Genomic DNA, 50,934 nt, shown 5'->3' with positions numbered 1-50,934 from the left:
GTAATTTGTTTTACGCAATTCCGGACGCAGCGCACTTTTCCTGGAATTGCTCCAGCGCGAGACGATGCGATCCTGCTGCCGAGCCCCCTCAGGCCGAAGCTCTGAATTCATAGCCGGAAAATCACCGGCGCGGCTATGGTTTTTGGATGCGGAACTTTTGCCTTGCCCTAGCTTGGGCAAGAGCGCTCGATGACCATAGGAGCATGCGATGAAAAGTGGGGACCTTGCCGACCGCTACAAAGGCTACATCGCCTGCCTCAACGAACAGGACTGGGACAATCTCGGCCGGTTCGTCGGCGAAGAGGTGCAATATAACGGCGAGACGGTCGGGCTTTCGGGCTATCGCCGCATGCTGGAAGGCGATTTCCAGGCCATTCCCGACCTGCGTTTCAACATCGAGCTTCTGGTTTCAGAGCCGCCGCGGGTGGCGGCCCGTCTGCATTTCGACTGCAGGCCCAAGGGCGTGCTGTTCGGCCTGCCGGTGAATGGCAAGCGCGTCTCCTTCGCCGAGAACGTCTTTTATGAATTCCAGGACGGGCGGATTCGCGAGGTCTGGTCGGTCATCGACAAGGCCGCTATCCAGGCTCAACTTTAGCCGCTCTCAGGCGCCTTCCTGCGTCAGCGCGCGAAAGCGCAGCAGCCCGTGATAGACCACCAGGTCCTCGTCGTAGCGCGCCTCGGCGAATTCCAGCGACAGACGCGTCTGGCCACGCGGGCCGATGGCGAGGGCCGCGCCGTCGAGGCGCGCCCTGATGCTGTCCATGATGAGCCGCGTCTCGGCCTCGCCTTGGGCTTTCGACCAGACATGCAGCGTGATGAGTTGGTCGTCGTCGTTGTCGGCGCCGGTGTCCAGATCGAAGGCGCTGGTGCGGCCGTAGGTGACGTTCGGAAAGGCCGCCTTGTCGTTCGGCTGTTCGAGCAGCCCGGCGCCGCCCAGCAGCGCCGACAGCGACGTATCGGTCTTCAGCCGAAGGAACAAGGCCTGCATCAAATCGCCAGGCGCCGTCATCTATCTCTCCCTTCGCCTGACACGCCTTGAACACCATTCACGCCGGCAGTTTCGCGCGCACCGTAACCGCGTTGCGCTCACTTCGCCAGATCAACGGGCGTGGTCCGGGATCCGCATTCGGCAAGCCTGCGCGGCTCGCCGCCGATCAACGCCGCACGGTCCCCGACCACGGCGATCACGAAGCGGATCACGGCGCGCACGGGCGCCTCATCACCGATCTCGCGGCGATAGACAAGCGAAACCGGGTGGCTGCCGAGAATATCGGGCGTGAGTCGTACCATACGCGGTTCCGGCTCGGCCAGCATGCAGGGCATCACGGCCAGCCCGGCGCCGCCTAGTGCCGCCGCCAGCATCTCGGTCATCTCGGCGACGCGAAGGACAATCGTCGCGCCCTTGCCATAGGCTTCGATCCAGCGGGCGCCGGGCACGCCCGCAAGGCTGTCATGGAAGCCGATGATCTCGTGCCCGGACAGTTGATGTGGATCGATCGGCATTGGATGCCGATCGAGATAGGCCCGGGATGCGTAGAGCGACCAGCCTGAGACGCAAAGCCTGCGCGCGACCAGCGTTTCATCGGCCACGGTCCCGATCCTGACCGCCAGGTCGGCCTCGCCATGCCGCAGATCGACGCGGCGGCTGCCGCTGGTCAACTCGAGGCTGATGTCGGGACAGGTCTTGCGGAAAGCCGCCATGCGCTCGGCAAAGAAGGGGCTGAACCCGGTCGGCAGCGCCAGCCTGACCCGGCGCGTACCCGATCGGGCCAAGGCCGTCATCGCCTCAATGGCGCGTTCCAGGTCCTCGCCGAGCGGCAGCAATCTCCGGCCAAGCGGCGTCACCTCGACGCCTTGCGGGTGGCGCACCACCAGCGAGACCCCGAGCGCGGCCTCGAGGGCCGCCAGGCGCCGGCCGATCGTGGTGTGCCGCACGCCCAGCGCACGCGCGGCGCCCGACGGCGTCCGGCCCGCGCGGCGGCGAGAAAGAAGCGCAGATCGTTCCAGTCCGGTTCGCGGGTTGTCGTCACTGGCTTATTCTAGACCAACTCGGCGCCGGATGCTTGTGCGGTTTTGCACAGGCTTGCACGAAAATCGCCAATGGCCGGACCCGGACGCCCGCGCGAGGATCGGCCGATCCGTATCGAGGAGCAAAGCCATGGACGTCGAAAGCCTGCGAAGGGTGGTGGCGCGGCACGCGGCATCGGTAAACGTGCTCGCGGCGCTCGGCCTCGCGCTGGATTCACGGCTCGGCAGCCTCGGCGTGTCGGACATGGTTGCCGACGCCGGCGCCGCCGAGCTTTTGCCGGTGCTGGCGAGCATCAAGGTCGATCTGCTGTCGGGCAGCAAGGTGCTGTCGGCGCCTTCCGCCGAGCCCATGGCGGCCATCCTGCGGCAGGCCTTGGGCGACGTTTCCGCTGGCTTCCCGGCGCTGCTCAAGCGCTCGATCGCGCCGCAGCTTGCCGGCCTGCCGGAGAGGCTCGAGGCGCCGGGCGCCGCCTTCCTCGACATCGGGGTCGGCGTCTGCGCGCTGTCGGTGTCGATGCTGCGGGAATGGCCGGAACTGCGGGCGGTCGGCATCGACCCTTCGGCTGACGCGATCGCCCAGGCCCACTCCAACGTGAGGGCGGCCGGGCTCGCGCACCGCATCGCCCTGTACACAGGGCTCGGCCAGGAGGTCGCCATCGAAGAGACGTTCGACCTTGCCTTCGTGCCCAGCGCCTTCATTCCGGAGGCGCATGTCAGGGCGATCGTCCCGCGCTGCCGGGAGGCGCTGAAGGCGGACGGCTGGTTGTTGCTGGCAATGGTCAATCCGGGGCCGGACGCGCTGGGAGAGGCGCTGGCCGGCTTCCGCACCACAATGTGGGGCGGCACGGTTTTCGAGAAAGGCGCGGCACAGGCGCTCGTCGAGGAATGCGGCTATGTCGACACAAGGCTGCTGCCAGGCCCGGCCGGAGCGCCGGTCGCTTTCCTCGCCGGACGCAGGCCGGGCTGACGACAACCGGGAGGCTGACGATGAGAGTGTTGATCTTTGGGGCCTCCGGCGCGACGGGCCGCGCCCTCGTCTCGGCGGCGCTGGCGGAAGGCCATACGGTGACAGCCTTCGTCCGCACGCCTGGCAAACTCGCCATCAGCCACGAGCGTCTGAGCGTGATCATCGGAGACGTCGCCGACCGCCAGGCGGTGGAGGGCGCGATTGCCGGTCACGACGCGGTGTTGAGCTGCCTCGGTGTCGGCGTGCCTTTGAGGCACGATGCGGCGGTGATTGCGGGCATCGGCTTCATCGTCGAAGCGATGCAGCTGACCGGTCCGGCCCGCCTCATCTATCAATCCTTCCTCGGCGTTCGCGACAGCCGCCGGCAATTGGGGCCGCTGCTCGGCGGCATCGTCGTGCCGCTCGTGCTGCGCCATGAAGTGGCGGATCACGAAGCGAAGGAAAGGCTCATCGCGCAGTCCAGCCTCGACTGGACCATCGTGCGGCCGCCAAAGCTCGGCAACGGTCCCGCAACCGGCAGGTTCCGCCACGGCAACGGCATTCAGGCCAGATCGCTGCTGCCGACCCTCGCGCGCGCCGACGTGGCGGCCTTCATGCTCGGTCAGGTCAGCGACACGACCTATTCGCGCAAAGCGGTTGCCCTACTGCCTTGATGCTCACGACGCCGCCCTCTGCCGCGCGCCTCACACCGTCGACATGTCGGTAGCGTGGCGGCATCGAACGGCGCCACGATCCCAATCAGCCGAAATCGGCGGCGGTCAGCACATATATGCTCTTGCGGGTGCGGGCGTAGGCCTTGCTGGCGACATCATGGATGGTACCGGAAGCCGTGTCGAAGGCTGCCAGATAGGCGGCTTCGGCGGTCGCCGTTCCTGGCGGTGCGCTGGAAATGGCATCCGCGGCGACAGAGAAGGAAATCTGGAACATGCCATCATAGCCGACAAAGCGTATTCGCCTGCCAGCCTCGTCATAGCTGCGGCTTTGGTTGGGAAATGTAAGGCTCATGACTTTACCTCCGTTGAGGCGGCCTTCACCGTCCGCGGTACCCGCTTCTTTTTCGGTGCAGGGTTCAAGGCTTCTGCAACACGGTCGGCCTCTTCCTTGGCCAGCCGCAACTCCCTCAGCCTTGCCGTCTTGATGGTCCTGGCCTTGGCCTCAGACAGGTACTCAGCCGTCGCCTTGTTTTGCTCCGCTGTTTTCTTCTGCTTTTCCAGGAAGCGGGCTTCGGCTTTTTCCATGATGCTTTGGTTGGCTCCGGCCATCGTTCAAATCTCCCTTTGCGGCTAGCGCTGCGAAAATGAATTCACTTGTTAAGATAGTTATCCACAACGGAAATTTCAATTTCATAAATATTTGGACCTGTTCGAGCTTTTGGAAACCGATCTGCAAAATAATACTTTTCAATATTTTCCAATGGCCCAGGATCACATCCGCCGCCTTGCCGCGGACAAGCACCGGAAAGCCGATGCCGGCGCCATATCCCAGGACCCGCAAAAGGCCGGCGATAAGCGCCCCATGTGACGGGCGCTTATCCCGGTCACGAGACCGGAGCCGCGCCCCCCTCTTCGGTGCGGCGCGCGATGAATTCGTCGAGCACACCGGCGGTGGCGGCGGCGGATTGCGGCGGCTGGAAATCGGAAAGGATCCGCTTCCAGATGCCGGTGGCGCGCTCGGTGGCGGTCCTGGCGCCGGCTGCGGTCCAGTTGCCGAAATTCGACCAGTCGGCGACGAGCGGCTCGTAGAAGGCGGTGCGGTAGCGCGCCATGGTGTGGGCCGCCGAGAAGAAATGGCCGCCGGGCTGCACTTCGGCGATGGCCTCGAAGCCGATGGCGTCCGCGTCGCCCGGTGTCGTGACGCAAAGCTCGGCGACCGTCTGCAGGGCCTCGATATCGGTGATCAGCTTCTCGAAGGAGACGCTCAAGCCCCCTTCCAGCCAGCCGGCGGCATGGATGCAGACCGTGGCGCCGGCCAGCACCGAGCCCCACAGCGCGAACTGCGTCTCGTGCGCGGCTTGCGCGTCGGAAATATTGGCGGCGCTGCCGCCGCCGGAGCGCCAGGGCAGGCCGGTGAAGCGCGCCAGCTGGCCGGCGCCAAGTGTGGCCTTGATGTGCTCCGGCGTGCCGAAGGCCGGCGCGCCGGACTTCATGTCGACATTGGAGGAGAAAGAGCCGTAGACCACCGGCGCGCCCGGGCGCACGAGCTGGGCGAGCGTCAGGCCGGCCAGCGCCTCGGCATGCTGCAGCGTCAGCGCGCCGGCGACCGTGATCGGCGCCATGGCCCCCGCCAGGCAGAAGGGCGTGATGATCGAGACCTGGCCGGCGCGTGCAAAGTCGATGATGCCCTGCGCCATCGGGATGTCGAGCTGACGCGGCGAATTGGTGTTGATGACGGTGTAGCAGTAAGCGCCACCGCGGAACTCATCCTCCGAGAGGCCGCGCGCCAGCCGAACCATCTCGAAGCTGTCGTCGATCTGCGGCGTGCCGCGCGCGAAGACGAAGGGGAGCTTGTCGGACAAAGTGAGCTGCGCCCGACCGGTGGCATAGTGGCGAAAGCGGGTGTCGACGTCCTGCGGCTCGATGCAGGGGCCAAGCATATGCAGCACGTCGAAATGCTGCAGCAGCTTCATGAATTCCTCGAAGGCGGCAAGCGTGCCCGGCCGCCGGCCGCGTTCGAGATCGGTGACGTTCGGCGCGCCGGAGCCGGCGAGAAACGTCATCGTGCCGAGCTCGAGCATCAGGTCGCGGGATCGGTCGCCGCCATAGGCCGGGATCGAACGGGGCGCCAAGGCAAGTGCGGCCTCGACCATGTCGCGGCCGATCCTCACCATCTGGCTGTCCTCGTCGACGAGGGCGCCGGCATTGGCAAGAATGGTGCGCGCCTCCGGCAGCAGCACCTTGATGCCGAATTCTTCCAGCACGCGCAGTGCCGTGCCGTGGATCGCGGCCACCTGGTCGCCGGAGAAGACCGGTTGCGGCAGGAACGGGTTCTTCAGGGAACGGTAGTTCGGACGACGGCTCGACTCGCTGCCAGCCTCGCCCGTGCGTCCGCGGCGGCGTTCGCGCCTCAGGTCGCGTGCGGCCTCGTCAATCATGCCCAATCCTCCCTATTGCCGCATCGCGTTGCCGTCAGGGTCATATGGCGAGGCCGCGATGACACGCGCCGGCCGTTCGACGCCGACAATGTGTACGGAAAGCTCCGTCCCCTCCCCGGCGAAATCGTCATCCAGCAACGCCAGGGCGACGCTCTTGCCGACGGTGTAGCCATAGCCGCCCGAGGTGACGAAGCCGACGCGCCGGCCCTTATGCCAGACCGGCTCGAAGCCGCTGGCATCGGCGTCGACCGCCTCGACTTCCAGCGTCACGATCCGCCGCGAGACACCCGCCTTGCGTTCCTTGAGCGCCGCTTCGCGGCCGATGAAATCGCCCTTGTCGAAGGCGATGAAGCGGTCGAGCCCTGTTTGTCCAGGCGTGTAGCCTTGCGTGAACTCGCGTGACCAGATGCCGAAGCTCTTTTCCAGCCGAAGCGAATTGAGCGCGTAATAGCCGATCTCGGCGAGGCCGAGATCCTCGCCGGCGGCAAGCAACGTTTCGCGCAGGGTCGAATGCAGGGTTGCCGGGCAGTTGATCTCGAAGCCGAGCTCGCCGGCGATGGAGAGGCGGGCGACGCGGGCGCGCACCATGCCGATATCGAACGCACCGCAGGCCATGAACGGCAGGGCTTCGGCGGAGATGTCCCGATGGGTCGTGCGTTCGACGATCTTGCGTGCGTTGGGTCCGGTGACAAGGAAGCCGGACACCGTGTCCGAGATGTCGGCGACGGAGACGCCGTCCGTCCTATGCGCTTCGAACCAGCGCATGTGGAACTCGCGCAAATAGTAGGAGCCCATGATCCAATAGTCGCCGCCCCAGTTGAGCACGGTGAGGTCGCCCTTCAGGCGCCCGTCATGGCCAAGCATCGGGGCCAGCTTCGCGCGGCCCGGCTTCGGCCGCCCGCATGCGAGCAGCCTGTCGAGCCAAGCCTCGGCGCCCGGGCCTGACACCGCGTAGCGCGAAAAAGCCGTCGTATCGACAAGGCCGGCGGCGCGACGGACCCGCAGGGCCTCGTCGCCGACGATATCGAAGGCGTTGGAGCGCTTCAGGGTCGTCTCCTCGCGAAAACCCATCGGCGCGAAATAGGCCGGAATCTCCAGGCCCCAGGATGCCGTCCACTCGGCGCCGGCGGCGCTCATGCCGTCATAGGCGCCTGGACGCTTCAGCGGCCGGCCCGCCGGCAGGCGTTCGTTGGGGAAGGTCATGACGAAGCGGCGGGCATAGAACTGGCCCGTCGTCTGCCGCAGATACTCACGGTTGGCGGCGAAGGCGCCATAGCGGGCGATGTCCATGCCGAAGATGTCGGCCTGCGGCTCGCCATAGATCATCCATTCGGCCAGCGACTTGCCGACGCCGCCGCCCTGGCTGAAGCCGGCCATGACGCCGCAGGCGACCCAGTAGTTGCTGAGGCCCCTGACGGGACCGACCAGCGGATTGCCGTCCGGCGTGAAGGTGAAGGCGCCGTTCACCCATTTGCGGATGCCGGCCTTCGCCAGGCACGGGAAGCGTTGATAAGCCTTTGACAGCTCCGGGCTGATGCGGTCGATGTCCTCCGGGATCAGCTCGATGCCGTAGTCCCAGGGCGCGCCGTCCATGTTCCAGTGTTTCGGGTTCTGCTCGTAGACACCGAGCAGCACGCCTTTGCGCTCCTGCCGCAGATAGGAGAAGCCGTCGAGGTCAACCGCTAGGCCGAGCTCCTTGTCGAGGGCGGCGACTTCGGGAATGTCCTCTGTGACGAAGTAATGATGCTCCATCGGCGTCACCGGCAGGTCGACGCCGGCCATGAGGCCTACCTGCTTGGCCCAGAGGCCGCCCGCGTTGACGACATGCTCGGCGATGATCGTGCCCTTCTCGGTGATGACGTCCCAACCGCCGTCGGCACGCGGCTTCAGCTCGACGACGCGGTTGCGCAGGATCACATCGGCGCCGCGCTTCTTCGCCGCGCCCGCGTAGGCGTGCGTCGTGCCGTAGGGGTCGAGATGGCCCTCGTTGGAATCGTAGAGGCCGCCCAGCACGTCGCTGACATCGACGATCGGGCAGATCTCCTTGATGTCCTCAGGCGTCACCAGGCGGGCCGTCTCGATGCCGACCGACTGGAACACCGCCCAGGCCGATTTCAGCCATTCCCAGCGCTGCGGATCGCTTGCCATGTTGACGCCGCCGGTCATGTGCAGCCCGGCATTCTGGCCGGATTCGGCCTCGATCTCGCGATAGAGTTTTATCGTGTAGTCCTGCAGCGCCGCGACATTGGGATCGGCGTTGAGCGCATGGAAGCCGGCAGCCGCGTGCCAGGTCGAGCCGGCCGTCAGCTCGGCGCGCTCGATGAGCGCCACGTCGCTCCAGCCGAAGCGCGTGAGATGGTAGAGCGCCGAGGCGCCGACCACGCCTCCCCCGATGACGACTGCCCGGTAATGCGACTTCACGAGCCTCTCCCTCTCGTTGGAGGCCCTTACGATACACAGTCTGTACATGAGTGTCTAGACACAAGTGTACAGGTCGCTTGCGCGCCACTTCGCGCCATGCCTATTGTGCGGCCATGATCATGACCGCTCCCCAGGCCGAACCGGTTCCCGGCAACATCAAGGTCACGCGCTCGGACTGGATCAAACTGGCGCTTGAGACGCTGATTTCGGACGGTATCGAGAGCGTGCGCGTGCTCACGCTCGGGCAGAAGCTCGGTGTGTCGCGCTCAAGCTTCTATTGGTATTTCGAAAGCCGGCAGGACTTGCTCGACCAGTTGCTCAAGCATTGGCACGACACCAACACCACCGCGATCGTCGAGCGCGCCCGGCGCCCGTCCGATACCATCATCATGGGTGTGATGAACGTGTTCGAATGCTGGGCCGACGAGCGCCTGTTCGACCCGAGGCTCGATTTCGCCGTGCGCGAATGGGCCAGGCGCTCGCCTGACGTGCGGCGGATGATCGACCAGGCCGACGACGAGCGTCTCACCGCCATCCGCGACATGTATCGCCGGCACGGCTATGACGACGAGGACGCCTTCATTCGCGCCCGCGTCCTCTACTACATGCAGATCGGTTACTACGTGCTCGACCTCAAGGAACCGGTCGAGGCCCGGGTCAGCCATCTCGCCGCCTATCTGCGCTCCTTCACCGGCCAGGAGCCGACCGAAGCGGATGTGGCGCATTTCATGCGCTTCATCGCGGCGCGGTGATATCACAAAGCATGTCTCCCAAAAGTGGGAACCGGTCTCGGGACAAAGACATGCGTAAGATCAAAGACCTAAAGCGCAGGAGCGAATCTGGAAGATCGCAACGCGCTTTCAGGCCGTTCACCGCCGATGCGCTTCCATTCAACAAAGCTTGCGCTGTGGCTTCGCTGCCCTTGTGAGCGGTGATAAAATGGTCGAATAGTTTGACAGGGTGCCACCCTGAAACTGCCCGCATGCTGTTTTCGGGCGAAAGCGCGCTGGGGCGGAAGTCTGGAATGGCAGGTCCTTCAAAACCACGCAAGAGAAGAGGCCGGATCGCCTCTGTGGCTCTTGCCGTCGACGCGTTGTTCGATTCCTCGCTTTATGAGATCAGCTTCAAGGCGCGCGAATTCTGGGAAGCGGCAACCATCTTTTGCCGTCGTTTTCGCCTGCATGGCTGGCGGCGCGCCATCATCGAGGTGTTGAGCGAGTGCTTCACCATGGGCGCCGGCGGCTTCGTGGTGCTGTTGGCGCTGGCCATGCCGGCCTTCGAGATCACCGGCGGCGACTGGCGCAACCAGGGCGACTTCGCCGTCACCTTCCTCGACCGCTACGGCAACGAGATCGGCCAACGCGGCATCATCCAGCGCGATTCCGTGCCGGTCGACGAGATGCCGGACATCGTCATCAAGGCGGTGCTGGCGACCGAGGACCGGCGTTTCTTCGACCATTACGGCATCGACGTGCTCGGCCTGTCGCGCGCGATCTTCGAGAATGTGCGGGCCAATTCGGTGGTCCAGGGTGGCTCCAGCATCACCCAGCAGCTCGCCAAGAACCTGTTCCTGTCCAACGAGCGCACCTTGGAGCGCAAGATCAAGGAAGCTTTTCTCTCGCTATGGCTGGAGGCCAACCTCTCCAAGAAGGAGATCCTGCAGCTCTATCTCGACCGCGCCTATATGGGCGGCGGCACGTTCGGCATCGAGGCGGCGGCGGATTTCTATTTCGGCAAGAGCGTCAAGGACCTGAACCTTGCCGAAGCGGCAATGCTTGCCGGCCTGTTCAAGGCGCCGACCAAATACGCCCCGCACATCAACCTGCCGGCGGCGCGCGCGCGCGCCAATGTGGTGCTCTCCAACCTCGTCGATTCCGGCTTCATGACCGAGGGCCAGGTGCTGCAGGCGCGGCTGCACCCGGCCAACGTCGTCGACCGCGGCGAGCAGAAGAGCCCCGACTATTTCCTCGACTGGGCCTTCGACGAGGTCAAGAAGATCGCCAAGCCAGGCCAGCACTCGCTGGTTGCCCACACCACCTTCGACGCCAACATCCAGAAGGCGGCGGAGGAGTCGGTCGAGTTCCACCTTCGCCAGTTCGGCAAGGAATACAACGTCACCGAGGGTGCGGTGGTGGTGATCGAGACCAACGGCGCGGTGCGCGCCATCGTCGGCGGCCGCGACTATGGTACCAGTCAGTTCAACCGCGCCACCAAGGCGCTGCGCCAGACCGGGTCGTCGTTCAAGCCCTATGTCTACGCCACTGCGATGGAGCACGGCTTCACGCCAGATTCGGTGGTTTCCGGCGGCGCGATCAGCTGGGGCAGTTGGTCACCGCACAACTACAGCGGCGGATCGGCCGGCAATGTCACGCTGCTCACGGCGATCGCCAAGTCGATCAACACCGTGCCGGTGCGGCTCGCCAAGGACCATCTCGGCATCGGCCCGATCAAGGCGATGGCCGAATCGATGGGCGTGGAATCGCCGCTGGAATCGCACAAGACTATGGTGCTCGGCACATCGGGCATGACGGTGATGGATCAGGCGACGGGCTACAGCGTCTTTGCGCAGAACGGTTTCGTCGGCTCCAGGCACGGCATCACCCAGCTCGTCACCCGCACCGGCGATGTGGTCTATGACTGGACCAAGGACGCGCCGCCGCCGCATCGCGTGCTGTCGGAACAGGCGCTGAAATACATGAACACCATGCTGGCGGCTGTGCCGGTGATCGGCACGGCACGGCGCGCCCAGCTTCCCAACATCGTCGTCGCCGGCAAGACCGGCACCACCCAATCCTACCGCGACGCCTGGTTCGTCGGCTTCACCGGCAATTACACGGCCGCCGTGTGGCTGGGCAATGACGACTTCACGCCGACCAACAAAATGACCGGCGGCTCGCTGCCGGCGATGGTGTGGCAGCGCCTGATGGTCTATGCGCACCAGAACATCGACTTGAAGCCGATCCCTGGTCTCGATCATCCATGGGTCGATCCGGTGGTCGCGGCCAAGGCCGAGGAGGCCGCGAAGAAGGAGGCCGCAGATGCGGCCGCGCAGGCGGAGGCCGAGCGCCCGCCGGTGCTCTCCGGCCGCACCACCCAGACGCTGAGGGACATGACCAAGGTGTTCCAGTCAGCACCCGTGCTCGACGCACCCACCCTGCCAGAGACCCTGTCTGCGCTTTAGATTTGATCCTCAGCATGTCTTTGTCCCGAAACCGGTTCCCACTTTCGGGAGACACGCTTTTCCAAGCCGGCTTGCCACGCCACCCCGCGCCGCGATATCCCGAACAACCTCCTCAGTTCCGGCCCTTCATGCTCAAGACCGCCTTCCTCACGCTGCTTTCGCTTGCCATGGCCATCAGCCTTGGCGGCGGCAGCGTCTGGTACGCGCTCAACGCGCAGGATGGCGTCGGCGCGATCCGCATCGGCCAATGGACCGCCTTTCCCGAAATCGGCACCCAGGACGCCGACCCCTATTCCAAGGCCCGCGTGGCGCGCGAGGGCGTGCTGGCGCTCGGCCGGGCGGAGGGGCTGTCCTTCATCGCCGAGCGCGACGAATCCGGCGCGCCGCTCAAGCGAGAATGCGCCTACACGATCGAGGGCGGCTATCCGACGGCCCGGTTCTGGACGCTTTATGCCGCCGACAAGTCGCTCGGCGTCATCGACACCGGCAAGGCGAGACAGGCGGCGCTGCAATCCTACGACGTGCTGCGCCGGCCCGACAATTCGGTCGTCATCACCGTCGGCGACCGCCCCGCGCCCGGCAACTGGCTGCTCACCGGCGGCTTCGGCAAGATGTATTTCGTGCTGACCTTCTACGACACGCCGATCGCGAGCAGCACCGGGCTTTCCGACGTGACGCTGCCGCGTATCCTGAAGGCCGGCTGCCATGCGTAGCCTGCTGCATGCCCTCATCCTCGGCCTGCTCGGCGCCGGCATCGTGCATATCGCGGTGCTGTTCCTGGTGCCGGAATTTTCCGAGCGCGATGCCTGGTCGCGGCTGGCGATGGCCTCCGACCTCTACAAGATGAAGCGGTTGGACGCCGAGGCCGGCGGCGCGCCGGTGGTGAAGTCGGTCGACCCCATGTTCTACGCGGCCGCCTGCCGCTTCGATCTCGCCGACGGACTGGTGCGGATCCGGGCGCCGGGCGACGTGCCGTTCTGGTCGGCTTCCGTCTACGACCGCAGCGGCCACAACATCTATTCCTTCAACGACCACAACGCGAACAGCGAGAAGCTCGATGCGGTGGTGCTGACGCCAGCGCAGATGATCGACGTGCGGCGCGATCTTCCGGAGGAGCTCCAGGGCGCGATCTTCGTCGAGGCGCCCATCGAGGAAGGCATCGTCGTCGTCCGCGCCTTCGTGCCGGACGACAGCTGGAAGCCGATCGTGTCGCGCTTTCTCGAACAGAGCGCCTGCGAGCTGCAGGACTACTGAGGAGCAAGGTCAGTGATGCGGCACTGGCGGCTGCGGCGACCCCGGCTTGTCCGGGGCGTCCTGGCGCCCCGCGCCGGCCTTCGGCCGCTGCTCGTAGCGGATGCCGGGGAAGATGATGACCGCCGCCGCCGTGTCGGTGTCGTGGGTTACTCGATTGACCGGTGCCGTTCTCGGCACAAAAGACAGGACCATGCCCATGGTTCGCGCATTCCTCTCGGTTTTCCCGGAGCACAACGCAACGCCTCCAAAATTGATTAAGGAGCGTAGAGGGTTAACGGAGCGCTAACGGATCGCGGCTAATTTGATCTTTGTTCCCTGGAGACGCGAAACCGGCCCGGCCGGATTGCGCGGGCCCAGGGTCTGTATCGAGTATCGGGCGTATCCTCCGTGTCTTCTTCGGATTTCAGGCACATCGCTAGCCGCACCGAAGCGGGAAAAGCCGAAAGGCTGTTCCGCGCCGCCGTGTCGGCGTTCTGCTCGCTGACGCGCCCGTCGCGCCGCGAGATCGCCCAGCTCGAGGATCTGACGCTGCCGCTGTTCGACGAGGTGTCGGTCGAATCCCGCCGCTACGTCGCCGCCGCCCTTTCCGAATGCGAATACGCGCCGGCCGCGCTGGTGCGGCGGCTGGCCGAGGAACCGGTCGAGACCGCGGCGCCGCTGCTCACTCGCTCGAAGGCGCTGAGCGACATCGACCTCATCGCGCTGATCGGTCGCCATGGCCTGCCGCACGCGCGCGCGATCGCGCGCCGCAAGGAACTCAATGCGACCATCGCCCACCTGATCCGCGCGCTGGAGAAGCCGACGTTGGTCAAGACGCGGCCACCGGAGACGGTAACAAAGCTCGCGCCGGCAAAACCGGAACCCGCTCCCACGACGCAAGACAGCCGCCCGGACCCCGGCGTGGCCGAGGAAAACGCGCGGCGCCGCCTGCGCTCGATAATGCGCCCCGCCGGTCAAGGTGCCGCCGTCAACCTGTTCCTCGGCCAGCCGACCTATGTGAAGCTGCGCGAGACGGCGCTGACCGGCAACGCCGCCTTCTTCCAGACAGCGCTTGCCGATGCACTCGATATCGATTTTGCCACGGCCCGCTCGGTCACCGAGCGGTCGGGCTACGCGGCGCTGCTTGCGGCGCTCAAGGCGCTCGACCTCAGCGAGGACAGGGCCTTCCTGATCGCGGTCGCGGTCTATCCCGGCGAGTTCCCGCATCCGCAGGCAATCCGGCTGTTCCTCGACCGCTACCGGCTGCTGCATCGCGAGGCAGCGCTCGACAAGGTGCGGGCCTGGAAAGCCGAGACCCTGTCGCGGGCAATTCGCGGCAATGCCACCGAAACAAGCACCGAGCACCACGCATCGAACAGCGATGAAAAGGCCGCTGGCCGCAAGGCGTCCTGACCTCCGGACCTGCCTATTCCGTCTTGACGGAAACAAGCTCCTCGACCGGGACCGAGCCGGCCTCGATCTCGACCACCCAGATATCAGGATCGAATCTCTTTTCCTTCTCCAGCCGCGCATCGAATGCCGAGGTATCGGCGCTGGAATCGAGCAGGGTGAAGAAGCGTTCGTCCGGCTTGGCCGAATCGTAGCTCGTCTGCGGCGCCGGACCATAGAGAGCGACTTCCCCCAACCGGCCGCGCGACAGCACAAAGACGGCGCCCGCCTCGGTCGCGCCGCGCTTGACCACGGCCGCAAAACCGCCGGCGCCGAACACGCGGCGCACAAGGGCCGAAACCCAGAGATCGGTGGTCACGCGCATGGCAAGGTTCCGGACAGCATGCGCGACTGTTTAGCGAGTTTCAGGCTCGTCCGCGAGCGCCAGGCAGTAGGCTATCGCACGGTTTGGATTGCTGTGGTCGCGCGGCCACCTGGCACCGGTGCTGTTTTGCCTGACAGGTCGGCGCCGCCCCTTGCCCTGCCGTGTCCAGCCGATAGATGGGTAACACTTTGAACCGGACATGGGTCACAGTTTTCCCCCTGAGTTGGTGTCCGCCGCGGTGCCGTCTGGTCGGGGTTGAACGGCGTCGCGGCCAGCCCCTTCTCCCCGTTCACGGGGAGAAGATGCCGGCAGGCAGATGAGGGGCTGCGCCAACTTCGACAATTGGCTACGGCCAACACATGCCAACCTCATGTGACGATACCCGTACTCAGTTCGTCAGGCCGATCTCGCGCATCTTGACATAGACGGCCTGGTCCGGCTCACCGGTCTCGGGCAGGCCGAACAGAGCCTGGAACTCCTTGATCGCAGCCTTGGTGCGGGCGCCGACGACGCCGTCGAGCTGCATGTCGTTATTGCCGAAGGCTTTCAGGCCAGCCTGGATCTTGACGATGCGGGCGTCGGGTGTCTGCGTTGCACCGTCGCCAGGCGCGGAAACGGGGATCGGCGCCGGCACCGGCGCGGCCACTGGAGCCGCGGCTGCCGGACGCGGCGCCGGATGCGGAATGGCTGACGTCGTCTGCCGGGCGCCGAGTTGATCGAGTAACGCGCCGTCGATGTCGCCGGATGCCGGCAGCCCAACCTTCAACTGATAGGCCTGGATGGCCTTGCGCGTGGCGGGGCCGGTCAAGCCGTCGACCGTGCCGTCGTAGAAATTGAGGTCCTTCAGAATGGCTTGCACCTGCTGGACGACCGGGTCGGGCTTGACGGCCGGCTGCGCCGGTGCCTGCCGCACGATGTTGATGGTGGTCTCTGGCTCGTCGGAGACGGCGTGCGGGAAATTCTCGATGCTCCTGGTGGCGAAGAAGGCACCCGTATGCGGAAAGGGCTGGTACCAGAGCGCGTTGGCCGAAACGTAAAAGAGCGTCACCAGGAAGGCGGTCGAGCCGCCGACCAGAACGGGATTGCGCGAGATCGCCTGGCCCATGGCCAAAGTGCCCTCGGCAAGGACGCCGCGCTGGGGTTCAACCACCTTAGGCCGTCTTGCGGAGCGAGCCATTGCTTTCCCCATGTGCATCCCCCTTCGGCTTTGCTACCGGCATCGGCAGCACGCCGGCCGGCGCGCCAGAGCGCCGCTTCGGTCCGTTGACCGGCAGGCTGATCGTCACCGTGGTGCCCTCGCCCGGCGCGCTCTCGATCGACATCGTGCCCTCGTGCAGCGCCACTAGGCCCTTGACCAGCGACAGGCCGAGCCCGGTTCCCTCGAAGCGGCGCGTATAGTCGTTCTGAATCTGCATGAACGGCTTGCCGATATTGGCCATATCCTCCTCGGCGATACCGATGCCGGTGTCGCTCACCCAGAAATGCAACCGCGAGCCGACGCGCTTGGCGCCGATCACCACGTTGCCGCCGTCGGGCGTGAACTTCACGGCGTTCGAAACGAGATTGATCAGGATCTGCTGCACGGCGCGGCGGTCGGCATTGATCTCGCCGGCGTCCGGCGCGATCTGCGCGCCGAGCGCGATGCACTTGGCCTCCGCCAGCGGCCGCATCATCGAGCGGCACATCTCGACGGCATCGACGAAGCGGAACGGCTCCAGCTCGGTCGCATAGGCGCCGGCCTCGATGCGCGAGACATCGAGGATCGAGGTGACGACGGACAGAAGATGCTGGCCGGAGTCCCTGACCAGGCCGACATATTCCTTCTGGCGCGGATCGCGGAAGCCGCCGAACATCTCGTGCAGCAGCATGTCGGAGAAGCCGATGATGGCGTTGAGCGGCGTGCGCAGCTCGTGGCTGACCACCGCCAGGAAACGGCCCTTGGCCACTTCGGCGGCAGCGGCGGCTTCCCTGGCCGAGGCAAGCTCCTCGCGCAAAGCAGCGACGTCTTCGTTCTCGCAAAGCACAAGGGTGAAGACGTCCGGCTCAAGCTCGCCGCGAAACAATTCCAGGCGGAACGGGCGGAAGTTGTCGACCGAGCCGCCGCCGTCGCGCGGCAACCGGATGCGCAGGTCGAGCCGGCGCTTAGGGGCGCCCTCGCGCATATCCGCGAGCGCAGTGAGATAGGCGACGCGGTCGGAAAGATGGACACGCTCGAACAGGCCCGTACCGAGCAGGAGTTCCGGCGCCAGCTTCAAAATGGAACGCGCCTTGGCCGAGGCGTCGAGAACTTCGCCCTGGCGGCCGACGCGCAGCACGACGGCGTCGATGATCTCCTCGAGACGGTCGGCCGCGGGCTCCGCCTGGCGCGCGTTGGCCGGATTGGCGAAGGCCGCGCGCGGCAAGAGCGTAAGCGCCCAAGCGAGCGGCAGCAGCCAGTGCCAGGAGGCGATCCCGGTCGCGCCGAGCGGCAGCAACTGGTTCGCGAAGGGCTGCAGCAGAATGGCGGCAAGAGCCGCCAGCGCGCCCGACAGCGCCGCGCGCCGCGATCCGGCGATCCACCAGGCTTCGACCGGCAACGCGACGGCAAGCAGCGCGACCGGCGAGGCCAGGCCACCTGCCGCGGCAATTGCGCCGGCAAGAGCGAGGCCACCCATCGCAACCGCGGCACGGCCGACGAGCGCCATGTGACCGGTGGCGGCAACCAGAAGCGCCGCGAACCAGCACAAACCGAAAGCGCCGAAGATCGCGGCCACGGTAACGGCCGCACCAAGACTCGACGTGACCAGCGTCACCGCCGCGCCCGCGGCGACAAAGGGAGCGGCAAGCAGGACGCCGATGAAGCGGCGCTGGCGCAGACGCTCGGCCTCGCCCGTGACGGTCGGGTGAACCATGCGTTCGCAACCGGCGGCAACCGCGCCAGGCAATTGAACGTATCTGGCCGTGATCGAACTCAACGCACTCGTACCCGGTCGTGAAATTGCCCTGCTTTGCAGGTGACTCTTGATTGGCTTGAAGCTCGCATCCAGCGTTTAAGGAATGGATAAGGCAGACGAGGCGAGCGCCCTGCTCGCGGCAAATATTGGGGACGCCGGCGCCGCAAAGCCCGTTGATCTGCCGCCATGGTAAATGGAGCGTTAGCCGCGGACAGGCGCGCCGGGCTTCCAGAAACCGCCGTGCCGTCGCCTCCTATTTTCGAAATTCTCCTTTTAAAACAATTATATAGATGGTTATTGTAAAGTTAATGCAATCGATGAGATTTGAATGAAATCGATCGCGAAAACCAATCCTTTCGAATTTGTCTAAAATTTGAGGAAAATTCGCGGCTTCGGCGCAAGCCGTCCTTTGCGCGGCTGTGCCATTATCCCGCCTATAAAAGAGGTCATGCCGATGATGCGTGATCCGGTCACGACGAGAGGCATTGAGATGGGCTTTCTGATCAGGATGGCTTTCTGGTTTTCGCTGGTGCTCTTGGCGCTGCCGCTCAGCGTCGGCCCCGACGGGGAAGGCCGCGAGGCGGTCGGGCCGATCCAGGCGCTGTTTGCGGCGCGCGAGGCGGTCGGCGACATTGCCGGCATCTGCGAGCGCAAGCCGGACGTCTGCGAGACCGGCAAATCGGCCATGCACACCATCACCGCCCGCGCCCAGGAAACCGCCAAGATCGCCGCCGCCATGCTTGACGACCAGCAGCCCGAGACGAAGGTAGCGCAGACTTCAGCCGAGACTACCGGCAGCGTCGCCGAAGACATTGTGCTGCCCGCCAAGGTCAACATCCCGGTGATGCTGACGGCGAAGAACTGAGATTCCTTTCAGCCGTTCGCTCGGCTTCTTTAGTTTTGGCGCAATTCCGGACGGAAAACCGTTCACACTTTTCCTGGAATTGCTCTAACGCCGCGGGCCCGTCCGACCTCTCGACGCCCGCGGCGTCTTCTTTTTCCGTGACGCGGCGGCGCCGGGTCACTATATCCGGGCTATGACGACCTCTATCGAAACGATCCGCGACGACTTCTCCCTGCTCGACGAGTGGGAGGATCGCTACCGCTATGTGATCGAGCTCGGCGAGGCGTTGCCGCCGTTTCCCGAGGCCGAACGCACCGCGGTCAACAAGGTGCCGGGCTGCGTCAGCCAGGTGTGGCTGACGACCGAGCAAGGACCGGGCATCGATCCGGTGATCAGCTTCCATGGGGATTCGGACGCCCACATCGTGCGCGGCCTTGTTGCCATCATGCTGGCGCTGTTCTCGGGCCGGCCGGCCAGCGAAATCCGGAACACCGACGCGGAAGTGACGCTGAAAGAGCTTGGCCTCGACGAGCATCTGTCGCCGCAGCGCGCCAACGGCCTTCGCTCGATGGTCAAGCGCATCAAGCGCGACGCCGAAGCCGCCTTGAAGCAGACTGCCTGACTCGGCCCAAGCCCGGCGACAATTGCGGCGGGTTCATCCGCTCACGCAAAACCGCCGCGCGCCTTTCTGGAATTGCTTCAAAATGCAAACGGCGCCCCATGGGCGCCGTCGCTTTGCCGAATGTGCAAGCCGCTACCGGCGACCCTTGGGTTTGCGGCCGAGGCCCATTTTCTTGGCCAGCTGCGAACGGGCCGCGGCGTAGTTGGGAGCGACCATCGGATAGTTGGCGTCCAGGCCCCACTTCTCGCGGTATTCTTCCGGGGTGAGGTTGTAGTGCGTCATCAAATGGCGCTTCAGCGACTTGAACTTCTTGCCGTCTTCGAGACAGACGATGTAGTCGTCATGCACGGAGCGCTTCGGGTTGACGGCCGGCTTCTGCTTCTCGGCCGACGGCTGCTCCGTCGCGCCGCCGACGCGGCCGAGCGCGGCATGGACATCGGCAATCAGGTTCGGCAGTTCGCCCACCGGCACCGGGTTATTGCTGACATAGGCCGCGACGACATCGGCGGTCAGCTCGATCAGCGCGTCACTATTCCTTGAAGGTGTTTCGACGATATCCATTGTGTTCAGGCCCCAACGAGAGTTTGTTTCTAGACTGTGCCCTTTTTTGCGATCGGGCATCGCGCGAATTTCATGCAGGCAAGCCCTGGCGATTCGCGTCGCGTCATCTTAATGGCGCTGTGCTGCAAGTAAGTCAATTCGCTTATTGAATTATATTCGGCGATATTCATCAAATATTGCCGATTCAGCTTCAAAAATTCGTGCTCCGTGTAACTTAGCGAGATTTTTCTGGTCGGACCAGCGCGGCCTGACGTGAGGTCAAGCGTGCTTTTACACCTCAGGTGGTACCAAACAAGGTTCTTAATGCTTGACTAATGCTTGGCTGCTCTGGATGGCCAGGACGAAGAAGCCTGTGGATCGCAGCCCGTGGACATTCATCCTCGTGGAAACAATCAAGTGGCCGCGACGAACCTCTCAATAGGGCGCGATGTACTTGCCGTAGACCCAGCCGGTGACGAAATGACCGTTCTGTGCCGGATCGTGCCAGACCTCGCACCAGCGATAGCGGATCGCCTGCCGCTGGGTCCAGTGCGGCTCGCCGGCAATGTCGAGCAGATCTATGCCGCCCGTGCAGCGGCCGGTCATCTGCAAGACGGTGCCATTCGGATAGGCCGCCTGCTTTTGCGATGTGCTTGACGGATACTTGCGCGCGTTGAGCGTGTCGCCGAACGGCACGTCCGCCACTTGCCAGGCGGCGAACACGGTTGCATGAGACTGACCGGAAAGAGCAGTGACCATCGAAGCGACAGCAACAGCCACCGCGGCGCGAACATAGGATTTCATCTTTCCCCCTTCGACTCAACTTCTGTAGACCACCTTGAGCCCCGCCCCTTGAACCGCTGCTGAGCGGCGTGTTCATTCGCTATTCAAGCAGATTTCAGGCAAATTCCACAGCGAGACGCAATGACCAGACCCTCCGCCTTCCCGACCGCCAACCCGCCGCGGCCCGAGAAACGCCCTATCTTCGATGTGCATCACGGCATCACCCGCACCGACGACTATGCCTGGATGCGCGCCGACAACTGGCAGGCGATGTTCAGGGACCCTTCCCTGCTCGACGGTGCGATCCGCGCTCATCTGGAGGCCGAGAATGCCTACCAGGCAACGCTGATGGCCGATACGGCCGGGCTGCGGAGCAAGCTGTTTGCAGAGATGAAGGGACGCATCAAGGAAGACGACTCGACCGTGCCGATGAAGGACGGTCCATACGCCTATGGCTCGTCGTTCAAGCTCGGCGGCGAGCATCCGCGCTACTTCCGCACGCCGCGCGACGGCGGCACCGAGGAGATCCTGCTCGACGGCGACGCGGAAGCCGGGGGCAAGCCCTATTTCCGCCTCGGCGGCGTCGACCATTCGACCGACCATCGCAAGCTGCTCTGGGCCTTCGACGACAAGGGCTCGGAATTCTTCACGCTGCGCGTGCGCGACATTGCCGGCGGCAAGGAACTCACCGATCAGATCCCGGATACGGGTGGCGGCGGCGTGTGGAATGCCGGCGACGATGGCTTCTTCTACACGCGCCTCGACGACAGCCACCGCCCGTCCAAGGTGTTCTACCATGCGCTTGGGGATAGTCCGGAGAACGACCGGCTGATCTATGAGGAGACAGATCACGGCTTCTTCATGGACGTCAGCGGCACGCGCTCCAACGACTGGATCGTGATCGGCATCAACGACCATGAAACCTCCGAATACCGGCTTCTGCGCGCCGACGAGCCGTTTGCCGAGCCGAGGCTGGTGGCGGCTCGCGAGAACGGCCTGCAATATGATCTGGAAGAAGGCGGCGACATCTTCTTCATCCTCACCAATGCCGACGGCGCCAAGGACTTCAAGATCATGACCGCGCCGGTCGAGAACCCGGTGCGCGCCAACTGGACGGAGCTGGTGCCGCACGAACCCGGCCGGCTGATCCTGTCGGTACTGGGCTTCAGGCGCCACATGGTCAGGCTGGAGCGCAAGGAGGGCCTGCCGCGTATCGTCGTGCGCGATCGGGCAACCGGCGAGGAGCATTTCATTTCCTTCGACGAGGAGGCCTTCTCGCTCGGCCTTTCCGGCTCCTACGAATACGACACCGAGGTGATGCGTTTCACCTATTCGTCGATGACGACGCCGGCGCAGGTGTTCGACTACAACATGCGCACACGCGAGCGCGTCCTTTTGAAGACGCAGGAAGTGCCTTCCGGCCACGATCCTGAGCACTATGTCACGCGCCGGCTGATGGCGCCGGCCGCCGACGGCGAACTGGTGCCGATCTCGCTGATCCACCATCGCGACACGTCCCTCGACGGCTCGGCGCCCTGCCTGCTCTACGGCTACGGCTCCTACGGCATCGCCGTTCCCGCCGCCTTCAACACCAACTGCCTGTCGCTGGTCGACCGCGGCTTCGTCTACGCCATCGCGCATGTGCGCGGCGGCAAGGACAAAGGCTATGGCTGGTACGACGACGGCAAGCGCCGGCACAAGATGAACACCTTCACCGATTTCATCGCCTGCGCGCGCCATCTGGTGGCCGAGCGTTACACGCCGCACAATCGCATCGTCGCCCAAGGCGGCTCGGCCGGCGGTATGCTGATGGGGGCGGTCGCCAACATGGCGCCCGAAAGCTTCGGCGGCATCGTCGCCGAGGTGCCGTTCGTCGACGTGCTCACCACGATGCTCGACGCCAGCCTGCCGCTGACGCCGCCGGAATGGCCGGAATGGGGCAATCCGATCGCGTCGGCCGACGACTACGATACGATCGCGGCCTACTCGCCCTACGACAATGTCGCGGCGCTCGACTATCCGCCGATCCTGGCGCTGGCAGGGCTCACCGACCCGCGCGTCACCTATTGGGAGCCGGCCAAATGGGTGGCGCGGCTGCGCGACCGCAAGACAGGCGACAACCCGGTGCTGTTCAAGATCAACATGGAGTCCGGCCATGCCGGGGCGTCGGGCCGGTTCTCGCGGTTGGAGGAGATCGCGTATATCTACGCCTATGCCTTGAAAGTGACCGGCAAGACCTGATTTTGCACTCGCAATTGCCAAGTCTGCGCGTTACGCAATGCGCCGTTGTTCAAGTGCGGCTTTTCCAGGTCGCGCCAAGTTGTCCATTCACAAGGTTCGTCATGCTGCTCGTCGACGTCTATCTCGACAAATCGTCCATCCAGGGCATCGGCGTCTTCGCCAAACACCGCATCCCGAAGGGCACGTTGATCTGGAAGCTCGATCCAAGGTTCGACCGGCGCATTCCCGTCGACACCTATGAGAACGAAAGTGGGCCGGTGAAGTCCTATCTCGACCGGTACTCCTATCCAGACCGGTGCGATCCGAACTACATCGTCTTCGAGGCGGATGACGCCCGCTATATGAACCACGCCGACGAGCCCAACTGCGACGTCTCCTCGCCCGAGGAGACCTATGCATTGCGCGATATTGCGCCCGGCGAGGAACTGACCTGCGACTACAACCACTTTTTCGACAACGGCTTCGACTTTCTGGGCGACCGCCACCCGTAACCGGAGCGGCTTTGGCGCAATTCCAATCGGAAAACTGCTGCGTAGTTTCCCCTGGATTGCTTTGAAGTCAGCTCTTCGGCTTGCGCGCCGGGTAGCCGTTGGCACGCGGCGGGACGGCCTTAAGATAGGCCGCGATCGCCGCCCGGTCGTCGGCCGTCAGTTGGGCCATGTTGCGCTGCACGTCGACCATGGCGCCGCCGACAGAATCGAAATCGGGCGTGAAGCCGGTTTCGAGATAGTTGGCGATGTCGGCCTCCGACCAGTCCTTGGTGCCGCCCTGCGGGGTGATGTTGGGCACGACGCCCGAGCCCGCGGCGGCCACGGCTCCCGCCAGCCACTCGGCCTTCTTGACGCCACCGGCGAAATCGCGCGGCGTGTGGCATTCGCCGCAGTGGCCGGGACCCTCGACCAGATAGCGGCCGGCCAGCGCCTTGTCCGGCGTGCCGCCGGGCAAGGCGATCACCGGCTCGGGGCTGAGATAGAACCGCTTCCACAGACCAATGCCGCGACGGATGTTGAAGGGGAAGCCAAGCTTGTGGCCGGGCGCCTTGCCGGCGACCGCCGGCAGCGTCTTCATGAAGGCGTAGAGGTCGGCGATGTCGGCCGGCTTCATGCGCGCGTAGGAAGCGTAGGGAAAGGCCGGATAAAAATGCTCACCGGAGGGCGAGACGCCCTTGAGCATCGCATTGGCGAAATCTTCCTCGCTCCAGGCGCCGATGCCGTCCTTGGGGTCTTGCGAGATGTTGGGCGGCACGAAAATGCCGAACGGCGTCTTCAGTTCCAGCCCGCCGGCCAGTTCGAGGCGAGCATCGCCCTTCGATCCCGGCTTGGCGTGGCAGGACGTGCAGCCGCCGGCATAGAAGATGCGCTTACCTTTGGCAGCGTCGCCGGGCCCGAGCTGCGCGACGGTCGCGGCATCAAGCCTGACAGGCGCTGACAGCGCCCAGCCGGCGACCGCGCCGGCGCCGCCCAGAACGACGACAGCGCCGATGAGCTTCCTCAGCCAGCGCATGGCCGGCCGTCAGCCCTTCTTGATCCTGTAAGTCTGATGGCAGGTGCCGCAATCGCCGCCGATCTTGTTGAGCTGCGCCTTCAATGCATCGGCGTCGGCCGGCGGGGAAGCGACCGCAGCCTTAACGTCGGTCACCAGCTTGTCCCCGACGGCCTTGAAGCCCGCCATGTCTTCCCAGATCTTCGGCGCCGCCGTGGTGTCACCCTTGTCGCTGCCGGCCGGGAACAGCGTCTCGGCATCGAACCTCTCGGCATTGGCCTGCAGCGATTTCAGCGTCGTCAGCACGGCGGCGGCGTCGAAATCCTCCTCGCCCTTGACCACCTTCGACAACTGCCCAGCGAGCTTGCCGCGCTCCTTCATCAGGGCCTGTCGATCCTTGATCGGATCGGCGAAGGCGGCCGAACCCGCAAAAGCGAGCATGGAGATGGCGAGAACAAGCTTTCTCATTCGATTGGCTCCGTGGTGAAGAAAGTTCGGGACCAACGTTAACGGACCTGACCGTGGGAATATTCCCACGGTGCCGTCACGATTTTCGCGATCGTGATCAATCTCGTGTGTTGGCACATAAACAAAAGCCCCGGCATGCCGGGGCTTTTCGTCAAATATATCAGGCTTTTACCTTCTCATAGAGTTCCAGGACATAGTCCCAGTTGATCAGGCTATCGACGAAGGCTTCGAGATATTTCGGCCGCGCGTTGCGGTAGTCGATGTAATAGGAGTGTTCCCACACGTCGACGCCGAGGATCGGCGAAGCGCCATGGACCAGCGGGTTCTCGCCATTGGGGGTCTTCGAGATCGCGAGCTTGCCGTCCTTGACCGAGAGCCAGGCCCAGCCGGAGCCGAACTGGGTGGTGCCGGCAGCGATGAAGTCCGCCTTGAACTTGTCGTAGCCGCCGAGATCGCCGTCGACGGCCTTCTGCAGCGCGCCCGGCAGCTTGTTGCCGCCGCCGCCCTTCTTCATCCATTTCCAGAAGTGGATGTGGTTGTAGTGCTGGGCGGCATTGTTGAAGAGCCCGGCATTCTTGCCGAAGGACTGCTTCACGACCTCTTCGACCGACAGGTCGCCCATTCCAGCCTCAGCCGCCAGCTTGTTGCCGTTGTCGACATAGGCCTTGTGATGCTTGTCGTGGTGATACTCCAGCGTCTCCTTCGACATGTAAGGCTGCAGGGCCTCATAGTCGTAAGGCAAAGCGGGCAACTCAAAAGCCATGGATGGTACTCCCTCGTGGAAAAAGTCCGGTGAAACTACCGGACTAAGATAGGTCTGGAATGGGTTGGGGCAACTCCGGAATGAAGCGCCGATCGCCTTTTTATCCGCTCAGGCGGCGGAAGTCGAATGCGCCCAATCCCAATAGAGCTCGCGCGCCTTCTTGGCCACCGGGCCAGGCTGAAGGTTGCGGTCCTCGATGCGGGTGATCGGCACCACCTTTGAATGGTTGCCGGTCGAGAAGATCTCGTCCGCTTCGAGAAACTCGCGGATCGACAGCGCCTTCTCGGTGGTCCTGAAGCCATAGTCGCCGAGCAGGTTGATCGTGCGCGAGCGGGTGATGCCGGAAAGGAAGGTGCCGTTCGCGGCGGGCGTCATCACATGGCCGTCCTTGACCAGGAAGATGTTGGACGTGCCGGTCTCGGCGACGTTGCCCAGCATGTCCAGCACCAGGGCATTGTCGAAACCACGCATCTTGGCCTCAAGGATGGCGCGGCCATTGTTGGGATAGAGGCAGCCGGCCTTGGCATTGGTCGGCATGGTCTCGATGGTTGGCCGCCGGAACGGCGAGACGCCGATCGAAAAGCCTGCTGGCGAAATCATCGGCGATTCGTAGAGGCAGAGGCAGAAACGGGTCGAGGACGGATCGGCCGGAACGCCCATGTAGCCGCCATGCTCGGCCCAGTACATCGGCCTGATGTAGACGGCGGTCTTGCCGTCGAATTTCTTCAGGCCGTCCCAGGTCAGCCCCACGATCTCATCGGTGGTCATGGAAGGCTTCAGGCCGAGCGCGATTGCCGAGGCGTTGACGCGCGCCGCATGGCGATCGAGATCGGGCGCCACGCCTTCGAACCAGCGGGCGCCGTCGAACACGCTGGTGCCCAGCCACATGGCGTGGCTGCGCGGTCCGAGAATGGCGACGTTGCCCTCGTACCAGTCGCCGTCCACATAGGTCCATGTCGCGGACTGCGCCGCCGCCGCCAGTGTCATCGCTTGCCGTCCATTATGGATGATTTCAGGCCGCCATAGGACGACGCTTTGACGGCCGGCGTCAACCGACATCGGGAAAAATCGTTGAGGCCAGAGGCACTTGACCGCAATCAGCGCTTGCGCGGCAAGCCTGCACGCCGCAAAACTCTCCTCATGCACCATGCGGCCTATGTCTTCGACGCTTACGGCACGTTGTTCGACGTGCACGCGGCCGTGCGCCGCCATGCCGGCGAGATCGGGCCGGACGGCCAGCTTCTCTCCGAAATCTGGCGCGCCAAGCAGCTCGAATATTCCTGGGTCCGGACGCTGATGGGCGCCTATGCCGACTTCTGGCAACTCACCGAGCAGGCGCTGGACTTCGCGCTGCGCAAGGTGCCTTCGGCGGACCCCGGGCTGAAAGCCCGCTTGCTTGAGGCCTATTGGCAGTTGGACTGCTATCCGGAGGTGCCGGCGGTGCTTAAGGCGCTCAAGGCATCGGGCGCGAAGCTCGCGATCCTGTCCAACGGCTCGCCTGAAATGCTGCAGGCGGCGGTGAAATCCGCCGCACTCGACCAGATCCTGGACGACGTCTTCTCGGTCGACGAGATCAAGCGCTTCAAGACCGACCCGTCGGTCTATGACATGGTGGTCACCGGCTGGCGGCTCTATCCGGAGGCGGTGTCGTTCCAGTCCTCCAACCGCTGGGACGTCGCGGGCGCCACCAGGTTCGGCTTCCGCACCGTCTGGATCAATCGCACCGACCAGCCGGACGAATACCGGGACTTTCCGCCGGGGCTGATCCTGCCCTCGCTCGAAGGCCTTTTGGCGGACGTCTGACCCTACTGTTGCTGCAACGCAACAGATGTGTCGCGGTCACAGCTTCGCCTTTGTTTGTCCACCCTCAGGCCAGAATTGGAACCGCCTATCACCGCCGACTGTTATTGGAGCTGCCGGGCTGCCAGCCTGCGGGTTCATGCTTTCTTGCGAATTAAGACCTAGAAAAGGCAATCATGTCAGACGCTTCCTTCCGCATCAGCCGCCGTGGCTTCCTCAATCTTACGGCCCTCGGCGCTGCTTCGGCCGCGGTTTCCGCCTGCTCCACCACCGGTCCAGGCCCCGAGCCTGTGCAGCTGCCACCGCCGGCCTATGTCGAACCGCCGCTCGGCGACTATGAGACGATGTACAGCGCGATGTCGGACAACGGCTTCGACCTGCCGGCCATCCCGGTGAACAAGATCGATCACAGATTCTTGCGCCAGATCGTTCCCGATCCGACCGGACAGCGTCCGGGCACCATCGTCGTCGATACCACCAACCACTTCCTCTATCTGGTGCGCGAGGGTGGCCAGGCGATCCGCTACGGCGTCGGTCTCGGCCGCGCCGGCTTCGAATGGTCGGGCGATGCGGTCGTGCAGTGGAAGCAGAAGTGGCCGAAATGGACGCCGCCGGACGAGATGGTCACCCGCCAGCCGGAACTGACGCAATTCAGCGCCAAGAATGGCGGCATGCCGGGCGGACTGAAGAACCCGCTCGGCGCCCGCGCGCTCTACCTGTTCCAGGGCAATCAAGACACGCTTTACCGCCTGCACGGCTCGCCGGAATGGTGGTCGATCGGCAAGTCGGTTTCCTCGGGCTGCGTGCGCCTGATCAACCAGGACATTGTCGACCTCTATGACCGCGTGCCGAACAAGACACCGGTCGTCGTGACGGCGGATATCGGCGAGCCGGTGGCCGACATGCCCGAGCGCCGGGCCATCCCGATCGACAATGGCGTGCCGACCGGCTCGATCATGCTAGGTCCGGTGAAACGGCTCGGCGACGCCATTTTCTGAACTCCCTTAGCGGTGCTCGGCGAGCATGGTCGCCAGCACCGCAACGCCCCGTCGCAGCGCCTCCGTGTCGAGCCCGGCATAACCCAGAATGAAGCCGGCCGTTCCGGGTCGCGGCTCGCTCGGGTCATAGAGCGGCGACACGGGATAAAGGCCGATTCCGGCGGCGCGTGCCGCCGCGATGATCGCCGGCTCGCGCTCGGCAGCGATGCCGTTCATCCAGGCAACGACATGCAGGCCCGTGTCGGCTCCGGCGACAGTGACCCTTGGCCCCAGATGATCGGTCAACGCCTGCAGCAGGACCTCCCTGCGCTCGGCGTTTTTCCTGCGAATGCTGCGGACGTGACGCTCGTAAGCGCCGCTCGCCAGCAGGTCCGCCATCACGTCCTGTTCCAGCATCGGCGCATGCCGGTCGGTCAGGCGCTTCGCCGCGCTGAACGCCAGGCGCAAGCCGGCGGGGACGACGAGATAGCCGAGCCGCAAGGTGGGCGAGAGCGTCTTGGACAGCGTGCCGACATAGATGACGGTGTCTGCGTCGAGCGCCTGCAGAGGCGGGATGGGGCTGATGTCGTGACGGTATTCGCCGTCGTAGTCGTCTTCCACGACATAGGCCCCTGTGCCTGCCGCCCAGGACAATAGCGAACGCCGCCGCGTCGCCGAAAGCACGCCGCCGAGCGGGAACTGATGCGATGGCGTCACGTAAGCCAGACGGGCGGGCGGCAGTGCTTCCGTCCTGAGCCCGTCCGCGTCGACCGCAACCGGCACCGCAACGCCGCCTGCCGCCGCAAAGGCATGGCGGGCCAGCAGATAGCCCGGATTCTCGATCACGAACGGATCGCCGGGATCGAGCAGCAGCCGCGCGCAGAGGTCGAGCCCTTGCTGCGAGCCATTGACGACGACGATCTGGTCCGGCGTGCAACTGATGCCGCGGGCGCGCCAGAGATAGGCCTGGAGCGCATTGCGCAGAACGGAGGATCCCTGAGGGTCGCCGTAGCGCAGCCGCGCGGCGCGCCGCAGAATGGCTTTGTTCGACGCCCGCCGCCAGGCCAGCACCGGGAAGTCCGCCCCCGACAAGTCGCCATAGCGGAAATCCGCAACCCTGGCCGATTGCGCTTCCGCCGGCGGTGGCGGGTCGAGCAGTCGTCGGGCGAACGCCGAAAGGTTCCGGGGTTGAGCAGTCGTGACGGGGGTCGGGACAGACGCCGCTTCCAATCCCGGAGCGACGATCGCACGCGCGCCCTGCCGGATGATCAGATAGCCTTCGGCATCGAGTTGGTTGTAGGCGGCCGTCACCGTGGTTCGCGACGCGCCCCATTCGGCCGCGAAGGCCCGCGACGACGGCAGGCGATCACCGGACCGGTAAGCGCCTCTGTGAATCTGCTCCTTGATCGCCGCAATGATCCGGCGCGCGACACCGTCCTGCTCCAACTGGACCACCGAAAACCTGCGAAACTGGATGTTCCAAGCAAGCCAGCATTGAGGCATCTTCAGTTGCGATGCAAGGAGTTTTCGCCATGTACATCCCGCCCGCCTTCCGCGATGACGACAAGGAGAGCCTGAGCGCGACGATCCGCGCGGTGCGGCTGGCGACGCTGGTCACCGCCACGGCGCAAGGACCGCTGGCGACGCCCTTGCCGCTTTTCCTCGACGAGAGCGAGGCAGAGCACGGCGTGATCTATGGCCATGTCGCGAAGGCAAACCCGCAGTGGCGTGTCACGCCTCTGGGTGATGGCCTGGCGATCTTCATGGGGCCGGACGCCTATGTGACCCCGGCGTGGTATCAGACCAAGCAGGAGACCGGAAAGGTCGTCCCGACCTGGAACTATGTCGCCGTCCACGCCTATGGGCCTGTCGAATTCTTCGAGGATGCCGACAGGCTGCTCGAGGTCGTCACGCGTCTGACCAATCTCCACGAAGGCGGGCGCATCTCACCCTGGTCCGTATCGGATGCGCCACCGGATTTCATCCAGTCGCAATTGCGTGGGATTGTCGGCCTGCGCATGCCGATCACCAGGCTCGAAGGCAAGCGCAAGATGAGCCAGAACCGCAACGCGGCCGATCGCGCCGGTGTCGTGTCCGGTCTTTCAGCGAGCGATCGGCCTTCGGACCGCGAGGTCGCCCCTCTCATCCCATCATGAACCCGCCACCTCCAACCTGCAGCCCGAGTTCATCATGCCGGATCTGACCCAGTTCGCCTTGTACTTCGCCGCGGCGTTGCTGCTCGCCATCACGCCCGGGCCGGGCATCTTCTACGTAGCCGCGCGCACGCTGGCCGGAGGACGCGCGGAAGGCATCGCCTCCAGTTTCGGCACGGGCCTGGGCGGCATGGTCCATGTGCTGGCAGGCAGCCTGGGTGTTTCGGCAATCGTCCTTGCAAGCGCGGAGTTGTTCACGGCGCTGAAGCTGATCGGCGCCGTCTATCTCGTCTGGCTCGGCTTCCGCACCTTCCAGTCCGCCCGCCGCGAGGCAAAAACAATGCTGGACGGCGGCGCGGCAGCCCCTGCGGTCGGTTCGGGCCGAGCGTTTCGCGAAGGCGTGCTGGTCGAGGCGTTGAATCCGAAGACGGCCGCTTTCTTCCTGGCCTTCATCCCGCAATTCGTGGATCTCGGCGCCGGCCACGTCGCCCTGCAGTTCATGGTTCTCGGCTTCGTGTCGGTGACGCTCAACACCCTTGCCGATGTCGTGGTCGCTTTCGCGGCGAGCCGCATCCGGGAAGGTGCGGCCGGCCGCACCAGTGTGATACGCCGCCTGCGTGAAGCGTCCGGCGGCGCGATGATCGCACTCGGCATCGGCCTTGCCATAGCCAAGCGCCCCGTCTGATTGCCGGGGACAGGCGTGGTGGCGCCTGATCATCCTGCCCTTCGACATCTACACGCGCGAGAATATCTAACGGCCGGTTTACGGGACTAGCGGCTGCGCTTCGTCAGGTGCACACCCATTCGCGGATCTTGCACTCCTTCTTGTCGCCTCCGCATTGCGCGGTAGCCTTGTCCTCGGCCTCATGGCGGGTCGTGGCGGACGCAGCGCCCCAGAACGGGGTTGCCGGGCCACGGCTCTTGCCGACCGACAGGGCCGCGCAATGCTCGTAGGGAAAGCCGGTGCCGTCGCCGTCGTCCCAATGGCGATGGTTGCGGAACACTTCGACCACCCTGCAGCCGGCGCCGTCCGCATTCTCGCAATGCTTGAGCGCGATATCCTCCGCTTCCTGCCGCTTGTCGGCGCCCCAGAAGAAGCCGTGACGGCGGTCGCCCGGCGAATAGGCGATTGCGCCCCAGGTGCCCTTTTCCTCGCCTGTCGGCGCCGGCGGCGGCGCCACCAATACTTGCCAAAAAGCGCCTCAATCGGTGCCTCATTCTTGGGCGGAAATCCGATCTGGCGGACCTGCTCTTTGCCGATCTTCATAGCCGCATTCGTGCGGCGCGCCGACGGGCCGGCTGCAAATGCCGTGGGTGTTACCGGCCCCTGGCCAGGCTGCCCAGAATGCCGCGCACGATGGCACGGCCGACCGACGAGCCGACCGAGCGCACCACCGACTTGATCGCGGCTTCGGCCACCGTCTGGCGGTTGGAAGACCGCCGGCCCGACGTTCCCAAAACATCGTCGAAGCCCGGAATGGTCCAGCGCGAGCCGCCGCTGCCCGCCTGCTGCGCCTGCGCCTCGGCGTCCTGCGCCTCCTTGGTCTTCTTCTGCAGGATCTCGAAGGCCGATTCGCGATCGACCGCCTGGTCGTATTGGCCGGCGACGGGGCTTTCCGAGATGATCTTGCGGCGCTCGTCCGGCGTGATCGGCCCGAGCCGTGACGACGGCGGCCGGATCAGCGTGCGCTGGACCATGGCCGGCACACCCTTGTCCTCCAGCATCGAGACCAGCGCCTCGCCGGTGGCAAGCTGCGTGATCGCGGTGGCGCAGTCGAAATCGGGATTCGGCCGGAAGGTCTCGGCCGCCGTCCGCACCGCCTGCTGCTCGCGCGGCGTATAGGCGCGCAGCGCGTGCTGGACGCGATTGCCGAGCTGGGCCAGAACCTTTTCCGGAATGTCGAGCGGATTCTGGGTGACGAAATAGACGCCGACGCCCTTGGAGCGGATGAGCCGCACCACCTGCTCGACGCGGTCGACCAGCACCTTCGGCGCGTCCTCGAACAGGAGATGCGCCTCGTCGAAGAAGAAGACCAGCTTCGGCTGGTCGAGATCGCCGACCTCGGGCAACTCCTCGAACAGTTCCGACATCAGCCAAAGCAGGAAGGTGGCGTAGAGCCTGGGATTCATCATCAGCTTGTCGGCGGCTAGAACGCTGACCGCGCCGCGGCCGTCGCGTGTGGTGCGTATGAGATCGGCGATGCGCAGCGCCGGCTCGCCGAAGAAATTCGCGGCACCCTGCTGTTCGAGCACCAGAAGCGTGCGCTGAATGGCGCCGACGGACGGCTTGGTGACATTGCCGTAGCGGGCGCTGAGCTGGTCGGCGCGATCGGCGATGTTGGCGAGCAGCGCCTGCAAGTCCTTGAGGTCGAGCAGCAGTAGGCCTTCCTCGTCGGCGATGCGGAAGGCGATGTTCATGACGCCCTCCTGCGCTTCCGAAAGGTTCATCAGCCGCGACATGAGCAGCGGCCCCATTTCAGAGATGGTGGCGCGAATCGGGTGGCCCTGCTCGCCGAATAGGTCCCAGAAGATGACCGGGAATTCCTGGAACTGGTAAGGATCGAGCTTCACCTGCTCAGCGCGCTTGACCAGGAAATCCTTGGCCTCGCCCATCAGGGCGATGCCGGACAGGTCGCCCTTGATGTCGGCGCAGAAGACGGGGACGCCGGCGTTGGAAAAGCCCTCGGCCAGCACCTGCAGGCTGACCGTCTTGCCGGTGCCCGTGGCGCCGGTGATCAGGCCGTGGCGGTTGCCGTAGCGCAGCAACAGTTCCTCCGCGCGCTGGTAGGAATCGTCAGGCTTGCGGCTGGCGCCGATGAAGATGCTGGTGTCGTCAGCCATATGTCCGGTCTCCGCAATCTGTTCCGTCAAGCGCCCGAGGCTCGTTCGAGGTATAGTAACGCTATCGCCGAGCGACAATGGCCCGCCGCTGAAATAGCCCTTTTGAAGCTTGCGGATTTTGCGCATGTTTGGCAATCGGTTAGCAGTGGGAAGAGGCGACGGGGCCGCAGCCGCATTGTGATATCCGGCTGACGGCCCTAGATTGGCTGAACCGGCTGATGCGGCCGAGAAACGAGGAGTGCGATGGGCGCCGGCGCCTTGACTAGGGATGTCGACCTTCCGAACCCGGACGCCAAGCGCTGGCTGGCGCTGGCTGAAAAGGCGCTTGCCGGCGGCTCCTTCGAGGAGAAGCTCGTTTCGCACACCGATGACGGCATCCGCATCGAGCCGCTCAGCGAACGCTCGGCCAGCGCCGAGCCGCTTGTACGCACCAACCCGCAATCGCCCTGGATCGTCAGCCAGCGTGTCGATGATCCGGATATAGCCCGCGCCAGCGCCCAGGCGCTGGAGGACATCGCGCAGGGCGCGACCGGCCTGTCGCTGGTCTTCGAGGGCGCGCCGAATGCCTTCGGCTACGGCCTGCCGAGAACGGCGGGGGCACTGGAAACGGTGCTCGACGGGGTGCCGCTCAACCGCGTGCAGGTGCGCATCGATGCGCATCCCTGGAGCCGCGCCGTGGCCGACTGGCTGCTCGCCTTCCTGACCCGGCGCCGCTCCGATCCGACGAAGCTGAACCTCTCCTTCGGCATCGACCCGGCGGCGATCTTCGCCGGCACCGGGCGGCTGCGCACCTCGATCGAGGCGCTGCAGGAATCGATGCCGCAATCGCTGGCGCATTTTTTCTCGATGGGCGTGCCAGGCGTGCTGCTCGAAGCCGACGGCCGCGTCTTCCACAATGCCGGCGCCACCGAGGCGCAGGAGCTCGGCACGATGATGGCGTCCGCCGTCTCCTATCTCAGGATGTTCGAGAAGGCACGCCAGCCGCTGGTCTATGCCGCGCCCTATATCGGCTTCGCGCTCAGCGTCGACCAGGACCAGTTCCTGTCGATGGCCAAGGTGCGGGCGTTGCGCGAGCTCTGGGCGCGGATCCAGGAAGCCTGCTCTATTCCGGGCTCGACGGCAAACGTCCACGCCGAGACCTCCTATCGCATGATGACGGTTGCCGATCCGGAAACCAACATACTGCGCACCGCGATTGCCGCCTTCGCCGCGGCCGCCGGCGGCGCCGATTCGGTCTCGATCCTGCCGCACACCATCGCGCATGGACTGCCCGCCGGTTTTGCCCGCCGCGTCGCCCGCAACGCACAGCTGATCATGGCGCATGAGAGCCATCTCCATCACGTGGCCGATCCGGCCAGCGGCTCCGGCGCGGTCGAGGCGCTGACCGACGAGCTTTGCGCGGCGGCCTGGGAGGAATTCCAGCGCATCGAGGCCGAGGGCGGCGTGCTCAACAGCCTGCAGCAGGGCTACATCCAGAACCGCGTGCAGACGGCCGCCGCGAAACGCAATGCCGCCTATCGGGCTGGTGAACGCGGCATCATCGGCACCACCCTGTTCCGCGCCGGCAGCGAGCGCCCGGTCGAGACGCTGCCCACCGAGCGGCGGCCGGCTCTGACCGAAGGCGTCGCGACATGCGAGCCGCTGTTTCCAGTGCGCATCGATCAGTCGATCGGAGCCGGATCATGATCCCCGATTTCAGCCGGATCGGCTGGTCGGCGCCGCGCCGCGCGCCGGTCGAGCTCAAAGGCCAGCGGATGACGCCGGAAGGCATCGCGGTCAAGCACCTCTACACGCAAGGCGACCTCACGGGCCTCGCCAACCTCGACACCTATCCCGGCCTGCCGCCCTTCGTGCGCGGCCCCTACCCGACCATGTATGTCCAGCAGCCCTGGACGATCCGGCAATATGCCGGCTTCTCGACGGCCGAGGAATCCAACGCCTTCTACCGGCGCAACCTCGCAGCAGGCCAGAAGGGCCTGTCGGTCGCCTTCGACCTTGCCACGCATCGCGGCTATGACAGCGACCATCCGCGTGTCGCCGGCGATGTCGGCATGGCGGGCGTGGCGATCGATTCCATCCTCGACATGCGCCAGCTGTTCGACGGCATCCCGCTCAACGAGATGACGGTATCGATGACGATGAACGGCGCGGTGCTGCCGATCATGGCTTTATACATCGTGGCGGCGGAAGAACAGGGCGTCGCCGAGAAGGACCTCGCCGGAACCATTCAGAACGACATCCTGAAGGAGTTCATGGTCCGCAACACCTATATCTATCCGCCGAAGCCATCGATGCGGATCGTGTCGGACATTTTTGCCTACACGTCGCGGCACATGCCGAAGTTCAATTCGATCTCGATCTCCGGCTACCACATGCAGGAAGCCGGCGCGACGGCCGACCTCGAGCTCGCCTACACGATCGCCGACGGCATCGAATATGCGCGCGCCGGCGTTGCCGCGGGCCTCGACATTGACCGCTTCGCGCCGCGCCTTTCCTTCTTCTGGGCGATCGGCATGAACTTCTTCATGGAGGTCGCCAAGCTCCGCGCCGCGCGGCTGCTGTGGTCGAGCCTGATGAAGAAGAATTTTTCGCCGAAGGACGAGCGTTCGCTGTCGCTGCGCACCCACTGCCAGACCTCCGGCTGGTCGCTGACGGCGCAGGACCCTTACAACAACATCACGCGCACGATGATCGAGGCGATGGCGGCGACGCAGGGGCATACCCAGTCGCTGCACACCAATTCGTTCGACGAGGCGATGGCGCTGCCGACCGACCATTCGGCGCGGATCGCGCGCAACACGCAGCTCATCCTGCAAAAGGAATCCGGCACCACGCGCATAATCGATCCGTGGGGCGGCTCGGTCTATGTCGAGCGGCTGACGCATGATCTGGCGGCCCGCGCGCTCGCCCATATAGAGGAGGTAGAAAGCCTCGGCGGCATGGCGGCGGCGATCGAGAAAGGCATCCCCAAGCTGCGCATCGAGGAAGCGGCCGCGCGCACCCAGGCGCGCATCGATTCCGGCGAGCAGGTGCTGGTCGGCGTCAACGCGCATCGCCCGGGAGCCGATATCGAGGTCGACGTGCTGAAGATCGACAATGCCGAGGTGAAAGCCCGGCAGTTGGCGAAGCTGCAGCGGCTGAAGGGCACGCGCGACGTCGCGGCGCTAGAGGATGCGCTTGCCGCACTCACCCACGCGGCCGAGAGCGGCGAGAACCTGCTCGAATTCGCGATCCGCGCTGCGCGCGCCAACGCGACTGTCGGCGAGATCTCGCTGGCGCTGGAGAAGGTGTTCGGCCGCCATGCGGCCACCGTGCAGACCATCTCCGGCGTCTATCGCGACGCGCTCGGCGACAATCCGGCGGTCGACCGGCTCAAAGAGAAGATCGAGGCATTCGAGAAGAAGACCGGCGGCAAGCCGCGCATCCTGGTCGCCAAGATGGGTCAGGACGGCCACGACCGCGGCCAGAAGGTGATCGCCAGCGCCTTTGCCGATCTCGGCTTCGACGTCACCGTCGGTCCGATGTTCCAGACGCCGGACGAGATCGCGCGGCTGGCAGTGCAGCACGATGTCGATATCATCGGCGCGTCTTCGCTGGCGGCCGGACATCTGACACTGATCCCCGAACTCAAGGACGCGCTGAAAAAGCTCGGCCATGGCGACATGCTCATCGTCGCCGGCGGCGTCATCCCGCCGCAGGATTATGACGCGGTGCTGGAGGCAGGGGCGGCGGAAATCTTCCCGCCGGGGACGGTTATCCCGCAGGCGGCGGACCGGCTGATGGATCGGCTGCTGGCGGCACAGTGAATGCGGTGTTACCGACAAGGTTGTGCCATAATGATGGCCGCAACCAAGGGTGCGCCGGTTATGAAAACGATCATCCACAAGCTCGACGACGGGTCAGAAGCCCTGATCTTGCCGCGGGAACTGCTCGACAGCTTGAATCTTCAAGTGGGCGATCAGCTTCAGATCATAGAAACTGACGACGGCGTCATTCTAGGGCCAGTGCTCGACAACTTCGAACGGCAGATGAGTGCCGCTCGCGATGTCATGGACAAATACTCGGTCGGATTGCAAAAGCTGGCAAAGTAGACGCCGCCGGCTAGTTCTCTGCCTTATACGAGACCTTGACGATCTCCCACTCCTTGCCGTTGACCTTGACGACCTCGCCGACCTTCTTGCCGAACAGCGCCATGGCCATCGGCGAGACATGGGAAATACTGCCCTTCGACGGGTCCGCTTCGTCCTCGCCGACGATCCGCCAATGCACCTTTTTGCCGTCGTCGTTTTCCAGCGTGACGCCCATGCCGAAGCGGATAACTTCGCTGCCCGGCTCCGGCACGGAAAGCTCGGCGCTCTCGCGCCGGGCCGTCCAGTAGCGCAGGTCGCGTGACACCACCGCGAGGCGCTCGCGATCGCCGCGACGTTCGGCCTTGGCCATCAGGTCGCGCAGTTCGGCGAGATTCTCCTCGATCATCGCCAGGCCACGCTCCGTCACCAGATTGCGGTGCGGGCTGACCGGCCGTTCGCCGACGCCGGCAATGGCGTTTTCGCTGTCTTCTTCGCGCGTGAAAGCTCTGCTCATAACACGAACTTAGGCTTGGTGCGACGACTGCACAAGCGATTTGCCTGCGAGCCGGCCCTGGCATGATTCCTGCGACAGACAAGGCGAAACGCCAGGACCTGTGCCGATGTTGAACAGACGAACGCTGCTTGCCCGGACCGCCGGCCTCGCTGCCGCCGGGCTCTTTGCCGGCAAGGCATCGGCGAAGATGCTGCCCGGCATCGAGAAGGCCGCGATGCGCGGCTCGATCAACGCCGTCGAGATCGGCATGCAGCCCGGCGCGCTGGACGATCAGAGCAAGACCTTCGCCAAGATGCTCACTGATGCGAGCGACCGCGACGCGCCGGTGTTCCTGCCACCCGGCACCTACCTGGTCTCCAACCTGAAGCTGCCCGCACGCGTGCGCCTGTCGGGTGTGCCCGGCGCGACCCGCATCGTCTATGGCGGCAACGGCCATCTGATGATGGCCGAACAGGCAGAGCATATCGAGCTCAGCGGGCTGGTGCTCGACGGCAGCAACCGCTGGCTGGCCGATTATACGCAGGGGCTGCTCGATCTACGCCGCGTCGACCATCTCGTCATCGACAATTGCCAGGTGACGGGCAGCGGCAAGAACGGGCTGGCGCTGGAGCATGTCGCCGGCCGCATCGGCCGCTCCGACATTTCGGGCGCGGCGGACGCCGGCATCTATTCGGTCGAGGCCGGCGGGCTGGAGATTTCGGGCAATACGGTGTCCGACTGCGCCAATGGCGGCATTCTGGTGCATCGCTGGCAACAGGCGGAGGACGGCACCATCGTAAGCGGCAACCGCGTGCAACGCATCGGCGCGCGCAGCGGCGGCACCGGCCAGAACGGCAACGGCATCAACGCCTTCCGCGCCGGCAATGTCATCATCTCGGGCAATGTCGTTTCCGACTGCGCCTTCTCGGCGATCCGCGCCAACAGCTCCAGCAACCTGCAGATCAGCGGCAACACCTGCTCGCGATCGGGCGAAACGGGGATCTATTCGGAGTTCTCCTTCGAAGGCGCGATCCTCAGCAACAATCTCGTCGACGGCGCCGCCAACGGCATCTCGATCGTCAACTTCAACGAAGGCGGCCGCATGGCCGTGTGCTCGAACAATATCGTGCGCAACCTGTCGACGGTCGGCCCCTACACCGCCGACCCGCCCGGCTTCGGCGTCGGCATCAGCGCCGAGGCCGACACCACGGTTTCGGGCAACGTCGTCGAGAACGCGCCGCTCTACGGCATGCAACTCGGCTGGGGGCCCTATCTGCGCAATGTGGTGGCGACGGGTAACATCATCCGCAAGGCGGGCACGGGCATCGTCGTCTCCGTTGTCGAAGGCTCCGGCACCGCCGTCATCTCGGACAATGTCATCGACGGCGCGCAGCATGGCGCCATCGTTGGCCAGCGCTGGGCCGAGCCCGTAACAGGCGATCTCGCCCGGTCAGCCGACACGGGCTATGCGCATCTGACCGTCGAGCGCAATAAGGTGAGCTAGGAGGCCACGATAATGTGGCCTGGATCTTGGCGGCAATCTCGCCGCTGCCAATCGCGATACAGGATGGCAGAGATACCGTGCAGGGCCCCTCGCCGGCAGGACGCTCCGGAGGCTTTGCGCCTTCGGCCTTGGCCCGTCGCGCTGATCTTTGCCACGCGCCGTTCTCGCCTAAGGGCAGGCTGAACCCTGCAAATTGGTAGCCTTAGATTTAGATACACATTGTGTATGCAAAGGCGCTATATTGAAAACGGAAGGATTCATTGCCATGGTCACGAAAAACCAGGATACCCACGCCAAGCCCGTCAATCTGCGCATCCGCGAGGATGTCCGCATCCTGATCGATCGCGCCGCGAAGATACGCGGGAAGACCCGCTCTGATTTCATGATCGACGCCGCTTACCGAGCAGCCGAAGACACGCTGCTCGACCAGACGCTCGTCAAGGTCGATGCCGAAAGCTATCGGCATTATCTCGATATCCTCGATCGGCCACCAAGCGGCGAGGGATTCGCCCGCCTGATGAATGCGCCCAAGCCTTGGCGGGACTGATGCCATCGGCACCAGCCCTTCTTGCCGATAGTCACGAACTCGACCTTTTTCAAAGCGGGACCGACAGCCTGGATCAATGGCTTCGACGGCGCGCGCGCGCCAATCAAGTCAGCGGGGCGTCCAGAACCTATGTGATTGCTGAAAGCACGCGCGTTGTCGGTTATTATTGCCTTTCATCAGGCGGGCTTGACCTGGCGGATGCGCCCGGTTCGATCCGGCGCAATATGCCCGATCCCGTGCCCATGGTTGTGCTTGGCCGTTTGGCTGTCGATGTAAGGTGGCGGCGAAAGGGTCTGGGCGTCGCTCTTTTGCAGGACGCGGTGCTGCGGACCGGTCAAGCGGCTGCCATTCTCGGCATTCGCGGTCTCTTGGTTCATGCCATATCGGACGAAGCCAAAGCGTTTTCTGAGCGTTATGGCTTTCAGGCTTCCCCCAAAAATCCGATGACTTTGGTGCTGTCGCTGAAGACGGCTCACAAGGGATAACTTGTCCGCCGGAGAGGCCGCCACAGTCAGGCGTATCGCATTGTCCGCGCTAGCTCAGAGCCGGCGTCGGCCGCAGCGAGCCGACCTTGGCGCCGATGCGGCTTTCGACTGGCGCATGGGTGATCTCGGTGAGTTTTGCCGCGAGCGCTTCGTCGCCGCGCAGCAGTTTTGCCAGCACCGCCGCGATCATCACTTCGGAGGAGCGGCCGGCGCCGTCATCGCATTTCAAGGCAATGCCGAGGCCGAGCTCGGGCAATGCCGCGCAGTAGACGCCTTCGGCGCCGGTCTTGACGAAGATGCGGCCTGGGGCGGCTTGCATCAGCGCGAGATCCGCTTTGCCGGTGCCGGCCACCAGGAAAGGCTCGGCCATGCAGGCCGCGAGCAGCCGCTTCGCCGCCTTCGCGCGTTCAGGCGCAAAGCCCCTGCCCGTCGCCATGCGGGCAAAGCCCAGCGCGAAGCTCTTCAGCGGCACGGCGTAAGTGGGGATCGAGCAGCCGTCGGTGCCGCAATGGTCGACGTCATGCGCGGCGCCGGTCACCGATTGCATGGCGTCGCGCACCATGTCCTGCAAAGCGTGGCCGGCCATGACGTAGCCGCGATGCGCGATGCCGGCGTGCACGCATGTGCAAAGGAAGCCGGAATGCTTGCCGGAGCAGTTGTTGTGCAACGCGTTCGGGAAGCCGCCGGCCCGGGCGAGAGCGATCGTCGCATCGTGCCTCGACGGCCAGTGCGCGCCGCATTCGAGCGCCGTTTTGTCGAGACCTGCCTTGGCGAGCATCGCCGCAGCCAGCTTGACATGCGCCGGCTCGCCGGAATGCGAGGCACAGGCCAGCGCCAGCTCGCGGTCGCCAAAGCCGAAGAAATCCGCTGCGCCGCTCTCGACCAGCGGCAGCGCCTGGATCGCCTTCACCGCCGAGCGCGGGAACACCGGACGTTCCGTGTCACCGAGTTCCCAGACAGGCTTGCCGTCGGCGTCGAAGACGCTGATGGCGCCGCGGTGGGCGCTTTCGACCACCGCGCCGCGCAAGACCTCGACCAGAACCGGATTTGCCATGGTATCTCCCGCAAGAACGCGGGCCGCTTCTACCTGATCCGGTCGAGGATGGAAACGTAGTTGGCCACCGCCGCGCCGCCCATGTTGAAGATGCCGCCGAGCTTGGCGCCCGGCACCTGGATGCCGCCGGCTTCGCCGGTCAGCTGCATGGCGGTCAGCACATGCATCGAAACGCCGGTGGCGCCGATCGGGTGGCCCTTGGCCTTCAGGCCGCCGGAGGGGTTGACCGGCAGGCGGCCGTCCTTGGCCGTTGTCCCGTCCAGAGCCAGTTTGGCGCCCTCGCCGGGCTTGGCCAGACCCATCGCCTCATATTCGATGAGCTCGGCTATGGTGAAGCAGTCATGCGTCTCGACGAAGGAGAGGTCATCGAGCGTGACGCCGGCCTTCTTCAGCGCCTGACCCCAGGCCCGCTCGCAGCCCTCGAAGGCGAGGATGTCGCGCTTCGACATCGGCATGAAGTCCTGGACATGCTCGTTGGCGCGGAAGGTGACGGCGCGGCGCATCCTGAGCGCCGTCGCGGTGTCGGTGAGCACAAGTGCCGCCGCGCCGTCCGAGACCAGCGAGCAGTCTGTGCGCTTGAGCGGACCGGCGACGAACGGGTTCTTCTCGCTTTCCTGGCGGCAGAACTCATAGCCGAAATCCTTGCGCATCTGGGCGTAGGGATTGTCGACGCCGTTCCGGTGGTTCTTGGCAGCGATCATCGCGAGCGCGTCCGACTGGTCGCCATAGCGCTGGAAATAGGCCTGCGCGATCTTGCCGAAGACGCCGGCGAAGCCTGCCGGCGTGTCGCCTTCCTCAGGCAGATAGGATGCCTTGAGCAGGTTCTTGCCGATCTCCGGGCCGGGCGTTGTGGTCATCTGCTCGGCGCCGACCACCAGCACGATGCGGGCGGCGTTGGCATCGATGGCGCGGATGCCTTGCCGCACGGCCGCGGAGCCGGTGGCGCAGGCATTCTCGACGCGCGTCGCCGGCTTGAAGCGCAGCCGGTCGTCGGCCTGCAGCACAAGGCTCGCGGTGAAGTCCTGCGGGGAAAAGCCGGCGTTGAAATGGCCGAGCACGATCTCGTCGACATCGTCAGGGCCGATGCCGGCATGGTCGAGCGCCTCCAACGCGACCTTGGTGATCAGGCCCTCCAGCGTCTCGCCTTCGAGCTTGCCGAAGCGCGAATGCGCCCAGCCGACGATGCATGCGGTCATGGCAGCCTCCATTTGCCGCGCAACCTAGCACGTTCGATCGCGGCATGAGATTCAATATTGTTCAATAGTGAACCGTTTTCCAGTCCAAGAGATGGGCCAGAGCGACACGATCGGTTGATCGCGGCGCCGATTTTTTGTTGATTGATCCGTCAATAAAAAATAATCTTACCCGGAACCGGATCTCCCAGATGCCGAAAATCGGAATGGAACCGCTGCGCCGCAGGGCGCTGATCGACGCAACGATCTCGGCGATCGGCGAGCGCGGCTCGCTGGATGTGACGATGTCGGAGATCGCCGGCCGCGCCGGCGTGTCTTCGGCGCTCGCGCATCACTATTTCGGCGCCAAGGACGAATTGCTGTTCGCGACGATGCGGCACATCCTTGCCGAGCTCAACGCCGACACACGACGCGCGCTTCGCCTCGCCGTCACGCCGCGCCAGCGCGTCTCTGCCGTCGTCGCGGTCAGTTTCTCCGACGACCAATTCCAGCCCGAAATCATCGCTGCCTGGCTCGCCTTCTATGTCGAGGCGCAGAAATCGACCGAGCTGCGACGCCTGCTGCGCGTCTATGCGCGGCGGCTCAATTCCAACCTGATGAGCGGGCTGACCGGCATCCTGCCGAGGGCCGAAGCGGACCGCGTCGCGGAAGCGACGGCAGCGCTGATCGACGGGCTCTACATCCGCCGCGCGCTGAAGGACGGCGTGCCCGATGCGCAGACGGCGATCGCGCTCATCGAAGATTATCTCGAAACCAAGCTCAGCGGACGGAGTCTGCCTTGACGACCCGGCGACCCAATTTCCTGATCGTCATGGTCGATCAGCTCAACGGCACGCTTTTCCCCAACGGGCCGGCCGGCTTCCTGCATGCGCCGCATCTCAAGGCGCTCGCCGCCCGGTCGGCGCGCTTTGCCAACAACTACACCGCCTCGCCGCTCTGCGCGCCGGGCCGCGCCTCGTTCATGAGCGGCCAGCTGCCGTCGCGCACCCGGGTCTATGACAACGCCGCCGAGTTCGCTTCGTCGATCCCGACCTTCGCGCATCATCTGCGCGGCGCCGGCTACTACACGTGCCTGTCCGGCAAGATGCACTTCGTCGGGCCGGATCAGTTGCACGGCTTCGAGGAGCGGCTGACCACCGACATCTATCCGGCCGATTTCGGCTGGACGCCGGACTACCGCAAGCCCGGCGAGCGCATCGACTGGTGGTACCACAATCTGGGTTCGGTCACCGGCGCCGGCGTCGCCGAGATCACCAACCAGATGGAGTATGACGACGAGGTCACCTTCCTGGCCGCGCAAAAACTCTACCAGCTTTCGCGCGAGCAGGACGACCCCAGCCGCCGGCCCTGGTGCCTCACCGTTTCGCTCTCCCACCCGCACGATCCCTATGTCGCGCGCAAGCAGTACTGGGACCTCTACGACAACTGCCAGGCGCTCGATCCTGAAACGCCGTTCGTTCCGTATGAGGAGCAGGATACGCATTCGCAGCGGCTCTACCACGCCAGCGACCATGCCTCCTTCGAGATCACGCCCGAGCAGGTGCGCCGCTCGCGGCGCGGCTATTTCGCCAACATTTCCTATGTCGACGACAAGCTCGGCGAGCTTCTCGACGTCCTCAAGCGGACGCGAATGCTCGACGACACCACCATCCTGTTCTGCTCGGATCACGGCGACATGCTGGGCGAGCGCGGCCTGTGGTTCAAGATGAGCTTCTTCGAGGGGTCCGCGCGCGTGCCGCTGATGATCGCCGGCAAGGGCGTGCCGGCCGGACTGATCGAGGCGCCGGTTTCCAATCTCGACGTGACGCCGACGCTCTGCGACCTCGCCGGCATCGACATCGCACAAATAGCGCAATGGACCGACGGCCAGTCGCTGCTGCCGCTGCTCGACGGCAAGGAACGCAGCGCGCCCGTTCTCATGGAATACGCCGCCGAAGGCTCCTGTGCGCCGCTGGTCGCCATCCGCGACGGCAAATACAAATTCGTCCATTGCGAGCTTGACGCGCCGCAGCTGTTCGATCTCGAAGCCGATCCGCTCGAGCGGGACAATCTCGCCGACGATCCGACGAACGCAGCCCTGGTGGCTGCCTTCATGGACAAAGTCCGGGCGCGCTGGGACATGGCCGCTTTCGATGCGGCCGTGCGCGAAAGCCAGGCGCGCCGCTGGGTCGTCTACCCGGCGCTGCGCAACGGCGCCTATTACCCGTGGGACTTCCAGCCGCTGCAGAAGGCCTCGGAGCGCTACATGCGCAACCACATGAACCTCGACAATCTCGAGGAAAGCAAACGCTATCCGCGAGGCGAATGATGGCAGACGTTCTGGTTCCCACCCTCGACCACCTGAAGCAGGCCTATGCCGTGACGTCTGCGGCCACGCAGGTGACACCGCTGCTGGAGTCGACGGCTCTCGCAAAGGAGACCGGCGCCGCACGCGTCTTCGTCAAGCCGGAGTCGCTGCAATGGGCGGGCTCCTTCAAGGTGCGAGGCGCCTATTGGCGGCTGAAGCGGCTTTCCGCTGACGAGGCGAAGAAGGGCGTCGTCGCCTATTCTTCCGGCAATTTCGCGCAAGGGCTGGCAGCGGCCGGCCAGGCGCTCGGCATTCCCGTCACCATCGTCATGCCGATCGATGCGCCTGCCGCCAAGCGCGATGCGACAGCCGGCTACGGCGCACGCGTGGTGCTGACCGACCACGGCGACCGCGCCCGCGAGGAAGTCGCCGCCGCCAAGGCGCGCGAGATTGCCGAAACCGAGAACCTCTCCCTCCTCCATCCTTTCGACGATCCCGAGATCGTCGCCGGCCAGGCGGGCGCGGGGCTGGAGGCGCTCGACCAGCTGGCGGCGAAGAAGGCTCACGCCGATGTCGTCTTCTGCCCGGTCGGCGGCGGCGGGCTGATCGGCGGCGTGTCGCTCGCCTTCCACTATCTGTCGCCGAAGACCGAGATCGTCGCCGTCGAGCCTGAAGGTTTTGATGGCATGGGATCGTCGCTGGCGCATGGCGCGATCGAGACGATGCCGATCGGGCCGAAATCGATCTGCGACGGGCTGATGGCGCGCAAACCCGGCGAGGCACCGTTCGCGGCGGTGAGTGCTGCCGGCGTGCGCGGCGTCACCGTCGACGACGCCGCGGTGCGGCGCGCGATGAAGATCGCCTTCGAGCGGATGAAGCTGGTGCTGGAGCCGTCCGGCGCGGCATCGCTGGCGGCACTGCTCAGCGGCAAGGTGGATGTGGCTGATAAGACCGTCCTCGTCGTGGCTACCGGCGGCAATGTCTCGCTCGGCGATTTTATGGCGCAAATGAACAATGCTTGAAGCGGATTTCGTCATCATCGGCTCCGGCTCCGCCGGCTCGGCCATGGCCTACCGGCTGTCGGAGGACGGCAAGCACTCGGTGATCGTCATCGAGTTCGGCGGCACCGATTTCGGGCCGCTGATCCAGATGCCGTCGGCACTGTCGATCCCGCTCAACATGAGCCTCTATGACTGGGGCTTTGCCAGCGAGCCCGAGCCGCATCTCGGCGGCCGCGTGCTGGCCACGCCGCGCGGCAAGGTGATCGGCGGCTCGTCCTCGATCAACGGCATGGTCTATGTGCGCGGCCACGCGCGCGACTTCGACCACTGGGCCGAACAAGGTGCTGCCGGCTGGGGCTTCGCCGACGTGCTTCCCTATTTCAAGCGCATGGAGGACGCCAACGGCGGCGAGGACGGCTGGCGAGGCCATGGCGGCCCGCTGCACGTGCAGCGCGGCACGCGCATGAACCCGCTTTACGGTGCCTTCGTCGAAGCGGGCCGCCAGGCCGGTTTCGAGATCACCGACGATTACAACGGCGCCAAGCAGGAAGGCTTCGGGCCGATGGAGCAGACCATTTTCGGGGGCCGCCGCTGGTCGGCCGCGAACGCCTATCTGAAGCCGGCGCTGAAACGGAAAAACGTGAGTCTGGTCAAAGGCTTCGCCCGCCGCGTGGTGATCGAGAATCAACGCGCCACAGGCGTCGAGATCGAAGCTAACAAACAGATTCAGGTCGTTAAGGCGCGACGTGAGGTGATCGTCGCGGCCTCCTCGATCAATTCGCCCAAGATCCTGATGCTGTCAGGCATCGGCCCTGGCGCGCATCTGCAGGAAAACGGCCTCCAGGTGATCGCCGACCGGCCGGGGGTCGGCCACAATTTGCAGGATCATCTGGAGCTTTACATCCAGCAGGAATCGACCAGGCCGATCACTCTGAATTCGGTGCTCAATCCCTTCTCCAAGGCGATGATCGGCGCGCAATGGCTGTTCTTCAAATCCGGCCTTGGCGCGACCAACCATTTCGAGGCGGCGGCTTTCGTGCGCTCGCAGGCCGGCGTCGACTACCCCGATATCCAGTATCACTTCATCCCGGCGGCGGTGCGCTATGACGGCAAGGCGGCGGCGAAGTCGCACGGCTTCCAGGCGCATGTCGGGCCGATGCGATCGAAGTCGCGCGGCTCGGTGGGCCTGCGCTCGCCCGACCCGAAAGCAAAGCCGGTGATCCGCTTCAACTATATGTCGCATCCGGACGACTGGAGCGAGTTCCGCCACTGCATAAGGTTGACGCGCGAGATCTTCGGCCAGAAGGCCTTCGACGGCTTCCGCGGCAAGGAGATTTCGCCGGGCAGGCACGTGCAGACCGACGATGAGCTCGACGCCTTCATCCGCGACCATGCCGAGAGCGCCTACCACCCTTGCGGCACCTGCAGGATGGGCCGCGCCGACGATCTCACGAGCGTCGTCGATCCGGAGTGCCGGGTGATCGGCGTCGAGGGACTGCGCGTCGCCGATTCCTCGATCTTCCCGCGGGTGACCAACGGCAATCTCAACGCGCCCTCGATCATGACCGGCGAGAAGGCGTCCGACCACATCCTCGGCCGCACGCCGCTCGCGCCGTCCAACCAGGAACCGTGGATCAATCCGCGCTGGCGGGTGTCGGACAGATAGCGCATGATCGAGGCGGATCGCTCCGCCGCTCGAAGAGAACTGGAGAACCGCCCCATGCGCGCCCAGCCAACGGCATCGCATTACGTCAACGGCCGCTACATCGAGGACGAAGGCGGCGCGCCGCTGCCGGTGATCTATCCGGCGACCGGCGAAACCATCGCCACGCTGCATTCGGCGACGCCGAATGTGCTGGAGCTGGCGATCGAGGCCGCGCGCGCCGCGCAGCCGGCCTGGGCACGGCTGAAGCCGGTCGAGCGGGGCCGCATCCTGCGACGCGCCGCCGACCTCCTGCGGGCGCGCAATGCCGACCTGGCGCGCATCGAGACGCTCGACACCGGCAAGGCGATCCAGGAGACGCTGGTGGCGGATGCGCCGTCAGCCGCCGATTGCCTCGAATATTTCGCCGGCGCGGTCGCGGCCTTCAACGGCGAGATGATCGATCTCGGCGGGCCGTTCGCCTATACGCGGCGCGAGCCGCTTGGCGTCTGTGTCGGCATCGGCGCCTGGAACTATCCGATCCAGATCGCCGGCTGGAAGTCGGCGCCGGCGCTCGCCATGGGCAACGCCATGGTGTTCAAGCCGTCGGAGAACACGCCGCTGTCGGCGCTGGCGCTGGCCGAGATCTACAGCGAGGCGGGCTTGCCAGACGGGCTGTTCAACGTCGTGCAGGGCTATGGCGATGTCGGCGCCGGGCTCGTCGGCCATGATGTCGTCGCCAAGGTCTCGGTGACCGGCTCGGTGCCGACCGGCCGCAAGGTGCTGTCGCTCGCCGGCTCGAAGATGAAGCACGCGACCATGGAGCTCGGCGGCAAGTCGCCGCTGATCGTCTTCGACGACGCCGACCTTGAGAACGCCGTCGGCGGCGCCATGCTCGGCAATTTCTATTCGAGCGGCCAGATCTGCTCCAACGGCACCCGTGTCTTCGTGCAGAAGGGCCTGCATGACCGCTTCGTCGACCGGCTGGTCGAGCGCACCAAGAAGATCCGCATCGGCGATCCACTCGATCCGGAAACGCAGATGGGGCCGCTGGTCAACAAGGCGCAACAGGACAAGGTCGTATTCTACATCGCGATCGGCAAGCAGGAAGGGGCGACGCTTGCCTGCGGCGGCAACGTGCCCTCCCTGCAGGGCTTCGAGGGCGGCTTCTTCATCGAGCCTACGGTGTTCACGGGCGTGACCGACGGCATGCGCATCGCGCGCGAGGAAATCTTCGGACCGGTGATGAGCGTGCTCAAATTCGATAGCGAGGACGAGGTGATCGAGCGCGCCAACGACACCGAGTTCGGTCTGGCCGCCGGCGTGTTCACGCGCGACCTGCCGCGCGCGCACCGGGTTATCGCCGAGCTGCAGGCCGGCACCTGCTGGATCAACGCCTACAATCTGACGCCTGTGGAAATGCCCTTCGGCGGTGTGAAGCAGTCGGGCATCGGACGGGAGAATTCGCTGGCGGTGCTGGCGCATTATTCGCAGCTGAAGGCGGTCTATGTCGAGACGGGAGATGTGGCGAGCCCGTACTGAAGTTGGCGATTGGCGAAAGCCGACATGACAGCCAATCTTCCCCGCAAGGGGGGAGATCAGCAGCTTCATCGCCTCACCCCTTCTCCGCCGTGCCGTCCAGGTACTGCGTCAGTGCGCAGACCAGATGGTAAAAGATGCTTGCCGGCACGTCGGTCGCCAATGACCGGCCGCGCTCGTCGATGCGATCGATCCAGAGGCCGAGCGGCGCCGGGTCTATGTGCCAGCGGAACAGGCGGCCGACGCGCGCCTCGATCTCGGCTTGAGGTCGGGCCCGCCCGAGCCGTCGAGCGCGACTGCAGCCTTGACCGCTTCAGCCTGCGGCCAGCTGCGCGAGACGCGGTCGAGCGGCAGGCCCTGGCGCGAGACGGCGCCGTAGGAAAGGCCGGTGGCGCGGTTGAGGCCGTTGGCGACAGCGGAGGCATAGAGCTTGCGGGCGAAGGCGGTGAGCTCGGACTGGCCGCTGCGCGCCGCGAAATCGACGAGCAGCGAGGCCCATTCGAAATGATGGCCGGGCTCGGTCCAGGCGCCCTTCTCGCCCGCCACAGGCTTCCAGCCGTCGTCGAAATATTCGCCCAGCGTCCAGCTCTCGGCATCGAAGAAATGGCTGCGGAAGAGACCGATAACGCGCGCGGCGCGGCGCAGATAGGCGCGCTCGCCGGTGGCCTTGTGCCAGGCAAGAAAGGCTTCGAGCAGATGCATGTGCGGGTTGGAGCGGCGCTCGCCCTCGCCGTCGGAGGTTTCGAGGAAGCCGGTCATGCGGCTGTCCTCGAGATGAGCATCGAGAAAGGCAAAGGTCTCCTCGCCGAGCCGCAAGGCGTCGGGATTGCCCGACATATGGGCGTGCGCCAGCGCCAACAGCACGCAGGAATGGTCGTAGGCGTCCTCGACCGGATCGGCGATCGAGCCATCAATATTGAGCGTGCGCACCCAGCCGCCTTTGTCGGTGCGGCCCGGCCCGCCATGAAGTCGATGCCGTGCGATCAGCCGATCGGCGGGGCCTTCCCAGCCGCGCTCCTTGGCGACCGCGAAGGCATAGACCTGGCGCGCCTGCGTGCGCCTGCGCTTCGGTTTCATCAACGGCGTGGCGTCGAAGCCCAGCGCCTCGTGGAAGCCGCCATGGCGCTCGTCGACGCCGACCGTCGACCAAAGCGGCAGTGTCTCCTCGAACAGCCAGTGCCGCACGCGCCGCCGCCAGGCGCCGCTCTCGATGACGCGGTCGTGCGCCGGCGTGAACCTCGTCTCCGAAGGTCAGCGGCCGCGCCGCGCCCATCTTGACGCCGGTCCAGCCATTCTCGTTGTGCGAGGCGGTGACCATGGCGACCGAGGGCGTGTCCAGCGCGAATTGCGCGAAATAGGCCATGGGCGAGAGCGCCAGGCCGATATCCTTCACGCGTGCGCCCGCCGCCATCAGACCCGAGACGAGCGCGAGCTTGATCGACAGCGAATAGGAGCGGAAATCGTGACCCGTGACGATATCGGGTCCGACGCCCAGGCGGCGTATCAGCGTGCCCAGGCCCATGCCGAGCGCCTGGACACCGATCAGGTTGAGTTCCGGCTCCTGCGTCGAGCCGGGATGGCCAAACCACCAGCGCGCGTCATACTCGCGAAAGCCCGACGCCTTGATCAGCGCCGAGGTCTCGAATCCGAAGCTGTTAGGCCGGGCTTCGCCAACGATGCGCAGGGGCAATGATTGAAACTCCAGAGGGCCGGAATGCCGGTTTATCGGGGCGTTTGGCTTACTACATAAGCTTTTGAGCAGGTCTTTATCCGATGGCTAAATCCCATGCCATCCAGGGAACCTTGGCGAAAGCAAGGAAATGCGACACAAGTGCAGCCATTGGCGCTTGCAGGATCGGAAAGTGGCGGCTATAAGCCCGCGGTCTGGTCACGGAGTGTAGCGCAGCCTGGTAGCGCACATCGTTCGGGACGATGGGGTCGCAGGTTCAAATCCTGCCACTCCGACCAGAAAAAACA

Annotated in this window: 50 protein-coding genes, 1 tRNA gene and 2 pseudogenes; 29 read left to right on the top strand and 24 right to left on the bottom strand. The window is 65.0% G+C overall.

All coding sequences use genetic code 11. From position 1 onward, the window contains the following. The first annotated feature begins 208 nt into the window (after positions 1 to 208). Positions 209 to 595, top strand: coding sequence for an ester cyclase (locus tag EH240_RS29720; protein WP_125005261.1), 387 nt, complete (start codon positions 209 to 211; stop codon positions 593 to 595). 6 nt (positions 596 to 601) lie between these two features. On the opposite strand, the gene EH240_RS29715 is transcribed toward EH240_RS29720, so the two are convergent. Together EH240_RS29715 and EH240_RS29710 are read right to left on the bottom strand one after the other, a co-directional pair. Next, positions 602 to 1,009: a DUF3168 domain-containing protein gene (locus EH240_RS29715; protein ID WP_125005259.1), complete on the bottom strand. Its 408-nt coding sequence runs from the start codon at positions 1,007 to 1,009 to the stop codon at positions 602 to 604. Between the two features lie 77 nt (positions 1,010 to 1,086). After that, entirely contained in the window at positions 1,087 to 2,007 is a 921-nt protein-coding gene (locus EH240_RS29710; protein WP_281035176.1) for a LysR family transcriptional regulator, read from the bottom strand. A 151-nt stretch (positions 2,008 to 2,158) separates the two neighbouring features. On the opposite strand from EH240_RS29710, the gene EH240_RS29705 reads away from it, so the two are divergent. Both EH240_RS29705 and EH240_RS29700 read left to right on the top strand, forming a co-directional pair. Next, positions 2,159 to 2,995 (top strand): SAM-dependent methyltransferase, encoded by an 837-nt coding sequence (locus EH240_RS29705; RefSeq protein ID WP_167484213.1) that lies wholly within the window; start codon positions 2,159 to 2,161, stop codon positions 2,993 to 2,995. Between the two features lie 20 nt (positions 2,996 to 3,015). Next, complete coding sequence (locus EH240_RS29700) at positions 3,016 to 3,648, top strand: NAD(P)-dependent oxidoreductase (protein ID WP_167484212.1); 633 nt, start codon at positions 3,016 to 3,018, stop codon at positions 3,646 to 3,648. A gap of 85 nt (positions 3,649 to 3,733) precedes the next feature. On the opposite strand, the gene EH240_RS29695 is transcribed toward EH240_RS29700, so the two are convergent. Together EH240_RS29695 and EH240_RS29690 are read right to left on the bottom strand one after the other, a co-directional pair. Beyond that, positions 3,734 to 4,000, bottom strand: a complete 267-nt coding sequence (locus tag EH240_RS29695) for a DUF1488 family protein (protein WP_125005251.1) — start codon at positions 3,998 to 4,000, stop codon at positions 3,734 to 3,736. Then, positions 3,997 to 4,257, bottom strand: coding sequence for a hypothetical protein (locus tag EH240_RS29690; RefSeq protein WP_125005249.1), 261 nt, complete (start codon positions 4,255 to 4,257; stop codon positions 3,997 to 3,999). The genes EH240_RS29695 and EH240_RS29690 overlap by 4 nt, the downstream gene beginning before the upstream one ends. 91 nt (positions 4,258 to 4,348) lie before the next feature. On the opposite strand from EH240_RS29690, the gene EH240_RS38220 reads away from it, so the two are divergent. Further along, positions 4,349 to 4,516: a hypothetical protein gene (locus EH240_RS38220; RefSeq protein WP_167484210.1), complete on the top strand. Its 168-nt coding sequence runs from the start codon at positions 4,349 to 4,351 to the stop codon at positions 4,514 to 4,516. 16 nt (positions 4,517 to 4,532) lie between these two features. Here EH240_RS38220 and EH240_RS29685 read toward each other — a convergent pair whose 3' ends face one another. Continuing rightward, positions 4,533 to 6,086 carry a trimethylamine methyltransferase family protein gene (locus tag EH240_RS29685; RefSeq protein WP_125005247.1) on the bottom strand — a complete coding sequence of 518 codons (1,554 nt, stop codon included), beginning with the start codon at positions 6,084 to 6,086 and terminating at the stop codon, positions 4,533 to 4,535. 12 nt (positions 6,087 to 6,098) lie between these two features. Then, on the bottom strand, positions 6,099 to 8,507 hold the full coding sequence (locus tag EH240_RS29680; RefSeq protein ID WP_125005245.1) for a GcvT family protein: 2,409 nt from the start codon (positions 8,505 to 8,507) through the stop codon (positions 6,099 to 6,101). Positions 8,508 to 8,620: 113 nt separating this feature from the next. On the opposite strand from EH240_RS29680, the gene EH240_RS29675 reads away from it, so the two are divergent. From EH240_RS29675 to EH240_RS29660, 4 genes are all read left to right on the top strand, one after another. Beyond that, positions 8,621 to 9,259: a TetR/AcrR family transcriptional regulator gene (locus EH240_RS29675; protein WP_125005243.1), complete on the top strand. Its 639-nt coding sequence runs from the start codon at positions 8,621 to 8,623 to the stop codon at positions 9,257 to 9,259. A 272-nt stretch (positions 9,260 to 9,531) separates the two neighbouring features. Continuing rightward, positions 9,532 to 11,688 (top strand): transglycosylase domain-containing protein, encoded by a 2,157-nt coding sequence (locus EH240_RS29670; RefSeq protein ID WP_125005241.1) that lies wholly within the window; start codon positions 9,532 to 9,534, stop codon positions 11,686 to 11,688. Between the two features lie 128 nt (positions 11,689 to 11,816). Continuing rightward, the gene (locus EH240_RS29665; protein WP_125005239.1) at positions 11,817 to 12,401 is read left to right on the top strand and encodes a DUF1214 domain-containing protein; all 585 of its coding nucleotides are present in this window, start codon (positions 11,817 to 11,819) and stop codon (positions 12,399 to 12,401) included. Continuing rightward, on the top strand, positions 12,394 to 12,942 hold the full coding sequence (locus EH240_RS29660) for a DUF1254 domain-containing protein (RefSeq protein ID WP_125005237.1): 549 nt from the start codon (positions 12,394 to 12,396) through the stop codon (positions 12,940 to 12,942). The genes EH240_RS29665 and EH240_RS29660 overlap by 8 nt, the downstream gene beginning before the upstream one ends. A 9-nt stretch (positions 12,943 to 12,951) precedes the next feature. Here EH240_RS29660 and EH240_RS29655 read toward each other — a convergent pair whose 3' ends face one another. After that, on the bottom strand, positions 12,952 to 13,134 hold the full coding sequence (locus tag EH240_RS29655) for a hypothetical protein (protein WP_245436493.1): 183 nt from the start codon (positions 13,132 to 13,134) through the stop codon (positions 12,952 to 12,954). A gap of 195 nt (positions 13,135 to 13,329) precedes the next feature. Here EH240_RS29655 and EH240_RS29650 point away from each other — a divergent pair, with 195 nt between their 5' ends. Further along, positions 13,330 to 14,334, top strand: coding sequence for a DUF2336 domain-containing protein (locus EH240_RS29650; RefSeq protein WP_125005233.1), 1,005 nt, complete (start codon positions 13,330 to 13,332; stop codon positions 14,332 to 14,334). 13 nt (positions 14,335 to 14,347) lie between these two features. On the opposite strand, the gene EH240_RS29645 is transcribed toward EH240_RS29650, so the two are convergent. The 3 genes from EH240_RS29645 to EH240_RS29635 form a co-directional block, all read right to left on the bottom strand. Further along, positions 14,348 to 14,695: a DUF1491 family protein gene (locus EH240_RS29645; protein ID WP_125005231.1), complete on the bottom strand. Its 348-nt coding sequence runs from the start codon at positions 14,693 to 14,695 to the stop codon at positions 14,348 to 14,350. A gap of 388 nt (positions 14,696 to 15,083) precedes the next feature. Next, a complete protein-coding gene (locus EH240_RS29640; protein ID WP_125005229.1) occupies positions 15,084 to 15,872 on the bottom strand; it encodes a peptidoglycan-binding domain-containing protein in 789 nt (262 codons plus the stop codon). Beyond that, positions 15,847 to 17,586, bottom strand: coding sequence for a sensor histidine kinase (locus EH240_RS29635; RefSeq protein WP_125005227.1), 1,740 nt, complete (start codon positions 17,584 to 17,586; stop codon positions 15,847 to 15,849). The genes EH240_RS29640 and EH240_RS29635 overlap by 26 nt, the downstream gene beginning before the upstream one ends. A 532-nt stretch (positions 17,587 to 18,118) precedes the next feature. Here EH240_RS29635 and EH240_RS29630 point away from each other — a divergent pair. Next, a complete protein-coding gene (locus tag EH240_RS29630; protein WP_125005269.1) occupies positions 18,119 to 18,493 on the top strand; it encodes a DUF5330 domain-containing protein in 375 nt (124 codons plus the stop codon). A 172-nt stretch (positions 18,494 to 18,665) separates the two neighbouring features. Next, positions 18,666 to 19,094: a SufE family protein gene (locus EH240_RS29625; RefSeq protein WP_125005225.1), complete on the top strand. Its 429-nt coding sequence runs from the start codon at positions 18,666 to 18,668 to the stop codon at positions 19,092 to 19,094. A 132-nt stretch (positions 19,095 to 19,226) separates the two neighbouring features. On the opposite strand, the gene EH240_RS29620 is transcribed toward EH240_RS29625, so the two are convergent. Both EH240_RS29620 and EH240_RS29615 read right to left on the bottom strand, forming a co-directional pair. Beyond that, on the bottom strand, positions 19,227 to 19,655 hold the full coding sequence (locus EH240_RS29620) for a Ros/MucR family transcriptional regulator (protein WP_125005267.1): 429 nt from the start codon (positions 19,653 to 19,655) through the stop codon (positions 19,227 to 19,229). Between the two features lie 414 nt (positions 19,656 to 20,069). Next, on the bottom strand, positions 20,070 to 20,438 hold the full coding sequence (locus EH240_RS29615; RefSeq protein WP_125005223.1) for an SH3 domain-containing protein: 369 nt from the start codon (positions 20,436 to 20,438) through the stop codon (positions 20,070 to 20,072). 120 nt (positions 20,439 to 20,558) lie between these two features. Here EH240_RS29615 and EH240_RS29610 point away from each other — a divergent pair, with 120 nt between their 5' ends. After that, positions 20,559 to 22,658: a S9 family peptidase gene (locus EH240_RS29610; protein WP_125005221.1), complete on the top strand. Its 2,100-nt coding sequence runs from the start codon at positions 20,559 to 20,561 to the stop codon at positions 22,656 to 22,658. Between the two features lie 101 nt (positions 22,659 to 22,759). Continuing rightward, positions 22,760 to 23,149, top strand: a complete 390-nt coding sequence (locus EH240_RS29605; protein ID WP_125005219.1) for an SET domain-containing protein — start codon at positions 22,760 to 22,762, stop codon at positions 23,147 to 23,149. 67 nt (positions 23,150 to 23,216) lie between these two features. On the opposite strand, the gene EH240_RS29600 is transcribed toward EH240_RS29605, so the two are convergent. The 4 genes from EH240_RS29600 to EH240_RS29585 all read right to left on the bottom strand — a co-directional run bounded on the left by EH240_RS29600 (position 23,217) and on the right by EH240_RS29585 (position 26,358). Continuing rightward, positions 23,217 to 24,161 carry a cytochrome c gene (locus EH240_RS29600; protein ID WP_125005217.1) on the bottom strand — a complete coding sequence of 315 codons (945 nt, stop codon included), beginning with the start codon at positions 24,159 to 24,161 and terminating at the stop codon, positions 23,217 to 23,219. 9 nt (positions 24,162 to 24,170) lie between these two features. Then, positions 24,171 to 24,608, bottom strand: coding sequence for a c-type cytochrome (locus EH240_RS29595; RefSeq protein WP_125005215.1), 438 nt, complete (start codon positions 24,606 to 24,608; stop codon positions 24,171 to 24,173). A 160-nt stretch (positions 24,609 to 24,768) separates the two neighbouring features. Beyond that, on the bottom strand, positions 24,769 to 25,371 hold the full coding sequence (locus EH240_RS29590) for a superoxide dismutase (RefSeq protein WP_125005213.1): 603 nt from the start codon (positions 25,369 to 25,371) through the stop codon (positions 24,769 to 24,771). Between the two features lie 108 nt (positions 25,372 to 25,479). Further along, on the bottom strand, positions 25,480 to 26,358 hold the full coding sequence (locus EH240_RS29585) for a branched-chain amino acid aminotransferase (protein ID WP_125005211.1): 879 nt from the start codon (positions 26,356 to 26,358) through the stop codon (positions 25,480 to 25,482). Between the two features lie 153 nt (positions 26,359 to 26,511). On the opposite strand from EH240_RS29585, the gene EH240_RS29580 reads away from it, so the two are divergent. Continuing rightward, positions 26,512 to 27,174 (top strand): haloacid dehalogenase type II, encoded by a 663-nt coding sequence (locus EH240_RS29580; RefSeq protein ID WP_125005265.1) that lies wholly within the window; start codon positions 26,512 to 26,514, stop codon positions 27,172 to 27,174. Positions 27,175 to 27,347: 173 nt separating this feature from the next. After that, positions 27,348 to 28,169, top strand: coding sequence for a L,D-transpeptidase (locus EH240_RS29575; protein ID WP_125005209.1), 822 nt, complete (start codon positions 27,348 to 27,350; stop codon positions 28,167 to 28,169). Between the two features lie 6 nt (positions 28,170 to 28,175). Here EH240_RS29575 and pdxR read toward each other — a convergent pair whose 3' ends face one another. After that, complete coding sequence (pdxR, locus tag EH240_RS29570; protein ID WP_245436491.1) at positions 28,176 to 29,603, bottom strand: MocR-like pyridoxine biosynthesis transcription factor PdxR; 1,428 nt, start codon at positions 29,601 to 29,603, stop codon at positions 28,176 to 28,178. A 77-nt stretch (positions 29,604 to 29,680) separates the two neighbouring features. Between pdxR and EH240_RS29565 the strand changes: the two genes are divergently transcribed. Then, positions 29,681 to 30,304, top strand: a complete 624-nt coding sequence (locus tag EH240_RS29565; protein WP_125005205.1) for an FMN-binding negative transcriptional regulator — start codon at positions 29,681 to 29,683, stop codon at positions 30,302 to 30,304. Positions 30,305 to 30,338: 34 nt separating this feature from the next. Next, positions 30,339 to 30,986, top strand: a complete 648-nt coding sequence (locus tag EH240_RS29560) for a LysE family translocator (protein ID WP_125005203.1) — start codon at positions 30,339 to 30,341, stop codon at positions 30,984 to 30,986. Between the two features lie 103 nt (positions 30,987 to 31,089). Here the strand turns inward: EH240_RS29560 and EH240_RS29555 are convergent, their stop codons facing one another. After that, entirely contained in the window at positions 31,090 to 31,482 is a 393-nt protein-coding gene (locus EH240_RS29555) for a DUF4189 domain-containing protein (RefSeq protein WP_245436484.1), read from the bottom strand. A 136-nt stretch (positions 31,483 to 31,618) separates the two neighbouring features. Further along, positions 31,619 to 33,142, bottom strand: a complete 1,524-nt coding sequence (locus EH240_RS29550) for a helicase HerA-like C-terminal domain-containing protein (RefSeq protein WP_125005199.1) — start codon at positions 33,140 to 33,142, stop codon at positions 31,619 to 31,621. A 243-nt stretch (positions 33,143 to 33,385) separates the two neighbouring features. On the opposite strand from EH240_RS29550, the gene EH240_RS29545 reads away from it, so the two are divergent. Genes EH240_RS29545 through EH240_RS29535 form a run of 3 tightly spaced genes read left to right on the top strand, consistent with a single transcriptional unit; the run spans position 33,386 to position 37,233 of the window. After that, entirely contained in the window at positions 33,386 to 34,828 is a 1,443-nt protein-coding gene (locus tag EH240_RS29545; protein WP_125005197.1) for a methylmalonyl-CoA mutase subunit beta, read from the top strand. Then, positions 34,825 to 36,948: a methylmalonyl-CoA mutase gene (gene scpA, locus EH240_RS29540; RefSeq protein ID WP_125005195.1), complete on the top strand. Its 2,124-nt coding sequence runs from the start codon at positions 34,825 to 34,827 to the stop codon at positions 36,946 to 36,948. Before EH240_RS29545 ends, scpA begins: the two co-directional genes overlap by 4 nt. A gap of 30 nt (positions 36,949 to 36,978) precedes the next feature. Continuing rightward, positions 36,979 to 37,233 (top strand): AbrB/MazE/SpoVT family DNA-binding domain-containing protein, encoded by a 255-nt coding sequence (locus tag EH240_RS29535; RefSeq protein ID WP_245436482.1) that lies wholly within the window; start codon positions 36,979 to 36,981, stop codon positions 37,231 to 37,233. Between the two features lie 10 nt (positions 37,234 to 37,243). On the opposite strand, the gene greA is transcribed toward EH240_RS29535, so the two are convergent. Beyond that, positions 37,244 to 37,726: a transcription elongation factor GreA gene (gene greA, locus EH240_RS29530; protein ID WP_125005193.1), complete on the bottom strand. Its 483-nt coding sequence runs from the start codon at positions 37,724 to 37,726 to the stop codon at positions 37,244 to 37,246. A 106-nt stretch (positions 37,727 to 37,832) separates the two neighbouring features. Here greA and EH240_RS29525 point away from each other — a divergent pair, with 106 nt between their 5' ends. The 3 genes from EH240_RS29525 (at position 37,833) to EH240_RS29515 (ending at position 40,241) form a co-directional block, all read left to right on the top strand. After that, positions 37,833 to 39,209, top strand: a complete 1,377-nt coding sequence (locus tag EH240_RS29525; protein ID WP_125005191.1) for a TIGR03808 family TAT-translocated repetitive protein — start codon at positions 37,833 to 37,835, stop codon at positions 39,207 to 39,209. 265 nt (positions 39,210 to 39,474) lie between these two features. Then, positions 39,475 to 39,756, top strand: coding sequence for a type II toxin-antitoxin system TacA family antitoxin (locus EH240_RS29520; RefSeq protein WP_125005189.1), 282 nt, complete (start codon positions 39,475 to 39,477; stop codon positions 39,754 to 39,756). Next, a complete protein-coding gene (locus EH240_RS29515; protein ID WP_125005187.1) occupies positions 39,756 to 40,241 on the top strand; it encodes a GNAT family N-acetyltransferase in 486 nt (161 codons plus the stop codon). The genes EH240_RS29520 and EH240_RS29515 overlap by 1 nt, the downstream gene beginning before the upstream one ends. 49 nt (positions 40,242 to 40,290) lie before the next feature. Here the strand turns inward: EH240_RS29515 and EH240_RS29510 are convergent, their stop codons facing one another. Both EH240_RS29510 and EH240_RS29505 read right to left on the bottom strand, forming a co-directional pair. After that, the gene (locus EH240_RS29510; RefSeq protein ID WP_125005185.1) at positions 40,291 to 41,295 is read right to left on the bottom strand and encodes an asparaginase; all 1,005 of its coding nucleotides are present in this window, start codon (positions 41,293 to 41,295) and stop codon (positions 40,291 to 40,293) included. Positions 41,296 to 41,324: 29 nt separating this feature from the next. After that, a complete protein-coding gene (locus tag EH240_RS29505) occupies positions 41,325 to 42,491 on the bottom strand; it encodes an acetyl-CoA acetyltransferase (protein ID WP_125005183.1) in 1,167 nt (388 codons plus the stop codon). Positions 42,492 to 42,679: 188 nt separating this feature from the next. Between EH240_RS29505 and betI the strand changes: the two genes are divergently transcribed. The 5 genes from betI to betB are packed head-to-tail and all read left to right on the top strand — an operon-like array spanning position 42,680 to position 48,960. After that, a complete protein-coding gene (gene betI / locus EH240_RS29500) occupies positions 42,680 to 43,270 on the top strand; it encodes a choline-binding transcriptional repressor BetI (protein ID WP_125005181.1) in 591 nt (196 codons plus the stop codon). Then, the gene (gene betC, locus EH240_RS29495; RefSeq protein ID WP_125005179.1) at positions 43,267 to 44,796 is read left to right on the top strand and encodes a choline-sulfatase; all 1,530 of its coding nucleotides are present in this window, start codon (positions 43,267 to 43,269) and stop codon (positions 44,794 to 44,796) included. The genes betI and betC overlap by 4 nt, the downstream gene beginning before the upstream one ends. Then, positions 44,793 to 45,797 (top strand): threonine/serine dehydratase family protein, encoded by a 1,005-nt coding sequence (locus EH240_RS29490; RefSeq protein ID WP_167484211.1) that lies wholly within the window; start codon positions 44,793 to 44,795, stop codon positions 45,795 to 45,797. The genes betC and EH240_RS29490 overlap by 4 nt, the downstream gene beginning before the upstream one ends. Then, positions 45,790 to 47,442, top strand: coding sequence for a choline dehydrogenase (betA, locus tag EH240_RS29485; protein ID WP_125005175.1), 1,653 nt, complete (start codon positions 45,790 to 45,792; stop codon positions 47,440 to 47,442). Before EH240_RS29490 ends, betA begins: the two co-directional genes overlap by 8 nt. A 54-nt stretch (positions 47,443 to 47,496) precedes the next feature. Further along, entirely contained in the window at positions 47,497 to 48,960 is a 1,464-nt protein-coding gene (gene betB / locus EH240_RS29480) for a betaine-aldehyde dehydrogenase (RefSeq protein WP_125005173.1), read from the top strand. 73 nt (positions 48,961 to 49,033) lie between these two features. Here betB and EH240_RS29475 read toward each other — a convergent pair. Beyond that, positions 49,034 to 50,034, bottom strand: a pseudogene (locus EH240_RS29475) (AGE family epimerase/isomerase). A gap of 160 nt (positions 50,035 to 50,194) precedes the next feature. Then, positions 50,195 to 50,647: pseudogene (locus tag EH240_RS29470) on the bottom strand (phosphomannomutase/phosphoglucomutase); the annotation flags it as partial. Positions 50,648 to 50,848: 201 nt separating this feature from the next. On the opposite strand from EH240_RS29470, the gene EH240_RS29465 reads away from it, so the two are divergent. Beyond that, positions 50,849 to 50,925: transfer RNA gene (locus tag EH240_RS29465), tRNA-Pro, on the top strand. Positions 50,926 to 50,934: the final 9 nt, after the last annotated feature.

Source organism: Mesorhizobium tamadayense (genome assembly GCF_003863365.1).
In the GTDB taxonomy this organism is placed as follows: Bacteria; Pseudomonadota; Alphaproteobacteria; order Rhizobiales; family Rhizobiaceae; genus Mesorhizobium; species Mesorhizobium tamadayense.
The sequence above is the reverse complement of the archived record's forward strand: the minus strand, read 5'-3'. Positions and strand labels throughout refer to the sequence as shown.

Bases quoted from the DNA above. Each gene is read 5' to 3' on its own strand.
- EH240_RS29720 (WP_125005261.1), top strand. From the start codon at position 209: ATGAAAAGTGGGGACCTTGCCGACCGCTACAAAGGCTACATCGCCTGC.
- EH240_RS29715 (WP_125005259.1), bottom strand. From the start codon at position 1,009: ATGACGGCGCCTGGCGATTTGATGCAGGCCTTGTTCCTTCGGCTGAAG.
- EH240_RS29705 (WP_167484213.1), top strand. From the start codon at position 2,159: ATGGACGTCGAAAGCCTGCGAAGGGTGGTGGCGCGGCACGCGGCATCG.
- EH240_RS29700 (WP_167484212.1), top strand. From the start codon at position 3,016: ATGAGAGTGTTGATCTTTGGGGCCTCCGGCGCGACGGGCCGCGCCCTC.
- EH240_RS29695 (WP_125005251.1), bottom strand. From the start codon at position 4,000: ATGAGCCTTACATTTCCCAACCAAAGCCGCAGCTATGACGAGGCTGGC.
- EH240_RS29690 (WP_125005249.1), bottom strand. From the start codon at position 4,257: ATGGCCGGAGCCAACCAAAGCATCATGGAAAAAGCCGAAGCCCGCTTC.
- EH240_RS29685 (WP_125005247.1), bottom strand. From the start codon at position 6,086: ATGATTGACGAGGCCGCACGCGACCTGAGGCGCGAACGCCGCCGCGGA.
- EH240_RS29675 (WP_125005243.1), top strand. From the start codon at position 8,621: ATGATCATGACCGCTCCCCAGGCCGAACCGGTTCCCGGCAACATCAAG.
- EH240_RS29670 (WP_125005241.1), top strand. From the start codon at position 9,532: ATGGCAGGTCCTTCAAAACCACGCAAGAGAAGAGGCCGGATCGCCTCT.
- EH240_RS29665 (WP_125005239.1), top strand. From the start codon at position 11,817: ATGCTCAAGACCGCCTTCCTCACGCTGCTTTCGCTTGCCATGGCCATC.
- EH240_RS29660 (WP_125005237.1), top strand. From the start codon at position 12,394: ATGCGTAGCCTGCTGCATGCCCTCATCCTCGGCCTGCTCGGCGCCGGC.
- EH240_RS29655 (WP_245436493.1), bottom strand. From the start codon at position 13,134: ATGGTCCTGTCTTTTGTGCCGAGAACGGCACCGGTCAATCGAGTAACC.
- EH240_RS29645 (WP_125005231.1), bottom strand. From the start codon at position 14,695: ATGCGCGTGACCACCGATCTCTGGGTTTCGGCCCTTGTGCGCCGCGTG.
- EH240_RS29640 (WP_125005229.1), bottom strand. From the start codon at position 15,872: ATGGCTCGCTCCGCAAGACGGCCTAAGGTGGTTGAACCCCAGCGCGGC.
- EH240_RS29635 (WP_125005227.1), bottom strand. From the start codon at position 17,586: ATGGTTCACCCGACCGTCACGGGCGAGGCCGAGCGTCTGCGCCAGCGC.
- EH240_RS29630 (WP_125005269.1), top strand. From the start codon at position 18,119: ATGGGCTTTCTGATCAGGATGGCTTTCTGGTTTTCGCTGGTGCTCTTG.
- EH240_RS29625 (WP_125005225.1), top strand. From the start codon at position 18,666: ATGACGACCTCTATCGAAACGATCCGCGACGACTTCTCCCTGCTCGAC.
- EH240_RS29620 (WP_125005267.1), bottom strand. From the start codon at position 19,655: ATGGATATCGTCGAAACACCTTCAAGGAATAGTGACGCGCTGATCGAG.
- EH240_RS29615 (WP_125005223.1), bottom strand. From the start codon at position 20,438: ATGAAATCCTATGTTCGCGCCGCGGTGGCTGTTGCTGTCGCTTCGATG.
- EH240_RS29610 (WP_125005221.1), top strand. From the start codon at position 20,559: ATGACCAGACCCTCCGCCTTCCCGACCGCCAACCCGCCGCGGCCCGAG.
- EH240_RS29605 (WP_125005219.1), top strand. From the start codon at position 22,760: ATGCTGCTCGTCGACGTCTATCTCGACAAATCGTCCATCCAGGGCATC.
- EH240_RS29600 (WP_125005217.1), bottom strand. From the start codon at position 24,161: ATGCGCTGGCTGAGGAAGCTCATCGGCGCTGTCGTCGTTCTGGGCGGC.
- EH240_RS29595 (WP_125005215.1), bottom strand. From the start codon at position 24,608: ATGAGAAAGCTTGTTCTCGCCATCTCCATGCTCGCTTTTGCGGGTTCG.
- EH240_RS29590 (WP_125005213.1), bottom strand. From the start codon at position 25,371: ATGGCTTTTGAGTTGCCCGCTTTGCCTTACGACTATGAGGCCCTGCAG.
- EH240_RS29585 (WP_125005211.1), bottom strand. From the start codon at position 26,358: ATGACACTGGCGGCGGCGGCGCAGTCCGCGACATGGACCTATGTGGAC.
- EH240_RS29580 (WP_125005265.1), top strand. From the start codon at position 26,512: ATGCACCATGCGGCCTATGTCTTCGACGCTTACGGCACGTTGTTCGAC.
- EH240_RS29575 (WP_125005209.1), top strand. From the start codon at position 27,348: ATGTCAGACGCTTCCTTCCGCATCAGCCGCCGTGGCTTCCTCAATCTT.
- EH240_RS29565 (WP_125005205.1), top strand. From the start codon at position 29,681: ATGTACATCCCGCCCGCCTTCCGCGATGACGACAAGGAGAGCCTGAGC.
- EH240_RS29560 (WP_125005203.1), top strand. From the start codon at position 30,339: ATGCCGGATCTGACCCAGTTCGCCTTGTACTTCGCCGCGGCGTTGCTG.
- EH240_RS29550 (WP_125005199.1), bottom strand. From the start codon at position 33,142: ATGGCTGACGACACCAGCATCTTCATCGGCGCCAGCCGCAAGCCTGAC.
- EH240_RS29545 (WP_125005197.1), top strand. From the start codon at position 33,386: ATGGGCGCCGGCGCCTTGACTAGGGATGTCGACCTTCCGAACCCGGAC.
- scpA (WP_125005195.1), top strand. From the start codon at position 34,825: ATGATCCCCGATTTCAGCCGGATCGGCTGGTCGGCGCCGCGCCGCGCG.
- EH240_RS29535 (WP_245436482.1), top strand. From the start codon at position 36,979: ATGATGGCCGCAACCAAGGGTGCGCCGGTTATGAAAACGATCATCCAC.
- greA (WP_125005193.1), bottom strand. From the start codon at position 37,726: ATGAGCAGAGCTTTCACGCGCGAAGAAGACAGCGAAAACGCCATTGCC.
- EH240_RS29525 (WP_125005191.1), top strand. From the start codon at position 37,833: ATGTTGAACAGACGAACGCTGCTTGCCCGGACCGCCGGCCTCGCTGCC.
- EH240_RS29520 (WP_125005189.1), top strand. From the start codon at position 39,475: ATGGTCACGAAAAACCAGGATACCCACGCCAAGCCCGTCAATCTGCGC.
- EH240_RS29515 (WP_125005187.1), top strand. From the start codon at position 39,756: ATGCCATCGGCACCAGCCCTTCTTGCCGATAGTCACGAACTCGACCTT.
- EH240_RS29510 (WP_125005185.1), bottom strand. From the start codon at position 41,295: ATGGCAAATCCGGTTCTGGTCGAGGTCTTGCGCGGCGCGGTGGTCGAA.
- EH240_RS29505 (WP_125005183.1), bottom strand. From the start codon at position 42,491: ATGACCGCATGCATCGTCGGCTGGGCGCATTCGCGCTTCGGCAAGCTC.
- betI (WP_125005181.1), top strand. From the start codon at position 42,680: ATGCCGAAAATCGGAATGGAACCGCTGCGCCGCAGGGCGCTGATCGAC.
- EH240_RS29490 (WP_167484211.1), top strand. From the start codon at position 44,793: ATGATGGCAGACGTTCTGGTTCCCACCCTCGACCACCTGAAGCAGGCC.
- betA (WP_125005175.1), top strand. From the start codon at position 45,790: ATGCTTGAAGCGGATTTCGTCATCATCGGCTCCGGCTCCGCCGGCTCG.
- betB (WP_125005173.1), top strand. From the start codon at position 47,497: ATGCGCGCCCAGCCAACGGCATCGCATTACGTCAACGGCCGCTACATC.